Below are 55524 nucleotides of genomic sequence, written 5' to 3' on the forward strand. Positions count from 1 at the left end.
CGGCAGTTGATCGGCGACGTGTGGGAGTGGACGGCGAGCGACTTCCTGCCCTACCCGGGGTTCAGGGCGTTCCCGTACAAGGAGTACTCGGAGGTGTTCTTCGGGCCGGAGCACAAGGTGCTGCGCGGCGGTTCGTTCGCCGTGGACGCGGTGGCCTGCCGGGGCACGTTCCGCAACTGGGACCTGCCCGTCCGGCGGCAGATCTTCTCCGGGTTCCGCACGGCGCGTTCGGAGGACGTCTGATGTGCCGTCACGTGGCGTACGTGGGGCCCGCGGAGCCGCTGGGCGAGTTGCTCGTGAAGCCGCCGCACGGGCTGTACCGGCAGTCCTGGGCGCCCCGGCGGCAGCGTTACGGCACGGTCAACGCCGACGGCTTCGGCGTGGGCTGGTACGCGGAGGGCGATCCGGTGCCGGCCAGGTACCGGCGGGCCGGACCGGTGTGGGCGGACCTGTCGTTCGCGGATCTCGCCCGTGTCGTACGGACCCGGGCGCTGCTCGCGGCCGTACGGGACGCGACCCTGTCGGGCGCGGACGCGGAGGCCGCGGCGGCGCCGTTCGCGGCCGGGACCTGGCTGTTCAGCCACAACGGGGCGGTGCCGGGCTGGCCGGGGTCGCTCGCGCCGCTGGTGGCGTCCCTGTCCGCCGAGGACGTGCTGTCGCTGGAGGCCCGCAACGACTCCGCCTTCGTGTGGGCGCTGGTGCTGGCCCGGCTGCGGGCCGGTGACGAGGAGGGGCAGGCGCTGGCCGACACGGTCCTGGAGGTCGCCGCGGCGGCCCCCGGCTCGCGGCTGAACCTGCTGCTCACCAACGGCGACACCGTCACGGCGACCGCCTGGGGCGACACGCTGTGGTACCTCACCCGGGCCGGCGGCGGAACCGTCGTGGCCTCCGAGCCCTACGACGACGATCCGCACTGGCGCGAGGTCCCCGACCGCACCCTGCTCGCGGCGAGCCGTACGGACGTCCTGCTGACCCCGCTCAAGGAGCCCCTCACGTGAGTCCGTTCCATGTCACCCGCACCCTGCCCGAGGACACCACCGACGCGGCCCTGCGCGCCGACGTCCGCGAGGGCCTGACCGGCAGCCCCAAGACGCTGCCGCCCAAGTGGTTCTACGACGCGCGGGGCAGTGAACTCTTCGAGGAGATCACCGCGCTGCCCGAGTACTACCCGACCCGCGCCGAACGCGAGATCCTGCGCGCCCGCGCCGGTGAGATCGCCGCGGCGTCCGGAGCCCGCACCCTGGTCGAGCTGGGCTCCGGCTCCTCGGAGAAGACACGGCACCTGATCGACGCCCTGACCGGGCTGCGCGCCTATGTCCCCGTCGACGTCAGCGAGAGCGCCCTCACCCTGGCCGGGCGGGCGCTGGCCGCCGAGCGGCCGGGGCTGGACGTGCACGCGCTGATCGCCGACTTCACCGCCCTGCCGGCCCTGCCCGACACGCCGGGGCCGCGGCTGGTGGCGTTCCTCGGCGGCACCATCGGCAATCTGCTGCCGGCCGAGCGCGCCGCGTTCCTCGCCTCCGTCCGCGCCCTGCTCGCCCCGGGCGACGCCCTGCTGCTGGGCACGGACCTGGTGAAGGACGAGCGGGTGCTGGTCCGGGCGTACGACGACGCGGCCGGTGTGACGGCCGCGTTCAACAAGAACGTCCTGACCGTCATCAACCGGGAGCTGGGCGCCGACTTCGACCCGGACACCTTCGACCATGTGGCGCTGTGGGACGCCGGGCACGAGTGGATCGAGATGCGGCTGCGCTCCCGTACCACGCAGACGGTGAAGATCCCCTCACTGGGACTCGCCGTGGACTTCGCGGCGGGCGAGGAACTGCGCACCGAGGTGTCGGCGAAGTTCCGCCGGGACGGAGTGCGGGAGGAACTGGCGGCCGCCGGGCTGGAGCCGGCCCGGTGGTGGACGGACGGGGAGGCGCGGTTCGCGCTGTCCCTGAGCGTCGCACGCTGACGGGAGCGGTGCCGGGCCGCGCGTCGTCCTAGTCGAAGGCCAGTGCCTCGGTGATGCGGCGCGCGGCGCGCCCGGCCTCGGCGGCCGGGTCGGACCCGGTGAGCACCTCGGTCATGTACTCCTTGATCGGGTTGTCCGCCTCGACCGCGCTCCACCGGGGGGTGCCGGGGGTCGCCCGGCCCTGTGCGGCTCCGGCCGCCATGGCCGCGACCCCCTCCTCCCCCTTCACCGAACCGGCGAGTCCGGCCTTGTTGGGGACGTAGTTCATCGTGCGGGCCAGGTCGGTGTTCCACTGGGCGCCGGTGAGCGCGGCGACGACCTCGACGGCGCCCTCCCGGTTGTCGGTCTTGGCCGGGATCACGAGGTCGGAGCCACCGGTGAAGACGGCACCGGGCTTGCCGGCGGTCCTGCCGGGGACGGGGAAGTAGCCCAGCTCTCCCTCGAGTTCCGGGTTCTGCTTGAGGATGGCGCTCGCCAGTCCCGGTACGGCCACGATCTGGGCGACCTCGCCCTCGGCGAACACGCCCGCCTGCGGCGGGTGTTCCTCGTCGGCGTCGGCCGGTCCGTCGCCGAGGGCCTGGAGCCGGCGGTAGAAGTCCATGCCGCGCAGCGCCTCCGGACTGTCCAGCGCGCCGCGCCAGACGCCGTCCCGCTCCTTGGCGAGGTCTCCGCCCTCCTCCCAGATGAAGCCCGCGAGCGTGTACCAGTCCTGTCCGGCGAGGTAGATGCCCTGGTCGCCGCCGGTGTCGAGCTTCTCGGTGAGGGTGAGCCACTCGTCGCGGGTCTTCGGCGGGGCGGTGACGCCGGCCTGCCGGAAGAGGTCCTTGCGGTAGATGACGACACGGTTGGCCGCGTACCAGGGGATGCCGTACTGCTGGGAGCCCCACTGGCCGGGTTCGGCGAGGCCGGGCAGCCAGTCGTCGCGGCCCCAGTCGCGCATGGACTCCAGGGTGAGGTCGAGCAGTCCGTCGCCCTCCGCGTACGTGGCGACCTGGGTGTTGCCGACCTCGATGACGTCGGGGCCGTCCTCCTCGCCCGTCTTCAGCGCCTTCTGCACCTTCTCGCCGATGCCGGTCCATTCCTGGATGCGGATGTCGAGGTCGAGTCCGGGGTGCTCGCGCTCGAACTCCTCCGTGAAGCGGTCCAGGTACTCCTGCGAGGCGCTGTGCCGCATCAACCACACGGTGACCGTGCTCCGTTCGGCGTCGCCGGGCATCAGTCCACAGCCGCCGAGCAGGGAGGCGGACACACAGACAAGGGCGAGCAGACGGCGTTTCACGAAGGGTCCTGTTTCTGTCTGACGGACAGGGCGGGTCCCGGCGTGGGGGGCGAGCGGGGCTCGGGCGGGTCCTCAGCATCTTGGTATGGACCAATGCTCAGGTCAAGGCCGTCAGGCGAACGGGGCCGCCGTCTCGCGCTCCGCCGCGGTGTGGGGCACGGTGGAATGAGGCGAGAGGAGCACGTGCATGTCGAATCACACCTACCGGGTCACGGAGATCGTCGGCACCTCACCCGACGGTGTCGACCAGGCCGTACGCAACGGCATCGAACGCGCTTCGCAGACCCTGCGCAATCTGGACTGGTTCGAGGTGACCCAGGTGCGCGGCCAGATCGAGAACGGGCAGGTCGCGCACTGGCAGGTGGGGCTGAAGGTCGGCTTCCGGCTGGAGGGGACGGACTGAGCCCGAGCCGGGGTCCGGACGGACGGGGTCAGGTCCGTCCTTCGCGCTCCTGCGCGTCCTTCAGCTCGCCGGACGGGGCCGTCCAGCGGGCCTGTACGACGGTGAAGCCGGCCCGCCGGGCGTCCAGGCAGACCAGTTCGTCGTCGTCCACGAGCACGCGGACGTCCCGGGTGCGGGCGAGGCGGCGCAGGATCGCCAGCTTGGTGTGGCGGGCCGGCCGGCGGTCGGCGTCGCCGCGCATGTGCACGTCCCCCTCGGGCAGTTCCTGGGCGGCGAGCCAGTCCAGCGTGTCGCGCCGGCAGCGCTCGGGGCGCCCGGTGAGGTAGACGATCTCGCACTCCCGCGCGCTCTCGTGGACCAGCGCGATGCCCTCGGCGAGCGGGGGGTCCTGCGGCGCGGCGGCGAAGAAGGCGTCCCAGTCGCGGGGCCTGCGCTCCAGGAAGCGCTGCCGGTGCGCGGTGTCGGCGAGGGTGTTGTCGAGGTCGAACACGGCCAGCGGCCGTTCGTCGCGGTCGGTCACACCGCCCAGCCTAGGGGGTGTCGTTTGGATCAGGTCGGCTCCAGTGAGCGGTGCCTCATAGCCGAGTCGAGCGGGGTCTGGTGGTGGGGGCACCTCCCACGCCCTTCAGGCAGTGGGGGAGCATCGCAAGGCGGAGGAGGGCGCCAGGGCGGAGCCCTGGCAACCGACGACAACGCGGCGAGGTGCGGCACCAGACCCCCGCGACCCCGACAAGATCCAAATGACACCCCCTGGACGCGGGGCGTGCGGAATCCTGGGGGCCACCGGGTGTTGAACCCGGTATGAGTTCCGTGATCCGCTCGGCCCGCTTCTCCGTCCTCGACCGCTCCCGCATCCGTGAGGGGCACACCGGCCCCGAGGCGCTGCGGGACACCGTCGGCCTGGCGCGGGAGGTGGAGCGGCTCGGCTACCACCGGTTCTGGGTCGCCGAACACCACGGGGTACCGGGGGTCGCCGGTTCGGCGCCGACCGTGCTGGCCGCCGCCGTCGCCGGGGCGACCCGGACCATCCGCGTCGGCACCGGCGGGGTGATGCTGCCCAACCACCGGCCGCTGGTGGTGGCCGAGCAGTTCGGGGTGCTGGAATCGCTGTTCCCGGGCCGCGTCGACATGGGCCTGGGCCGGTCGGTCGGCTTCACCGACGGGGTGCGCAGGGCGCTGGGGCGCGGCAAGGACGACGCGGAGGACTTCGCGGCCCAGCTCGACGAGCTGCTCGGCTGGTTCCGGGGCACCTCTCCCACCGGGGTGCACGCCCGGCCCGCCGAGGGTCTGACCGTGCCGCCGTTCGTGCTCGCCATGGGCGAGGGCGCCACGATCGCGGCCCGCGCGGGCCTGCCGATGGTCATCGGCGACCTCCGCGACCGGGACAGGATGCGACGCGGCATCGACCACTACCGCGACCGGTTCCGCCCTTCTCCGTGGGCGAGCGAGCCGTACGTGGTCGTCTCCGGCACGGTCGCGGTGGCCGGTACCCCCGAGGAGGCCCGACGGCTGCTGGTCCCGGAGGCCTGGTCGATGGCGTACTCCCGGACCCACGGCAGCTTTCCGCCGCTGCCGCCCGCCGAGCGCGTCGAGGCGCTCTCCCTGAGCGCCAAGGAGCGCGGCTTCTACGAGTCGGGGCTCAGCGGCCAGTTGGCCGGCACCGAGGACGAGGTGGCGCACCGACTGGAGGCGGTCCTGGAGGAGACGGGCGCGCAGGAGGTGCTCGTCACCACCAGCACCCACGACCGTGAGGCGCTGCTGGACTCCTACCGGCGGCTCGCCGCGATCGCCGGGCTGGACGGCGGCACGGCGACGCGCCGGTGAGGCGACACCGGCGCGTCAGGGGGTGCGGACTACTCGCGGCCTCGCTTGGGGACGTCACGGCCACGGCGGCCGGACTCCTCGTCCATCTCCGTCTCGGCCTCGATGCGCTCCTTGCGGACCCGGCCGCGGACGGTCTCGTCAGCGGTCTTCTCCTCCGTGGTCATCCGGACCCGCTCGACCGGCACCGCCTCGGTCTCCACGACCGGGCGCTCCTCGTACAGCGTGACCTCGTGCTCGTCCTCCTTGAAGGCCGGGCCCGACATGGCCTCGCCGCGGTTGGCGTCCGTGATCGGCTCGCGCTCCACGCGGACTTCCTCGTGGCGCACCGGCACGGTCTGCTGGACCTCCTCCGTGACCACGTACTTGCGCAGCCTGGCCCGTCCGGTCTGATGCCGCTCGACGCCGACGTGCATCCGCTCCTCGGAGCGGGTCATGGCGTCGTCGCCGGGTCCCCGGGTCCGGGCTTCGCCCCGGCGGCCCGCGGTGCCCGCGGTTCCGGCCGCGCCCGGTGCCGTGCGGGAGGTGTCACCCCGGCGTCCGGTCGTGCCCGCCGCACCGGCGGCGCCCGCCGTACCGGCCGCTCCGGCGGCTCCCGCCGTACCGGCCGTGCCCATGCCGGGGGACCGGTCGCGTTCGCCGGGCTCGGTCAGCACGGAGCCCCAGTCGATGCCGTAGTAGTCGTACAGACGGTGTTCCTCTTCCACCGACAGGTGGCCGCCCGCGTCGATGTCGACGTTGGGCGCGTCCTTGATCTTGTCCTTGCGGTAGGGGACCTCGAGGTGGTCCTTCACCAGGGCGGCGTCACGGATGGGGACGAACGACTCGTTGGAACCGAACATGCCCGTTTTGACGGTCACCCACTCGGGGCGTCCGCTGGCGTCGTCGAGGAAGACGTGCTTCGCGTCGCCTACCTTGTTCCCGTCCCCGTCGTAGACGGGATGATCCAGCAGGATCGAGATCTCTTCGCGGGTGATCATCTTCCATCACCCTCCTTTCGAAGGTCGCCTCTCCCGGTTCTCCCGGATCAACTACAGAAAACGGCATAAAAGGAATAAAAGGTACTTAATTTTCCACAGTGCTCACCCGCGGTGACCGCTCTCGTGTCCCGCGGCCGCCTCCGGCTGCGCCGCGCGGGCCAGGGCCCGGCGGTCGAGGTGGCTCCCCGGCGGGACGGGAGCCCGCACCTCGACCTCCGCGACCACGCCGCGGGCCGACGCCACGCGCCACAGCGAGGCGAGGAGCGTGTCGTCACCGACGAAGGCCGGTGCGGTGGCCGGGGTTCCGCACGCGCTCCGGTAGCGGATGCGCACCGGCTGCACCGGCACCCGGGCGTCCAGCGCCGCCTGGAAGACCGCGCGGCGGAAGTGCCCCCGGGCCGGGCCGCACCAGGTACTGCCCTCCGGGAACGCCGCGACCGCCGCGCCGCCGCGCAGGACCCCGGCGAGCGCGGCGACCGTGTCCGGCAGGGCGCGCAGCCGGTCACGGTCGATGAACAGCACGCCGCCGCGCGCCGCCAGCGCCCCCGCCACGGGCCAGCGCCGCACCTCCGCCTTGGCCAGCATCCTGGCCGGACGGACCGCCGCGAGCAGCGGCACGTCCAGCCAGGAGATGTGGTTGGCGACGAGCAGCAGTCCGCCCGTGGGCACGGCGGCCCCGGCGATACGGACCCGGACCCCTGCGGCCCGTACGATCCACCGGCACCACCGGCGCACCACGCCGTCCGGGATCCACCGCCCGAGCGGGAGCAGCACGATCCCGGCGAGGACCAGCAGGCCCACCGCCGCCAGCCGCAGCACCGCCGGCGGTACGGCCGCCGCGGACGCCGTCGGTTCCACACAGCCCCGCGGGGTGCAGGGCGCGCTCGGCAGCCAGACGCTCATCAGGCGGGGACGAGGGAGAGGAAGTGCCGCAGGTAGCGGGGGTTGACCCGGTTCATCGGCAGCAGCACGTAGAGGTCGGCGACACCGAAGTCCACGTCGTGCGCGGGCTCGCCGCAGACCCAGGCGCCGAGCCGGAGGTAGCCGCGCAGCAGGGCCGGCAGCTCGGAGGGCGCGGCGGGTGCCGAGGTGCTCGGCAGCCAGGGCAGCAGCGGGCGCACCCGGTACTCCTCGGGTGCGAGGTGCCCCGCCCGCACCCGGTCCCAGGTGGCGGAGGCGAGCGCGCCTCCGTCGGCCAGCGGGACGGAGCAGCAGCCGGCCAGCCAGGCGTGGCCGCGGTCGGTCATGTAGCGGGCGATACCGGCCCAGATGAGTCCGATGACCGCGCCGTCGCGGTGGTCGGGGTGCACACAGGAGCGGCCGACCTCGACGAGGGACGGCCGTATCGCGTCGAGTCCCGACAGGTCGAACTCGGCCTCCGCGTACAGCCGCCCGGCGATCCCGGAGCGCTCCGGCGGCAGCAGCCGGTAGGTGCCGACGACCTGGCCGCTGACCTCCTCGCGCACGAGCAGGTGGTCGCAGTAGGCGTCGAAGGGGTCGACGTCCAGCCCCGGCTGCGGGGTGGCCAGCAGGGCGCCCATCTCCCCCGCGAAGACGTCGTACCGCAGCCGCTGGGCGGCACGCACGTCCTCCTCGTCGCGGGCGAGGGTGACGGTGTAGCGGGTGGGGGCGGCGGGCCGCGGGGGGTGGTCGACGGTCAGTACGCCGGTCATGGCTCTCTCCTGATCACGCGCCGGAGCGGGGGCGGGGACACCCCTGTTCTCCCGACCGGGGTTGGCGTGTACGTGTCCGGAGCCGGGAGCGCGGATGTGGAGATGCTGAATGACCGGAGCGGAAAGCGAGACGGGGCCGGGAGGAGCACCTCTCCCGGCCCCGTCCGTCCGCACCTTTCGGCGAACGTTCAGTGCGGCGCCCCGAAGGGGCGCGGGGCTGTATCGATGTGCGGCTCAGCCACGTGGGCGCGACAGGCCGCGGACGGCCCGCGGCCGGGCGACAGCCTGCCGCCGCACGGCGCTACCGCTTGCTCACCTTGCGCGTGGCCCGCAGCCATTCCTTGTTCATCCCCGTGATGGAGGTCAGCGGAATCCCCTTCGGACAAGCGGTCGCGCACTCCCCGGCCAGGGTGCACCCCCCGAACCCCTCCTCGTCCATCTGCGCCACCATGTCCAGCACCCTGGTCTCCCGCTCGGGCGCCCCCTGGGGCAGCACATTGAGGTGATTGATCTTCGCGGAGGTGAAGAGCATCGCCGCACCGTTGGGGCAGGCCGCCACACACGCCCCGCACCCGATGCACTCCGCGTGCTCGAAGGCGAGGTCCGCGTCCGGCTTCGGCACAGGCGTCGCATGGGCCTCGGGAGCGGAGCCGGTCGGCGCCGTGATGTAGCCGCCGGCCTGGATGATCCGGTCGAAGGCGGACCGGTCGACCACCAGGTCCTTCACGACCGGGAAGGCGGACGCCCGCCACGGCTCGACGTCGATGGTGTCGCCGTCCTTGAAGGACCGCATGTGCAGCTGGCAGGTGGTGGTGCGCTCGGGCCCGTGGGCGTCGCCGTTGATGACGAGGGAGCAGGCCCCGCAGATGCCCTCGCGGCAGTCGTGGTCGAAGGCGACCGGGTCCTCGCCCTTGAGGATGAGCTCCTCGTTGAGGGTGTCGAGCATCTCCAGGAAGGACATGTCGGGTGAGATGCCGTCCACCTCGTACGTGGACATGGCGCCGTCGGCGTCGGCGTTCTTCTGCCGCCAGACGCGCAGGTTGAGCCTCATGCGTAGCTCCGCTGGGTGGGGTGGACGTACTCGAAGACCAGGTCTTCCTTGTGCAGGACCGGAGCCTCGCCGGTGCCGGTGAACTCCCAGGCGGCGGCGTAGGAGAACTCCTCGTCCCGGCGCGCGGCCTCGCCGTCGGGGGTCTGCGACTCCTCGCGGAAGTGGCCGCCGCAGGACTCGGAGCGGTGCAGCGCGTCGAGGCACATCAGCTCGGCGAGCTCCAGGTAGTCGACGATGCGGTTGGCCTTCTCGAGGGACTGGTTGAACTCCTCGCCGGTGCCGGGGACCTTGACGCGCCGCCAGAACTCCTCGCGGATCTGCGGGATCCGCTCCAGCGCCTTGCGCAGCCCGGAGTCGGTGCGGGCCATGCCGCAGAACTCCCACATGAGTTCGCCGAGTTCCCGGTGGAAGGAGTCGGGGGTGCGGTCGCCGTCCACGGACAGCAGCAGGTTCAGCCGGTCCTCGGTCTCGGCCAGCACCTCCTGCACCACCGGGTGTTCGTCGGTGACCTCGTCCTGGTGCGGGGTGCGGGCCAGGTAGTCGTTGACGGTGGCCGGGAGGACGAAGTAGCCGTCGGCCAGGCCCTGCATCAGCGCGGAGGCGCCGAGCCGGTTGGCGCCGTGGTCGGAGAAGTTGGCCTCGCCGATCGCGAACAGGCCGGGGACGGTGGTCTGGAGGTCGTAGTCGACCCACAGTCCGCCCATCGTGTAGTGCACGGCGGGGTAGATCCGCATGGGCACCTCGTACGGATCCTCGTCGGTGATCCGCTGGTACATGTCGAAGAGGTTGCCGTACTTGGCCTCGACGGCCTTGCGTCCCATCCGCTTGATGGCGTCGGCGAAGTCGAGGTAGACGCCCTGGCCGCCGGGGCCCACTCCCCTGCCCTCGTCGCAGACGTTCTTCGCGGCGCGGGAGGCGATGTCGCGGGGGACGAGGTTGCCGAAGGAGGGGTAGACGCGCTCCAGGTAGTAGTCGCGCTCGTCCTCGGGGATCTCGCTCGGCGGCCGGTCGTCGCCCTTGGTCTTCGGCACCCAGATCCGGCCGTCGTTGCGCAGCGACTCGCTCATCAGCGTCAGCTTGGACTGGTGGTCGCCGGTGCGCGGGATGCAGGTGGGGTGGATCTGGGTGAAACAGGGGTTGGCGAAGTAGGCGCCGCGCCGGTGCGCCCGCCAGATCGCGGTGGCGTTGGAGTTCATGGCGTTCGTCGACAGGTAGAAGACGTTGCCGTAGCCGCCGCTGGCGAGGACGACGGCGTCCGCGAAGTACGTGTCGATCTTCCCGGTGATCAGGTCCCGGGCGACGATGCCGCGGGCCCGCCCGTCGACGACGATCAGGTCGAGCATCTCGGTGCGCGGGTGCATCTCGATGTTGCCGGCCGCGATCTGCCGGCTGAGCGCCTGGTAGGCGCCGAGGAGCAGTTGCTGGCCCGTCTGGCCGCGGGCGTAGAAGGTGCGGGAGACCTGGACGCCGCCGAAGGAGCGGGTGTCGAGCAGTCCGCCGTACTCGCGGGCGAAGGGCACGCCCTGGGCGACGCACTGGTCGATGATCTCGACGGAGATCTGCGCGAGGCGGTGGACGTTGGACTCGCGGGAGCGGAAGTCGCCGCCCTTGACGGTGTCGTAGAACAGCCGGTGGACCGAGTCGCCGTCGTTGCGGTAGTTCTTCGCCGCGTTGATGCCTCCCTGCGCGGCGATGGAGTGGGCGCGGCGCGGGGAATCCTGGTAGCAGAACTGGACGACGCGGTAGCCCTGTTCGGCGAGGGTGGCGCCGGCCGAGCCGCCCGCGAGACCGGTGCCGACGACGATGACGGTCTTGCCGCGCCGGTTGGCGGGGTTGACCAGCTTGGCCTCGAAGCGGCGCTTGTCCCAGCGCTCGTGGACCGGTCCCGCGGGGGCCTTGGTGTCGGTGACCGGCTCGCCGGTCGCGTACTCGGTGTAGGAAGTCATGGTCAGCTCACCACTCCGGTCATCACGCCCACGGGTACGGCGAGGAAGCCGGCCGTGAGCAGCAGCGCGAGGGCATTGGCGGTGGTCTTGAGGGCGCGGTCGCGGGTGCGGCTGCCGACGCCGAGGGTCTGGGCGGCGCTCCAGAAGCCGTGCCGGATGTGCAGGCCGACGGCGAGCATCGCGACGATGTAGATGACGTTGCCGTACCAGGTGGAGAAGGTGTCCACGACGTTCTGGTAGGGCTTGCCGGTCTCGAAGCCGCCGGAGTGCACGGTGCCGGTGGTCAGGTCGAGGAGGTGCCAGACGATGAACAGGGCGAGGATGACGCCGCCCCAGCGCATGGTGCGCGTGGCGTAGCTCGCCCGCGCCTTCCTGTGCACGTACTTGCTGGGGCGCGCCTTGATGTCGCGGCGGCTGAGCTGGTAGGCGGAGACGGCGTGGGCGATCACGGCGACGACGAGGACGACGCGGATGATCCACAGCGTCCACTCGTAGTGCATGAACGGTTCGCCGACGGTGCGCAGCCAGTGGGCGTAGTGGTTGAACTCGCCGGCTCCGAAGAAGATCTTCAGGTTCCCGATCATGTGGGCGACCAGGTACAGCAGCATGACGATGCCGCTGACCGCCATCACTGTCTTCTTGCCGACGGTCGAGTCCCACACGGTGCGTGCCATGGACGGCCGTCGGTCCGTCCGCGTTGCCAGAGCCATGTCACCAGACGCTAGGGCCGGAAGGCCCCATCGGTCCAAGACATGGTGCGGCTCGTTTCGATAGGGCAAGCCTATGATGGGGTCGTGCAGTTCCAGCAGCTCCAGTACTTCGTGGCCGTCGCCGAGACCCGGCACTTCACCCGGGCCGCGGAGCTGGTCCACGTCGCGCAGCCGTCACTGTCGCAGCAGATCAAGGCGCTGGAGCGGGAGCTGGGGGCGGACCTGTTCCGGCGGGCGCGCGGGAACATCACGCTGACCGACGCGGGCGAGGCGCTGCTGCCGCTGGCCCGGCGGATCCTCGCCGACGCGGACACCGCCCGGCACGAGGTGCAGGAGGTGGCGCAGCTGCGCAGCGGGCGGGTGCGGCTGGGCGCGACACCGAGCCTGTGCACCGGACTGCTGCCGGACGTGCTGCGCGCCTTCCACGACCGCTACCCGGGCGTCCGGCTGCTGATCGAGGAGGGTGGCTCCCACGACCTGGTGCGGGAGCTGGCCCGCGGGGCGCTGGACCTGGCTCTGGTGGTCCTGCCGCTGCCGACCCCCTCCCCCGCGCTGACCACGGTGGAGCTGCTGCGCGAGGACCTGGTGGTCGTCTCCTCCCCGGACGTCCCGCGGCCGGGACGGGGCCGGCGCACCGTGCGCATCGCCGATCTGGAGGGCGAACGCCTGGTGATGTTCCGGCACGGCTACGACCTGCGGGAGCTGACGGTGGCGGCGTGCCGGGCGGAGGGTTTCGAGCCGGAGTTCGCGGTGGAGGGCGGGGAGATGGACGCGGTGCTGGGCTTCGTACGGGCGGGGCTCGGGGTGGCGGTGGTGCCGAGGATGGTAGCGGCTCGCTCCGGCCACGGACTGCGCGTCACTCCGCTGGCCCGTCCGGGCCTGTACCGCACCATCGCCCTGGCCCACCGCAGCGACGTGGCCCCGCCTCGGGCGGCCCGCGAGCTGCAGCGGATGCTGCTGGAGCGGTGAGCGAACCGCGCCCGGACCCGGCGCGGGCCCGGGCGCGCACCCGGCCTCAAGAGAGCACGGCCGGCCTGAGCACCGTCTCGCACCACTGGCGGAAACCCGTGGGCGCGGTGTCGGGTGTGCTGGGTTCGGTGGGCCCGTAGAAGCCCTGCTCGTCCATGGCCGCCGCCATGTCCGCCAGGCCTTGGGCCATGGCCTCGCTCGCTCCGAAGCGCAGGGCCCCGGCCCGGTAGTCCTCGGGGGTGATCCGCCGCACCCGCACCGCACGGCCCAGCACATCGGAGACGACCCGTGCCATGCCCTCGGGGGTGAGGTCGTCGGGCCCGACCACCGGGACGTCCGCCCGGCCGGTCCAGGAGCCGTCGAGCAGCAGCCGGGCGGCCGTCGCCGCGATGTCGCCGGTGGCACAGGTGCGCAGGACCCGGTCCACGGTCAGGGGCATGGAGGACTCGCCCGAGGAACGCAGGGCCTCCGCCTGGCCGAGCAGGTTCTCCATCAGGAACGGCGGACACACCGCCCGGTAGTGCACGCCGGTGGCCGCGATCCGGTCGTCCATGGCCAGCGAGGCGGACACCTGCCCGGCGTTCTTCGCGACGCCGCGCCCCACGGTGGACACGGCGACGACCCGTTCGACGCCCTGCCGGCCGATCACCTCGCACAACGGCAGGGAGAAGTCACGGAAGTGGCCCTCGACGCTGCCGGCACCGGGCGCGGGCGGCACCAGCCAGAACACGCGGTCGGCACCGGCGCACGCCGCGCCGAGGACGTCGGGGTCGGCGTGCGAGCCCTGGAACACCTCGGCCCGCTCGCGCACCCCGGGGGTGAGGCGGCCGGGGTCGCGGGCGATCACGCGGACCGGGGTCCTCCCGTCGGTGGCGTCGAGGACGTGGTCGAGGACCTGCCGGCCGATCCGGCCGGTGGGGGTGGTGATGACGATCACGAAAGCTCCGGTTCACAAGGGATGCGAGGATCGCGCCGGCGGGAGAGCCCGTCCCGGACGGGTGCCGGGCGCGCACGTTCATCCTGTGCCCGGGGCCACCGGAACTGAAGGACCGATCGGCTCCCGGTCATTACCCTGAAGGCAATACCGACGGAAGGGCGGAACGTGGACTCCCGTTCCCTGCAGTACTTCGTCGCGGTCGCCGAGGAACTGAACTTCGCCCGCGCCGCCGAACGACTCGGCATCTCCCCGCCGCCCCTGTCCCGGGCCATCCGCCGGCTGGAGGCCGAGCTGGGCGTCACCCTGTTCGAGCGGACCACCCACCGCGTCACGCGGACCCCGGCCGGGGACGTGCTGCTCGATGAGGCCCGGATCGCGCTGGACGCCCTGCAGGCCGCCGGACGGCGGGCCCAGCGCGCGGCACAGCGGCCGAAGCTGATCCTGGCCGTGAAGGCGGACGGGGACGCCGGCCTGCTGGAGCCGATCCTGGAGCGTTACGCGTCCGAGCCCGGGTCCGTGCCCGTCACCGTCCGGCTGTGCGGCTGGCAGGAACAGCCGCGGCTGCTGCGCTCCGGTGAGGCGGACGCGGCCCTGGTCCACGCGCCCTTCGACCGCACCGGCCTCGACACCGAGACCCTGGCCGTCGAACCACGCCTCGCCGTCCTCGCCTCGTCCCACCCGCTCGCCGCCCGCGACCGTCTGGAACTCGCCGACCTCGGCCTCGGCCCGGACACCCTGGACCGGCACATCGACGAGACCCGCCGGGGCCTGCAGGACCTGGCCCAACTGCTCGCGGTCATCGGGCTCGGGGAGGCCGTCACCCTGCTCCCCGCCTCACTCGCCGCCCGCTATCCGCGGCCGGGCGTCGCCTACCGGCCGGTCTTGGACGCACCGCCCGTCGTCCTCGACCTCGCCTGGCCGCAGCGGTCCCGTTCGACGGCGACCGCGGCACTGGTGCGCGCGGCGACGGCGGTGGCCGACGCCGCCCGCACCGAGGCTGCTTCCTCCGCCGTTCCCACCTGATCGTTCTCCGTGCGTGAGGGACACGCCCCTCAGGAGCGCGGAACCGGCACCCGTACGGCTCCGCCGCGTGGGCGCGGCCGGCCGCCACCGGCCCGCGGCCACCGCACGACCCGCGCTCCCCGAGCCGCCGGGCGGCTAGCCCGTCGCGTCGACGAGGGCCAGCTCGTGGAGACGGTCCGGCGGCCCCGGCCGGGCGTAGTACCAGCCCTGCGCCGTGTCACAGCCGAGGATGCGCAACTGCTCGGCCTGCGCCCCCGTCTCCACGCCCTCCACCGTGACCGCGAGGTCGAGGCTGTGGGCCAGGGAGACGATCCCCTCGACGATCTTCAGGTCGACGGGGTCGGCCGGGAACCGCTGCATGCTCTGGGTGAAGGAACGGTCCAGCTTCAGGACGCTCACCGGGAGCCGGCGCAGGTTGGCCAGGTTGGAGTAGCCGGTGCCGAAGTCGTCCAGCGCGATGTCGACGCCCATCTCCGCCAGCCGGCGCAGCGGCTTCAGCAGGTCGTCGTCCGCGCCGATCAGCGCCGATTCGGTCACCTCCAGGCACAGCGCGTCCGGCGTCATCCCCGACCGCTCCAGGATCTCCACCGTGTCCTGGACCAGCCCGGGATGCGTGAGCTGGCAGGGCGACAGGTTCACGTTGATGCGCAGCGGGCCGAGCGCCTCACCCCCGTGCCGGTCCCGCCACTCACGGGCCTGGCGCACCGACTGCTCCAGCACCCAGCGGCCCAGCGGAACGATCAGCCCCGTGTGCTCGGCGAGCGGGATGAACCGGTCCGGGGACAGTACCCCGTGCTGCGGGTGCAGCCAGCGCACCAGCGCCTCCGCACCCCGCACACTGCCGTCACCGAGGTGCACCAGCGGCTGGTACTCGATGAAGAACTCGCCCCGGTCCAGGGCCGTCGGCAGCGCCGTGGTGAGCCCGTGCCGGGTGATGGCGCGGGCGTCCGCCTCCGGGTCGGCGAGTTCGAACCGGTTGCCGCCCGCCGACTTGGCCCGGTACATGGTGATGTCGGCGCTGCGCAGCACCTCCGCCGCGCTGCGTTCCCCGGCCGGTCCCTCGACGACGCCGATGCTGCCGCGCACGGTCAGCTCCCGGCCGTCCACGCTGATCGGGGCGAGCAGCGCGTTCATGATGCGGGCGGCGAGCTCGTCGACGGTGCGCTCGGTGTCGGGGCCGGTGGTCAGCGCCACGAACTCGTCGCCGCCGAGCCGGGCCACCATCTCGCCGGACGCGGTGGCGCAGGCCTGCAGCCGGTCGGCGACCTCGACGAGCAGCCGGTCGCCGGCCGCGTGCCCGAGGCTGTCGTTGACGGTCTTGAAGCCGTCCAGGTCGAGGTAGCACAGCCCGAACCGCTGGCCCTCGCCGGCGCCGAGCGCCTTCTCCAGCCGCTCGAAGAAGAACGCCCGGTTGGGCAGCCCGGTCAGCGCGTCGTGGGTGGCCTCGTACCGCAGCCGGAGGTTGAGCAGCCGCCGCTCGGTGGTGTCCTCCATGAGGGCGAGCTGGTACTGCGGGTCGCCGTCGGCGTCCCGCAGCAGGGACACCGTCAGATTGGTCCACAGGACCGTTCCGTCCGGGCGGTAGAACGCCTTTTCGAGGTGGTAGTGCTCGCGTTCACCGCTCACCAGCTCGTCGTAGAGCCGCCAGGTCTGCGGGGCGTCGTCGGGGTGGACCCACTCCTTGACCTTGCGGCTGCGCAGCGCCTGCTCGGACAGGCCGAACATGCGCCGCAGCGCGCCGTTGACCTGGAGGATGTTGCCCTCCAGGTCGGCGATGCCGATCCCTATGGCCGCGCCCTCGAACACCGCCCGGAACCGGGCCTCGGTGGCGTGCAGCGCCTGCGCCACCACGCCCTGGGCCTCCAGCGCGGCCCGCGCGACGGCCTCCTGCTCGGCCAGCGTCCGCTCGCGCAGCGCCTGCGCGAACCCGGCGGCCATGGCGTGCTGGAGCCTCGCGGAGCGCGCCAGCAGGCCCTCCCGGTCGCCGTCCCCGCCGCAGTACAGGACGAGATAGGCGTCCACGCAGTCCAGGGTCCGGCTGAGCGCCTCCGGGTCGGTGCAGTGCGCCTCCACCAGCGCGGCACCGGCCGCCCGGCCCGCGTCCGCGTCGAACGACCGGGCCCGCAGCGCCTCGCTCAGCAGCCGGGCCAGCGGCAGCAGCCGCTCCTCGAACTCCGGGCGGGTCGACGACGTCGAGGTCACCGGGAAGACCGCCCGGCTCCAGATCGTCGCGAACCGGCGCAGTCTGTCCTCCGGCCCGTCCGGCTCCGCGCTCACGCCGTACGCCCCACGCCCGCGAAACCGGAGAACGCGTAGGGATCCTCGTCCTCCGGTGCGGTGTCCGGCCGCCACTGCGGCATCGGCACCAGTCCGGGTTCCACCATGTCGTACCCCTCGAAGAACCGCGCGATCTCGTCGCGCGTGCGCATGATCAGCGGGTTGCGAATGTCCTGGTACACGTCCACCGCCCCCTCGGCCCGCTCCGCCGGCAGCGGGATTCCCTCGTACGAGGCGTGGGTGAGCACGAGCATGCTGCCGGGCGCGAGGGCCTGGCGCAGTTCGGCCACCGCCGCGTACGGGTCGTCCGCGTCTTCCACGAAGTGCAGTATGGCAACGAGAAGGAGCGCCACTGGCCGATTCAGGTCGATCAACCGCAGCACTTCGGGGCTGTCGAGGATCTCCCGCGGCTTGCGGAGGTCCGCGGCGACGACGCCCGCGCCGTCGTCGCCCGCCAGAACGGCCTGGCTGTGCGCCACGGCCACCGGGTCGTGGTCGACGTACATCACGCGGGCGTCCGGTACGGCCGCCCGCGCCACCTCGTGGACGTTGCCGAACGTCGGGACGCCGGAACCGATGTCCAGGAACTGGGTGATGCCCTCACCGGCCGCGAAACGCACCGCCCGCCGCATGAAGGCACGGTTCGCCTGCATGATCTTGGGCAGGCCCGGCATGAACTCCATGGCCCTGCGGGCCGCTTCCCGGTCGACCTCGAAGTTGTGCGAACCGCCCAGGTAGTAGTCGTACATCCGGGAGACGCTGGGCACCGAGATGTCGATGCTCCGCGGGGCCCAGGCGGGACGCTCCATGTAGCTCTCCAAGGCGTAGGCGATCCGGTGTTCGACCAGAGGCTACTGATCGCCCGCCAAAGGAGCGACCCCAAACGGAAATTGACCATCCGTTCCCGGTCACTGCCAGTGGCACGTGCCTGTTCGACGCCCCCACGAGAGCGTGACGACGGGTACCCGCGGCGTTCCGGAGAGTTCCGGCACACCGGGAAGTACGCGGAGAAGAAGGAGAAGGATTCCGGTCATTCCACGGGTGCCGGTGCGTCACGGCACGACGGTCCGCCCCTCCGCGGGCTGCGAAGGGGCGGACACGGGGCCGGCGGCGTCCGGAGCGGACGACACCCTTGGGGGAGGTTGCTACTTCTCCGACGCGCCGACCGGCTTTCCGTCGGGCCGTACGGCGTACCAGGTACCGCCGACGCCCTGACCGTTGGTGTCACCGGGAGCCTTGTCACCGGCGAAGGTGTAGATGGGCCAGCAGTTGATCGTCTGCTGGTCGGCGCCGTCCGGGCGGGTGAAGGTCATGTACCCCTTCTTCTGGATGCCCTTGGTGTCCTCGAAGTCGACCGGCGACACCACCGGCCACTTCTCCAGGCAGGCGCCGGTGCAGGCCGACACGGGTTTCGGCCAGGCCTCGTCCTTCATGAAGCGGTAGACGGTCATGCCGTTCTTGTCGACGACGATCTCGCCCAGCTTCGGGTCCTCGCGCGTGGACAGACCGGGCAGGTCGGCCGCCTGCGCCTTCTTGCCCTCGGGGGTCAGCGCGAACCACTTGCCGCCCACGCCCTGGCCCTTGACGTCGCCGGCGTTGACGTCCTTGACGTAGCGGTAGACCGGCCAGCCGGCGACGGTGAGCTGCTTGGTGCCGTCGGCCCGGTCGACCGATCCGAGCAGCGCCTCGTCGATGCCCTCGCCGGCCGTGGCGTCGTCGGCGGGCACCGGCGGCCAGGTCTTGGCGCAGTCGTCCTCGCAGTTGGAGGCGGGCGGCTCGGCGGTGTCCTGGTCGAAGCGGTACAGGGTCAGACCGAGGCTGTCGGTCACCACCTTGCCCAGTTCGGCGTCGGTGGAGACGTTCAGCTCGCCCGCCGTGCCGGAGGGGCTCGCCGACGCCTGGGCACCGCCGCCCGCCTGGCCGGCGCCGATGGCGCCGACGTCCCCGGCCCCGGCCGTGGCACCCACGTTCTGGCTGGTGGCGGGCGGCGCGGTGTCCTGACCGCACGCCGCGGTCAGGGCCAGCACCGCCGCGGCGCTCGCCACCAGTGAGGCGGTCCGCCAGGAGGTCTTCATCGTCAACTCCACATCATCGCAAGGGTCGTGCAGCGCCCTGCTGTGCCGCCGCTCGACGATGGGTACGCATGGAGGCACGGGTCGTGTTCAACGGTGGCCCGGATTTCTTTTGTTAACTCCTTCGGGGCAATCACCGGGATCCCGGGCGCGGCCCGGCGGTTCACGATTCATGATCTTCGTCGTGCAAGCACTCGTACCGACCCAATCCCGCGCCACCGCACGCGCGTTGGCCGTGACGACGCTGATCTGGGCGCTCGTCGGCGCACCCGGCACGGCCGCGGCCGACGCCTGCGCGTACGCCTCGACGGGGCCGGGCGGCACGGAGGCGGTGGCGGTCGCGGGACACGTCACCTGGACGGACCCCCCGTTCTGCTCACCACCGCCGCCGCCCCCCACACCCACACCTACGCCCACACCCACTCCTACGCCCACGCCCTCTCCGAAGCCGCCGCCCCCGCCGACCACCCCGCCGCCAAAACCCCGCCCGACCCCGAAACCCGCGCCGCCGCCCCCGCCGGCCGCCCGTCCGGCACCGCCCGCCGCCCGTCCGACGCCGGCTCCCACCCCGCCGCCGCACCCGCTCCGCCCGCCGCCCCCACCGCCGCCGTCCCCGACACCGACGCCGTCGGCCACGCCGAAGCCGCGTCCGTCCGTGACGCCCGTGCACTACCCGCGATACCGCGCGGCCCCGGTCCGGCGGCCCTCCGGCGGTGCCACGTCACCGCTCACCTTCGTCCTGCTCATCACGGTTCCCGCGGTGGTCGCGATCGCCGCGCTGCGTCCGCGCTGAGGCCGGACCGGCCCGACCCCTTTCTGGAGGCACCTCTTGTCGGAATGGCTTGTTCTCACCCTCGCGATGCTCGCCGCCTGTGTCGTCGTGGTGGTCATCACCCTCGTACGGCACCGCAGGGCGGCCGACGACGAGGACCCCAGCGAGACCCCGGACGTCATCGAGTACATGACGATGTGGATCGGCGTGGTGTACGCCATCGTCCTGGGTCTCGCCATCGCCGGCGTCTGGGAGGGACGCGGCGCCGCCCAGGAGCACGTACGGGCGGAGGCGGTGGCCCTGCACGAGATCTCGGAACGGGTACGGGTCTACCCCGCCGAGGTGCGTGACCGCATCCGGGACGATGTCAACGCCTATGTCGGACACGTCGTCACCACCGAGTGGCGGGCCATGGCCGACGACGGACAGGTCACCGGGCGCGGCACCGAACTCCTCGACCGGGTCCGCCGGGACGTCACCGACTACGAGCCGCGGACGGACTTCGAGGCGCAGGCCTACCAGCCCCTCGTGGACCAGGTGGCCGCCGCCGACCAGGCGCGCAGCGCGCGGGCCGAGTCGACCGGGGAGACCATGCCGGGCGTGGTGTGGTTCGGGCTGATCACCGGGGCCGCCGTCACCATCGGGATGATCTTCGCGCTGCAGATCCGGCGCACCACCCGGGAGATGGTCCTCGCCGGGCTGTTCTCGGCGCTGATCGCCTTCCTGCTCTTCCTCATCTGGGACTTCGACGCGCCCTTCGGCCGGGGCCTCGCCGCGTCGGCGGACCCGTTCCTGCGGCTCTTCCCGCACATCGAGGGCTGAGACCGCCCGCGGGAGAGCGGAGCGCCGCCCCGGATCCCGCGGGATCCGGGGCGAGCGGCGTGCGAACCCGTGCGGAGCGGTGGCCCGGGGCGGACAGCGGCTCAGATCCGCTTCTCGGCGCGGCGGCGCATCCAGAAGACACCGCTGCCGGCGACCGCTGCGGCCACCAGGGCCCCGCCGATGGCCATGTCGGTCGGGGTCGCCCCGCTGATGCTGCTGCCGCCGATACCGCCGCGGACACCGCCGATGACGGTGAAGGCGGCCGGCCGGGTCAGGCTCCGGCCGGAGCAGTGCACCGTGACGTCGTAGGAACCGGGACGGGCGTCGGCGTCGACGGTGGCGGTGCCCTTCGAGGTGTCGTTGGCACCGCCGATGGGCGTCAGATCCGTACGGGGGAAGGCGTTGGAGGTCGCCGTGCCGCCGTTGGGGCAGCCGTCGACCGTGATGGTCAACTGGCCGCCGCGGGGAACGACGCTGGGCAGGACGACGATGTTGGACGGGTTGGGAACCCGGCCGGAGTCCGCGACCGCCGCCGGGGCGGCGAGTCCGAGGACGGCGACCGCGGCGCCGGCGGCCGCCAGGGCACGTGAATTGCGCATGTGATCCTCCGCGGAAGACGCCCCGGGTCCCGTTCCCGGTCGATCGGCGAGAAAGCGTCTCCCGGATAGACCCTCAGTTGCCCTGCGTACGCCCGCATTTCGGGAATGGTCCGTACCGGTGAGGCGAACCCGTGCGGAAAACCGCGGGAGGGGGTATCACCGCAGGTCACGGACCGTCAGAAAATCTTCGTCCGGTACCGCCTCGGATGGCGCACCCGGTGGTGCCGGGGCCACCCGTTCGCCGCCGCCCCGTCGCCGGTCGCGCACACGGCATTTAGCGTTTTCCCCATGCGCGAGTGGTACGGCGACGGCCGTGTCGAGAGGGGAAGGCGAATGTCTGCTTTCGAGCCGGACGAAGCCGAATGGGAGGCACGGCGGAAAAAGCGCGCCCCGTGGGGCGTGATAGCGCTGGTTCTGCTCACCGGCCTCGCGCTCATCCGGAACGGTTCGGGGGAATTCGACGTGGGACCGCCGCAGCCGGCCGGCGCGGCCGCCGCCGACAGCCGGGTGCCCGGCACCGTCACGTTCGACGCGGTGCCGCCGCTGCCGTACGCGGTCCCGGACCGGGTCGTGATCCCGGGCATCCAGGTGGACGCGCCCGTCATTCCGGTGGGCCTGGACGCGGAGGGCTGGGTGGACGCGCCGCCGCCCCAGGACCCCAATCTGGCGGGCTGGTTCACCGGCGCCGTCTCACCGGGCGAGAAGGGCACGGCGGTCGTCGTCGGCCATGTCGACAACGCCCAGGGGCCGGCCGTGTTCTACGGGCTCGGGGCGCTGAAGAAGGGGAACCGCGTCGAGATCACCCGCCAGGACGGGAAGACCGCCGTGTTCGAGATCTACGGCATCGAGGTCTTCGCGAAGAACGACTTCCCCGGCGACCGGGTCTACGCCTCCAAGGGGACGGCGGAACTGCGGGTCATCACCTGTGGCGGCGGTTTCTCCCCGCAGAACGGCTACGACGGGAACGTGGTCGTCTTCGCCCGCCTGGCCGAGGTCCGCTGAGCGGTCCCGCGTCCGGGCGGGCGGGGCCGCTCAGACGTACTGCCGGCGGGGCACGGTGACGTGGTAGCCGGAGTCCAGCAGCTCGGGCAGGTAGGCGCGCAGGGCCCGTACGCTCTGCGAGCGGTCGCCCCCGGCGTCGTGCGAGAGCACCACGACACCGGGGGCGGCGCCGTCCTCCACCCGCTCGACGATGGTGCGGGTGCCGGGCTCGGTCCAGTCGAGGGTGTCGACCGTCCAGGCCAGCGGTTCCATGCCCAGTTCGGCGCCGAGCTGGAAGGCGGCGCGGTTCCAGGCGCCGTAGGGTGCGCGGAACCACTCGGGGCGCTCGCCGTATGCCCGCTCGACGACGTCGCTGGTGCGCTCCATCTCGGAGCGGATCCGGGCGCGCCGCAGCCGGGTGAGCAGGGGGTGGGACCAGGTGTGGTTGCCGACCACGTGCCCCTCGTCGGCCATCCGGGCCAGCAGGTCCCGGTTGTGGGCCGCCATCTCCCCGCACACGAAGAACATCGCCCGCACCTCGTACCGGGCCAGGGTGTCGAGGATGTGCGGGGTGTAGCGGGGGTCGGGGCCGTCGTCGAAGCTCAGCACCATGGTGCGGCCGTGTCCGGGCACGTCCAGCAGCGGTTCGCGCCGTACGGGCGTCCTGCCGCGCGGGGTGTGCGGGGGTCCGTAGCCGGTCAGGGGCCGCAGGCGGTACTCGGAGGGCCTGAGCGGGCGGCGGGCCGCCCGGGCGCCGGCGGCCGGCGGTGGCGGCGCGGGGGCGGCACGGTTCCCGGCGCCCGGCACGAACGCCGCGGCCACACCGGCGGCGCCCAGGGAGACGGCGCCGGCGAGCAGCGCCCGGCGCCGGGTGAGCAAGTGATCCTTCTGCATGACTCATCAGTCGCCCCGCGGAGGGCCGACGCACCTCGGCGACACCGGTGCGGCGGCACGATTTCACCCGGTCGGCGCAGTGCGGGGCGACGGACACCGGAGGGTGCGTGAAGGCCCGTGCACCGGGCTCCGATAGCCTCGCCGTCGTGACGGAACAGCGGTCCCAAGGGTTCGAACGGGGCACGGACGGCCCGAAGGTGATCGTGGCCGGCGTGGACGGCTCCGACTCCTCGCTGCGCGCGGCGGCGTACGCCTCCGGCCTGGCACGCCGCCAGGGGGCGCTGCTCGCCCTCGTGTACGTGCAGCCGGTGCTGGCCGCGGGAGCGGCGCTCGGCGCGCCGGTGGCCGGCACGACCGAGGAGGTGGCCGAGGACCTGGTGGCGCAGGTCCGGGAGGCCATGGAGCGGGTCAAGGGCGCTTTCGACGTCCGCTGGGAGTTCCACACCTTCCGCGGCGACCCCTACAACGGACTGGTGAAGGCGGCCGACGACCTGAAGGCGGACGCGGTGGTCGTGGGCGCCTCCGAGCAGGCCGGCCACCGGTTCGTCGGGTCGGTCGCGGTGCGGCTGGTGAAGGCCGGGCGGTGGCCGGTGACGGTGGTGCCGTAGTCCCGTACGGGCGGGCCCGGGTGCGGTTCGCCGTCAGCGGGTGCGGAGGGAGCCGAGGAAGTCCAGCAGGATTTCGTTCAGCTCCTCGGGCCGCTCCAGGTTGGGGTAGTGCGCGGTGCCGTCGACGATCACGGAGCGGCCGTCGCGGACGGTACGGGCGAACCGTTCCGCCTCGGCGATCAGGTCGGGGGCGTCGAGGGCGCCGTTGACGGTGAGGACCGGGACGTCGATCTTCGGGACGCGGGCCCAGGTGTCGGTCATGGGCACGTGGTGGTCCTCCTCGCCCGGGGTGTGCTTGGCGAGGGTGCCCAGGGCCATCCCGCGCAGCCGGCCCAGGATGTCCGGGTCGATGTCGGCGGCGGTGCGGTGCTCGCCGGGCACGTAGCGCAGGAACGCGGTGAGCCAGCCCTCCACGTCGCCCGCGCCCAGAGCCGCGGCCTGTTCGGCCAGCACCTGGCGGACCCAGGGGTCGGTGTACCGGAAGTCACTGGTGGCCGCGCCGCAGGCCACCACCGCGCGCACCAGCTCCGGGTACTCCAGCACCGTGTCGGTGGCGATGGCGCCGCCCATCGACACACCGACGAGCACGGCCGGCCCGGTGTCCAGGTGGCGCAGCAACGCGGCGAGGTCGTCGGCCCAGCGGAACGGCGCGGTGGCGTTTGCCGAGGCGCCGTGGCCGCGGACGTCCGGTGCGATCACCCGGTGCCCGGCGGCCAGGGCCGGGATCTGGGCGTCGAAGACCCGGTGGTCGGCGAAGCCGGAGTGCAGCAGGACCACCGGGTCGCCGGAGCCGGTGTCGAGATAGGCGAGGTCGCCGTCGGCGGAGGGGAAGAAGCGCAGGTCCGAAGCACCATTCATGACAACCAAGGTGTCATGTTGACGCGACTTTGGCAACCCAGGTGTCATGATGGCCGGATGAAGGACATCGACGCCCCCCTCCCCCCGGACGAGCTCGGCCGCCGCCTCACCGAGGTGTACGACCTGGTCGGCCCCCTCTACCGGCGCGCCCAGCGCAGCGTGGAGCAGGGGCTGGCCACCGACGGCCTGTCCGTGGGCGTACGTGCCGTGCTGACCCTGCTGCACCGCAACGGGCCGATGACCGTGCCGCAGATGGGCAGGGCACAGGCGATCAGCCGGCAGTTCGTGCAGCGCATGGTGAACGACGCAGCGGCGCAGGGCCTGGTGGAGGCCGTCCCGAACCCCGCCCACCGCCGGTCGTCGCTCATCCGCCCGACCGGGCGGGGCTCCGCGGTGATCTCCGCCGTCCTGGAGCGCGAGCACCTGCTCCTGCGGGAGGTCGGCGGCGGTCTCACGGACGCCGACGTGACGGCCTGTCTGCGGGTGCTGGGCGAACTGCTGACGGCGCTCGACCACGTCGACCTCGACTGACGGCCCTCACTCCCCCATCACGAGCCCGTCCCGCGCGGCGCCCCGGCTCAGCACCACGTTCCGGATCCGGTCGCGCACCGACCGCACCTCGGCGCCCCGGGCGAGCGCCCGGTTGAGGTTGACCACCCGGCCGGCGTCCACGTCGAAGAGCTGCGGGACGAACTCGGCCCGGGTCACCTCCCAGCGTCCGCCGGGGCGCTTCGGCGGGGCGAAGGTGAAGCGGCCCAGGGTGGACTGGTTGCCGCGCGGATCGTGGACGCCCTCGTGGTCGGTCATCTCGCCGGCGATCTGGTCGCCCATGCCGTAGATCACCCAGGTGCCGTTGACCTTCTCGTAGGCCTGCGGGACGTGGGCGTGGGTGCCGAGGATCAGGTCGATGTCGGGGCGGCCCCCGGTGGCCGAGGCGGTGAGCGAGCGGGCGAGGGTGGTCTGCCGCTCGTCGGGGGCCTCCTGCCATGCGGTGCCCCAGTGCAGGGAGACCACGACGACATCGGCTCCGGCCCTCCGGGCCGCCCGCGCGTCGTCGACGAGGCCGACGGCCCAGGGCCCGTCCGGCGGCAGCGGGAGGCCGTTGGTGTCGTGGGTGTAGGCGAGATGGGCGATCCGCGCCGGGCCCGCGCGCAGCACGGTCGCCGCGCGGGCCCCCCGCTCGGTGCGCGCCGGGCCGGCGTGGCGCACACCGGCCCGGTCGAGGGCGCCCAGGGTGCGGCGGATGCCCTCGGCACCGTCGTCCAGGGAGCGGTCGGAGGCGGTGGAACAGCCGTCGTAGCCGGTGGCGGCGAGGCCGCGGGCCACCTCGGGCGGGGACTTGAAGAGGGGGTGGCCGGTGTAGTCGCCGCCTGCGCCGTACACGGTCTCCATGGGGCACAGCGCCACATCGGCGGAGTCGACGACGGAGCGGATGCCGGAGAGCATCGGCCGGAAGTCGTACCCGGTGCCGCCCGCGTCGTAGCGGGCGCGTTCGATGATCGAGTCGTGGAGCAGCACGTCCCCCGAGGCGACCAGGGTGAAGCCACGGGGCCCTGGGGCGGAAGGGGCCGGACGCCCCGGTTCCGGCGGCCGGTGGTCACGGGCCTGGCAGGCGGCGCCCGCGGCGAGGACGACGGTCAGGACCAGGGCCACCTGCCGACTACGTGTGATCATCACTCCACCCCGCTCTAGTCGCATTTGTGGATAAACAGGTAAGAAGCCGCATCCCGCCCGTCGCCGTTCCGACACGCCTTTTAGGCCGTCCGGCGTGCGCTAACGGCCGCCCCGACCGTTCGTCGAACCGTTCGTCGACGCGATCGACCGTCCGCCGCACGCCCCTGCGCGCGCCCTGTCCCCGCGTCGCGCCGTGCGCTGCCATACGGCCATGACGGCCGGAACCACACTCATGAACGGGACGACCGCCGAGCACGAGCTCGCCGCACTGCAGCGCGAGCACGGCCGGCCCCTCTTCGCGCTGCTGCTCCGGCTCTGCGACGGGGACCGGCAGCGCGCGGAGGATCTGGTCCAGGAGACCCTGGTGCGCGCCTGGCAGCACCCCGAGGCCCTGCGCGCCGAGCACTTCGACTCCGTACGGCCCTGGCTGCTCACCGTGGGACGGCGGCTCGCCATCGACGCGCGACGGGCCCGGCAGGCCCGGCCGGCCGAGGTCGGGGACGCCGTGCTGGAGAACGCCCGGGTGATCTCCGACCACGCCGAGCGGGCCGCGGCCGCGCTCGACGTCCGCGAGGCTGTGAAGACACTCACTCCGGAGCACCGTGACGTCCTGGTGCTCGTGTACTTCCAGGGGGCGAGTGTGGCGGAAGCGGCGACGGCCCTCGGGATTCCGCCCGGTACCGTGAAGTCCCGCGCGTACTACGCCCTGCGCGCCCTGCGCCGGGTGCTCCCCGGATACGCCTCCGACATGCGATGAAACCGAAGGCAGAGTCAAGCCTTCGCAAAGCGCCTTGCCGACCACCCCGGTTGAGTAATCGGCTGTCCTCATCCGTGTTCCGGACCGGGGGCCCGGGTTCGGGCGACGCGCACGCACCGGAGGAAGGCAGGAAGGGATGCTGCACAGAGGTCGAGAGAACACGGACGGCACCGGCGACGGTGAACTGACCGTCCCCATGGCCTGGCTGTACGCCGAGTACATCGCCGACGAACTGCTGCGCAGCGGCGATCTGATGCCCCCGACGTCCTTCGAGTTCCGCGCGGGCCGGGACGCGCTGGCGCTGACCGTGTTCCTGTCCGACACCGACGGCGAGCTGTCCGGCATCCGGGTGGTCACCCAGCTGGAGACCTGGCTGTCGCTGACCGCGTACGACCAGCCGTGGCAGGAGTGGGTGCAGGGGCGCCTGCGGGAGCTGACCGCGGACACCGCCGCGGCCGGCCGGGACGCGCCGGATCCGGACCTGGAGCTGGCCCGGGAGGCCTGGCGCTGGCTGCGGGAGACGGAGCTGCTCGCGCCCGATCTGAACGCGGTGCCGGGCGGCGGCGCGGTGACCGGTGAGGACGAGGGACCCAAGGTGTGGACACCGGCGTGGCAGCTCGGGCTGCCGCTCGGTCACCTCGCCATCCATCTTTTCTAGATTCCTCGCCGATCCGACCAATCCGGGGGCCGGTCCGCTCCGAATCCCTTGGTTACGATTCGGCACGCCGCTTGAGTGATTCGGCTGCCTGGTGCGTACCGGTGGGAGCAAGGAGTAACCCCACCCGCACCCAACGGCACGAGGATTCGGCATGAGGTCCCTGGAGAGGCATCGCGACGTCGGCGCCTACGCGCTCGGCGTGCTGGACGAGGCGGACGCGTTCCGTTTCGAGGACCACCTCATGGAGTGCCCCCAGTGCGCTGTCCAGGTGACCGAATTCGGTCCCGCGGCGCGCCAGTTGATGCTGTACCGGAGTTCCACTCCACGGCTGGTGCACCCGCTGGCCAAGCCCGGCCCGAGGATGCTGGACCGGCTGCTGTCCCAGGTGGCGGCCCGCAAACGGGCGGGGCGCCGCCGGCTGCTGCTGGCGCTGGCCGCCTCGGTGGTGGTCGCGGTGTCCGCGCCGGTGGTCACGGTGCTGGCGCGGGACGACGGCGGGGGCGCCGTGAGCGTCGCGGCGACCGACGAGCGGTCCGGGGTGTGGGCGCAGGTGACCACTGAGGACCAGGCCTGGGGCAGCACCGTGGAGATCGAGGTCAAGGACGGCGCGGGCCCCCGCACCTGCCGTCTGGTGGTGATCGGCCGGGACGGCTCCGAGGAGACGGCGGCCGGCTGGAGCGTGCCCCGTCTCGACGCCCGCCCCCACACGGTGCTCGGCGGCTCCGCCATGCATTCCGAGGACATCGCCCGCTACGAGGTGCGTACGCGGGAGGGCGACAACCTGGTGACGCTGAAGCTCCGCTGAGGCCCGCGCGGGCAGCGCGGCGCCCTTGAGCCGCCGGCGTGCGCCTTCGCGGGAGAGTGGTTCCGGCATACGCCAGGAGTGCCGTCCGGGGCACCGGCGGTCAGGCGGCTCGGGCACCGCGGCGGGCGCGACGGGGCGACCCGGCACGGCACCGTCCCACGCTGCCGGCACCGCCCCGGGCCCGGCCGGCTCCCGGCACGGCACGCACTCCCCGCGGCCCCGCCGCACGACGGCCGCGGGGCCCGCCCGTGCGGGCGGTGCTCCCCCGCCGGGCCCGCAAAAGGCCCCGGCACCGCGCCGACGGCGCGGTGACCGCGTGCTCAGGCCGGGTCGGGGTCCTCCGCCACCACGAACTCGCTCCACACGCACTTGCCGCCGCCGCGTGCCTCCACTCCCCAGACGTCCGTGAGCGTCTCGATCAGGAGCAGACCCCGCCCGGAGACGCCCGACTCGCCCGCCTCCCGGCGGCGCGGCAGGGCGCTGGAGGAGTCCTCGACCTCCACCCGCACGCGCCGCTCGCTGCCGGTGAGGGCCCGCAGGGTGACGACCGCGGAGCCCTCGGTGTGCATCAGCACGTTGGTGATCATCTCGTCGGCGACCAGCTCGATCTCGTCGGCCCGCTCCCCCGCGCCCCAGGCGCCCACCGCCGTGCGGATCATGCGCCGGGTCTCGGCGAGCGCCTCCGGGTCGCCGGGCGTCACCAACTGCTTGAGCCGGCCGCCGGGCCGCGCGCCGTCCGGGGCGCGGCGGCGCAGCAGGAGCAGCGCCACGTCGTCGCCGCCGCCGCGTTCCCCGGCCGCGTCGATGAGCCGGTCGGCGAGGCCGTGTACGTCGTCGGGGCCCGCGGCGACCAGCGCCGAGAGGCTCTCCATGCCGTCGTCGAGGTCGGCGCCGGGCCGCTCGACCAGGCCGTCGGTGCACAGCAGCAGGGTGTCGCCGGTATCGAGCTCCATCGTGCCGACCGGGTAGTCGAGCCGCCCGAACTCCGCGGACAGGCCGAGCGGCAGCCCGCCGGGGACGGGGACGCGCCGGCAGGAGCCGTCGGTGCGGCGCACCAGCGGGTCGAGGTGGCCGGCCCGGACCACCTGGAGCACACCGGTGGACAGGTCGGCCTCGGCGTAGAGGCAGGTCGCGGAGCGGTCGGTGTCGAGTTCGTCCAGGAAGACGGAGGCGCGGGCCATCACGGTGGCCGGCGGGTGGCCCTCGGCCGCGTAGGCGCGCAGCACGATGCGCAACTGGCCCATGACGGCGGCGGCGTGCGTGTCGTGGCCCTGGACGTCGCCGATGACGGCGCCCACCCGGCCTCCCGGCAGCGGGATCAGGTCGTACCAGTCGCCCCCGATGTCCCGGCCGAAGGAGCCGCCGATGGTGGCGGCGCGGTAGCGCACGGCGAGGTCGGCGCCGGGCACGCTGGGGATGGTGCGCGGCAGCATGGCCTGCTGCAGCCCCTGGGCGAGGTCCGTCTCCTGCTCGTAGAACATCGCGCGCTGCAGGCTCTGGGAGATGCTGCTGCCCAGGGCGACGAGGATGTTGCGCTCCTCGGCGGTGAAGCCGCGCCGGTCGCTGTAGAGCAGCCCCATCGCGCCGATGGGACAGGCCTGGACGATCAGCGGCAGATAGGCCGCCGAGGTGATGTCGAGCCCGGTGATGCCCTGCCACAGCCCCGGGTAGCGCTCGGCGAACTCCTCCGGCGACTCGATGAAGCGCGGGCTGAGGGTGCGCACCGCCTCGCTCATCGGGTACGGCTCGTCGATCCCGGTGACGTCGGTGCCCGGTACGAAGCTGCCCGCGGGGCCCTCCGCGATGAGCCGGATCCTGCCCGCCTCGACCAGACCCATCACGAGGCTGGTCGCACCCAGATGGGTGAGGCCGTGGGTGTCCTTGAGGACGTCGATGACGTCCTGCACGGTGCGGGCGTGGGCGAGGGCGGCGGTGGTGAGCTGGACGACGTTGGTCTGCCGGCGGCGGTTGTCCTCCTGGAGCGCCTGATCGCGCCGGGCCTCGGTGTCGCGGAGCTCCTGGGTGGCGTCCCGGACGATGCCGATGATGCGGCGGGGCCGGCCGGACTCGTCCCGGCGGATGTAGCCCTGGGTGTGGGTCCAGCGCAGGGAGCCGTCGCGGCAGCGGACGCGGAAGTAGGCGCCGTAGTTCTCGCTGCCGGCCTTCAGCGCCTGCGACACGACGGTGTCCAGGCGCCGGGCCTCGCCGGGCGGGACCCGGCTGCCCAGGGTCTCGGGGTGATCGTCGTACTCGTCGGGGCGCAGGTCGAAGATCTCGTGCGCCTGGGCGTCCATCTGCATCACCCCGGCGTCCAGGTCCCAGTCGAAACCGCCCATGCGGTTGAGCGCCAGGATCGGATCCGGGTGGTCCGGCCAGTCGTCCGGGAGAGACAGGGGGCTCGCTCCCCGATCAGCCATGGGCCCACCTTGCCAGGATTCACGCGAATCCTCGACCGCTGGGCGCCGTCCGCCCGCAGGTTGCGCGGCCCGCCCGGTGGTATACGGAGAGTCACAGAGGTGTCGGCGGGACGAGGCAGGAGGGAGCGTGCGGCCGTGGAGTGGTTCACCGCGTCCGAGTACTGGACGGGCCGGCTGGTCTTCCAGCGGGCGCTGGCCGGGCTGTACCTGGTCGCGTTCCTGACGGCGGCGCTGCAGTTCCGTGCGCTGATCGGGGAGCGGGGCATGCTGCCGGTGCCGCGTTTCGTGGAGCGGGTGCCGCCGCGGAGGTCGCCGAGCCTGTTCCACTGGCACTACTCGGACCGGTTCTTCGCGGGGTGCGCCTGGACGGGCTGCGCGGTGTCGGCGGCGCTGCTGGCGGGGCTGGACTCGCTGCTCCCGCTGTGGGGCGGGATGCTGCTGTGGCTGGTGCCGTGGGTGCTGTACCTGTCGGTCGTCAACGTGGGGCAGACCTGGTACGCGTTCGGCTGGGAGTCGCTGCTCCTCGAGGTCGGGTTCCTGGCCGTGTTCCTCGGCAACGACGAGGTGGCGCCGCCGGTCGTGGTGCTGTTCCTGCTGCGGTGGGTCCTGTTCCGGGTGGAGTTCGGCGCGGGCCTGATCAAGATGCGCGGCGACGAGTGCTGGCGGAAGCTGACCTGTCTGGACCACCACCACGAGACCCAGCCGATGCCGGGGCCGCTGAGCTGGTTCTTCCACCACCTGCCGAAGCCGCTGCACCGCGCCGAGGTGGCCGCGAACCACGTCACCCAGCTCGTCGTGCCGTTCCTGCTGTTCGCCCCGCAGCCGGTGGCCTCGGTGGCCGCCTCGCTGATGATCGTCACCCAGCTCTGGCTGGTGCTGTCCGGCAACTTCGCGTGGCTGAACTGGATCACGATCGTGCTGGCCCTGCCGGCGGTCGCGTTCCCCTCCGATCCGCCGGCGGTGTCCGGCGCGCCGCTGTGGTACGTGGTGGTCGTCCTCGCGGTGTCCGCGCTGCTGCTCGGCCTCTCCTACCGGCCGGTCCGCAACATGCTCTCCCGCCGCCAGGTGATGAACCGCTCCTTCGACCCGCTGCACCTGGTCAACACCTACGGGGCGTTCGGCAGCGTCAGCCGGATCCGGTACGAGGTGGTCGTGGAGGGGACGGCGGACGAGGTGCCCCGGAAGGACTCCGGCTGGCGGGAGTACGAGTTCAAGGGCAAGCCGGGCGATCCGCGGCGCTGGCCGCGGCAGTTCGCGCCGTACCATCTGCGGCTCGACTGGCTGATGTGGTTCGCCGCGTTGTCGCCCGCGTACGCGAGTCCGTGGTTCGGCGCGCTGGTGGAGCGGCTGCTGGAGGGCGACCGGGACACGCTGAGGCTGCTGCGCCGCTCCCCGTTCCCTCCGGACGCTCCGCCCCGGCACATCCGCGCCCGTCTCTTCCGCTACCGCTACACGACGTGGCGGGAGCTGCGGGAGACGGGCGCGTGCTGGGAGCGGACGTATGTGCGGGAGTTCCTGCCGCCGACCCGGCTGACGGGGCCGGCTCAGAGGCCGTAGACGCGGGTGGCGGTGGTCTCGAAGAGCTGACGGCGTCCGGTGGCGTCGAGGCCCCCGGTCAGCTCCCGCGCGATGGCGAGGACGTCGCCGTACGCCGCCGCGAGGGTGCACACCGGCCAGTCCGAGCCGAACATCAGCCGGCCGGGGCCGAAGGCGTCCAGCACGGCGTCGGCGTACGGACGCAGGTCGTCGACGGTCCAGGAGGTCCGGTCGGCCTCGGTGACCAGGCCGGAGAGCTTGCACACCGTGTTGGGCAGTGCGGCCAGGGCGCGGACACCGGACGCCCAGGGTTCGAGTGCGCCCGAGGCGACGGGCGGCTTGCCCAGGTGGTCCAGGACGAAGGTGAGCCGGGGCAGCGACCCGGCCGCCGCCGCGCAGGCCGGCAGCTGGTGCGGCAGGACGACCAGGTCGTAGACCAGGCCCGCGTCGGCGACGGCGGCGAGTCCGCGCCGTACGTCCGGGCGCAGCAGCCACTCGGGGTCGGGTTCGCCCTGGACCTGGTGGCGGACGCCCTTCAGATACCGTCCGCCGGGCAGTTCCCGCAGCCTGGCCAACTCGTCGGCGACGTCGGGGCGGGTGAGGTCGGTCCAGCCGACGACCCCGGCGACCCATGCGTGGGTCTCGGCGAGCGCCAGCAGCTCGGGGGTCTCCTCGGGGACCGTGACGGTCTGCACCAGGACGGTACGGCCGACTCCGGCCGCCCTCGCCTCGGGCGCGAGGTCGTCCGGAGTGAAGTTCCGCCGCAGCGGGCGGAGTTCGGGGCCGGTGATCCAGTCCTGGTCGCGGACGGTGAGGTCCCAGACGTGGTGGTGCGCGTCGACGACGGTCACGCCGGCTCTCCTTCGGGCGGCAGCAGACCGGTGTCGCGCAGTTCCCGCCAGAGGGAGGCGGGGACCGGGGTGGCGAACTGGTCGGCGCAGTCGTGGACTTCGGTGGCCGAGCGGGCGCCGACCAGTACGCTCGCGACCGCCGGATGGGCGGCGCAGAAGGCCAGTGCGGCGGCGCGCAGGGTGGTGCCGTGCCGCTCGGCGGCCTCCTTCAGCCGCAGGGCGCGGTCCAGCAACTCGGCGGGTGCGCGGGTGTAGTCGTACGTCGCGCCCGGCCTCGGGACCGCGAGGAGACCGGAGTTGAAGGCACCGCCGATGACGACCGATCTGCCGCGCTCCCGGGCGACGGGCAGCAGGTCGGCCAGGGCGCTCTGGTCGAGCAGGGTGTGACGGCCGGCGCACAGGACGACGTCGACGTCGGTGTCGCGGACGAAGCGGGTGAGCATCGCGGTCTGGTTCATGCCGGCGCCGATCGCCCCGACGACACCCTCCGAGCGGAGCTGCTCCAGGGCCGGGTAGCCTTCGCGGAAGGCCTGTTCGGCGTGGTCGTCGGGGTCGTGGAGGTAGACGACGTCGACACGGTCCAGGCCGAGGCGTTCCAGGCTCGCCTCCAGGGTGCGGCGTACGCCGTCGGCGCTGAAGTCCCAGACGCGGCGGTGGGTGGCGGGGACGGCGAAGCCGTGGGTGAGGTCGTCGCCGCGGGTGTGCGCGACGGGTTCGAGGCGGCGGCCCACCTTCGTGGACACCGTGTACGCGTCGCGCGGGTGCTCCCGCAGGGCCGCGCCGAGGCGGCGTTCGGCCAGGCCGAGGCCGTAGTGCGGGGCGGTGTCGAAATAACGGATGCCGCGCTGCCAGGCGGCCCGCACCGTCTCGTACGCCGCCTCCTCGCCGACCTCGGTGTACAGGTTGCCGATGCCGGAGGTGCCGAAGGCCAGGGCGGTGACCTCGACACGGCTGCGGCCGAGCCGGCGGGGGTTCACCGGCTCTCCGGGCGCAGCCGCAGCCCCTGCATGCCGCCGTCGACCGCGAGGGCCGTGCCGGTGGTGGCGCCGGACAGCGGGCTCGCCAGATAGGCGACGGCACCGGCGACCTCGGCGGCCGGGACCAGGCGGCCGGTGGGCTGGCGGGCCTCCAGGGCGGCGCGTTCGGCGGCCGGGTCGTCGGCCGCGTCCAGCAGCCGGCCGATCCAGGGGGTGTCGACGGTGCCCGGGTTGACGCAGTTGACGCGGATGCCCTCGCGGACGTGGTCGGCGGCCATGGCGAGGGTGAGGGAGTACACGGCACCCTTGGTGGCGCTGTACAGGGCCCGCTGCGGCAGCCCGGCGGTGGCGGCGATGGAACAGGTGTTGACGATCGCCGCGTGCGCGGAGGCGCGCAGATGCGGCAGGCAGGCGCGGGCGGTACGGACCATGCCCAGGACGTTGACGTCGAAGACGCGGTGCCATTCCTCGTCGGAGTTGGTCTCCACGGTGCCCCGGGCGCCGATGCCGGCGTTGTTGACCAGTACGTCGAGGCCGCCCAGGCCGTCGACGGCGGCGGCCACCGCCGCGCGCACCGAGGCGTCGTCGGTGACGTCGGCACGGTGTCCGGTGAGGGGCTCGGCGACCGTCGACGGGTCGAGGTCGAGGACGGCCACCCGGGCGCCGCGCTCGGCGAGGAGTTCCGCCGTGGCCCGGCCGATGCCGGAGGCGCCGCCGGTCACCAGGGCCGTCAGTCCCTCGAAGTCGCTCATGCGGCCTGCTCCTTGTCCTTGTTCTTGTCGTTCTTGTCCTTGTTCTTCCGCGTGTCCGGGTCGGCGGCCCAGAAGCCGCCGTCGGGATAGGTGTAGCGCGCCAGGGACTCCGGCCGCACGGCGGCGGAGAAGCCCGGCGCGAGGGGTGCCGTGTAGTGGCCGTCGCGGATCACCACCGGGTCGAGGAAGTGGTCGTGCAGATGGTCGACGTACTCGATGACCCGGTCCTCGGTGGTGCCGGTGAGGGCCACGTAGTCGAACATCGAGAGGTGCTGGACGAGTTCGCACAGGCCGACCCCGCCGGCGTGCGGGCACACGGGGACGCCGTACTTGGCGGCGAGCAGCAGGATCGCCAGGTTCTCGGGGACCCCGCCGACGCGGGCCGCGTCGATCTGGACGATGTCGACGGCGCCGGCCTGGAGAAGCTGCTTGAAGACGATCCTGTTCTGCGCGTGTTCGCCGGTGGCCACCTTCACCGGGGCGACGGCGCGGCGGATCGCCGCGTGGCCGAGGATGTCGTCGGGGCTGGTGGGTTCCTCGATCCAGTACGGGTCGAACGCCGCGAGGGCCTTGGTCCAGCGGATCGCCTCGTCCACGTCCCAGCGCTGGTTGGCGTCGATCGCGATGCGCACGTCCGGTCCGACGGCCGCGCGGGCGGCCCGGCAGCGCCTCAGGTCGTCGTCGAGGTCGGCGCCTACCTTGAGCTTGATCTGGCGGAAGCCGTCGGCGACCGCCCGGGTGGCGAGCCGGGTGAGTTTCCCGTCGTCGTAGCCGAGCCAGCCGGGCGAGGTGGTGTAGGCGGGGTAGCCGCGTTCCAGCAGCAGGGCGGTGCGTTCCTCGGCGCCTTCCCGGCCGCGGCGCAGGAGGGTGAGGGCCTCTTCGGGGGTGAGGGCGTCGGTGAGGTGGCGGAAGTCGATCTGGCGGACCAGCCAGGCGGGGTCGGCCTCGGCGAGCAGCCGCCACAGCGGCTTGCCCGCGCGTTTGGCGGCCAGGTCCCACAGGGCGTTGACGACGGCCCCGACCGCCATGTGCATCACGCCCTTCTCGGGTCCGAGCCAGCGCAGCTGGCTGTCGCCGGTCAGGTCGCGGTTCAGGAGGGAGGGGTCGGCGCAGAGTTCGTCGGCGGGCCGTCCGACCACATGGTCGCGGAGCGCCCGGATCGCGGCGACCTGGACGTCGTTGCCCCGCCCGATGGTGAAGGCGAACCCGTGCCCCTCGTGTCCGTCGGCGGCGTCGGTGCGCAGCACGACGTAGGCCGCCGAGTAGTCGGGGTCGGGGTTCATCGCGTCGGAGCCGTCGAGTTCGCGCGAGGTGGGGAACCGGACGTCGTAGGTGTCGACGGCGGTGATGCGGGCGGGTCGCGGGGGCACGGAGGGCCTTTCGATGGGAGACGGAAATCTGATATTTATCAGACCACTTACCGAAGAGAACACCTCTGGACGCGCCGGACCCGTCATCCGGCCGGATTTGGTCCGACCACTTCCGTCGTTAGACTGCGGCGCATCCGGTGAGTGGAGGAGTGCGTGGAGGAGACGGCCCCGCAGAAGGGCACGGTGACGCAGCGCGCCATCGAGCGGATCACGGCGATGATCCGCGAGGGTGAACTGGAGCCCGGTGAGCGGCTGCCCACCGAGCGGGAGCTCGCCGTCCGGCTGGGCATCTCCCGCAGTTCGATGCGGGAGGCGATCCGCGCGCTCACGGTGCTCGGAGTGGTCGAGGCCCGGCACGGCTCGGGCATCTACGTCACCCGGCTGGAGGCCGGGGACCTGCTGGAGACGTTCGGGGTGGTGGCGGACCTGTCCCGGGGGCGGCAGCTGGTCGAACTGCTGGAGGTGCGCCGCGTCCTGGAGTCGCACGCGACCGCCCTGGCCGCCGCCCGGATCACCCCGGACCGGCTGGCCGAGGTCGGCAAGCACCTGGCGGCGATGAACGCCACCGACGATCCGGAGGAGATCCTCGCCCACGATCTGGCCTTCCACCGCGAGATCGCGGCGGCCGCCGGCAACGGGACGACGGCCGCGATCCTGGAGAGCCTGTCCTCGCGCACCTTCCGGGCCCGGGTCCGGCGCGGGTACCAGGAGGAGGGCGCCTTCGCCCGCACCCGGCGCGAGCACGCCGCGATCCACCGCGCCCTGGCCGCCCGCGACCCGGAGGCGGCGCGGGCGGCGGCGGCCGCGCACGTGGGCGCGGTGGAGGAGTGGCTGCGCGCCCGGCTGGAGGACTGAGCCGGTCAGGCCCGCTCCAGCCGCGGCGTCATCAGCCGGCACGGACCGCGGTGGCCGTACCGCCGTCGCCGTCGGTGCGGACCGTACGGCTCACCTCGTGGCCGTACGCCGGGTCGTCGACGGCCGCCGCACCCCGGTCCGGCTCCTGGAGGTGGACGAAGGTGAGGACGGGCGGTCACCAGGGGTACGGATCCCCCGGCGCGCCCGTTCGCACCGGGCCGCCGTTCAGTGGGCGGCGCCGTGCCCGTCCGGGGCACCGGCCTGTGTCCGTGCCTGGGCCTCCAGGCGGCGCTTGGCGTCGTCCCAGTCGACCGGCAGCCCGTCGACGGGCACCTCCCAGAAGGTGAACGTCGCGTCGCGCATCGTCTCGCGCACGCCGGTCATGACGCTCTTGTGCGGTTCGGTCCGGGCGTAGGTGTAGAGCGCGTCCCGGCTCTCCCACGCGGACAGCGTGTAGAAGACCTTGCCGAACGGCCGGGCCTCCAGGGAGGCGCCGAGGGCGCCGGGTGCCTTGCGGACCTGGCCCCAGGCGGAGAGGGACTTCCGGAAGAAGCGCGGGACGTCCTTCAGCGACCGCACCTCGAAGCGGGAGGCCATGACGAAGGCGCGGGTGGTGTCGGGGCCCACCGGGTTCGGCATGACCCAGGGAAGAGTAGGCACGGCAGCCTCGCCTCCATGGTTGGGTAGTGACACTATCCATATTAGACAGTGCCACTACCCAATGCGAAGGGGAGAAGGGGAAGCACGTGAGAATCTCGGAACTCAGCCGCCGCAGCGGGGTGTCCAACGCGACGATCAAGTACTACCTGCGCGAGGGGCTGCTGCCGCCCGGCCGGGCGACCGCGGCGACCCAGGCCGAGTACGACGGGACCCACCTCAGAAGACTCCGTCTGATCCGCGCGCTGACGGGGGTACGGGGCCTGTCCGTCGCCTCGGCCAAGCAGGTCCTGGACGCCATGACCGAACACCGGGGCGACACGCACGAGCTGCTCGGCATCGCCTTCGGCATCCGGCCGCCCGACGGCGGCACACCGGCCGAGGGCGAGGACCTCACCGGGGCGAACCCCGAGGCCGCCGCCCTGGTCGACGCGATGGGCTGGTCGGTCTCCGCCCGGAACCCGGCCCGGCGGATCATCGACGAGACGCTGCGGACCCTGCGCTCACTGGACGTCGAGTACGGCTGGGAGGCGCTCCTCCCCTATGCCGAACTCGCGGAACGGACGGCCCGGTACGACCTCGACCACCTGGAGGCGGTCACGGACCCGCTGGAGAAGGCCGAGCGGGCGGTACTGCTGACCTTCCTCCTGGAACCGGCGCTGATGGCCCTGCGCCGGCTCGCCCAGGAGAACGAGTCGACCGCACGCCGCGGCGGGGACGGGCACACCCCGGCCTGACCACGACGGCATTGCGGTGATCGACCGCGAGGGTCTAGGGTCGGCCGGGTGACTGCCGGGTCGGCCGTGGGCCATTCATGTGAGGCGCTCCCGGCCTCGGTGTGAGGCCGGTGCGGGGCGCGCCCCCGCTCGTGCGCGCCCGTGGCCCGCCCCCCTCTCCGCGTGTTCCCTCCCCTCACGGAAACCGACACCGGAGACGAATCGAGCCATGTCCGCAGTACAGCACGTCCAGTTGAACCACACCGCCGTCTACGCCAGTGACCGCCGGTACTCCGCCGAGTTCCTCGCCGGGATACTGGGACTGGAGGTCGGCGCCCCGTTCGGCCCGTTCCTGCCGGTCGACCTGGGCAACGGCGTGACCCTCGACTACTACGAGAAGCGGGACGAGCCGGTCCAGGGCCAGCACTACGCGTTCCTGGTGCCCGAGGAGCGGTTCGACGCCATGATCGCGCGCCTGGAGGCGGCCGGTATCACCTACTACGCGGACCCGGGCCACACCGAGCCCGGCCGGGTCAACGACCTCTTCGGCGGACGCGGCGCCTACTTCGACGACCCGGACGGCCACAACATGGAGATCATGACCCGGCCCTACGCCCGGCCGTAGCGACGGGGCGCGCCCGCCCGCACATGCCGTCAGTCGACGCTGGGCAGGATGTGGGGCTCGGCGAGGTCGTCCTCGTAGCCCGCGAGGCGGATCGGGGCCGAACGGGCCCACACGTCGAGACTGCCGAGCTCCCCAGGCCGGCGGGCGGCGCGTTCCGTGTACTCCTTGGGGCGCTGATCGCTCTTCGTCTGCTCCGGTGTCACCGCGCACTCCTTATGTGTCGGTCACCCTCGGGACGTACCGCGCCGGCCCTGCGCCTGGCGCCCGGCGTCCGCTCGGGTCTGTGGGAAAACCGTTCGGACGCGGTGGCGCCGGCGACTCGAGGGAGAGCAGGCCGTGGTGAACCGGCTGGTCCCATGACGGACCGTGGGTGCGGGTGGAACCCTGAACTGCTGTCCGTCCGGATCAGATTAACCAAATGAGCGGCCCCCCGCTCGATGGGGCTCAAAACTGAGGGTAACGATTCCGCGTCGGACGGTACTCAATAGAACGGAATATGCCCCTTTTCCCGGATGCGCGCGACCGACCGTGGTCACCCGTCCGAGGTACAGCGACGTCGGCGTTTTCGACCGGGTCGCGCGGCCGGGGGCGCGGTTCAGGACCCGTCGGCCGGTACCCGACATGGTCCGCCGCCGCGCGAACCCAGGGGTGCGGGCCGGCCGCGCGGCGGACGAGGAGGCCCGCGCCGTCCGCTCCGGCGCCGGTGTCCTGGGGCCGCCGACGGCGCGCGGCCCCCTGCCGGGCACGGCCGGCCGCCCTCACCACCGGCCGGGCGCGTAGTCCTTCAGGAAGACGCCGTACAGGTCCTCGCCCGCCTCGCCGCGCACGATGGGGTCGTAGACGCGGGCCGCGCCATCGACCAGGTCCAGCGGGGCGTGGAAACCGGCGTCGGCGAGGCGCAGCTTGTCGAAGTGGGGGCGCTCGTCGGTGATCCAGCCGGTGTCGACCGAGGTCATCAGGATGCGGTCGGTGTCGAACATCTCCTGCGCGCTGGTCCGCGTCACCATGTTCATGGCCGCCTTGGCGGCGTTGGTGTTGGGGTGGCCCGCGCCCTTGTAGCCGCGGTCGAACACCCCTTCCATCGCGGAGACGTTGACGACGTAGGCGCGCCCCGCGGACGCCCGGCGCGCGGCCTCGGCCATCGCCGGCCGCAGCTTGCTGATCAGGATGAACGGCGCCGTGTAGTTGCACAGCTGGGTCTCCAGCAGCTCCACCGGGGAGATCTGCTCGATGGTCTGGACCCAGGTGTTGGTGTCGACGACGTCGGGGAGCAGGCCGCCCGCGTCGATGGCGGTGCCCTCACGGTGCCGGACCACGCTGGCGTTGCCCGCGACCAGGGCGAGGTCGGCCACCTTCTGCGCCTCGAGTCCGCTGACGCCGACGGGCAGCGCGGTCAGTCCGTCGACCGCGCCGGAGTTGAAGGCGCCGATGACGTGGTGGGCGGGCAGCTCACCGGCCGGCAGCGGGGCGCTCTCGCCCTCGACGAGCGCGGCGTACGCGGACGGCAGCCGGCGTACGGTCTGGGTGGCGTTGTTGATCAGGATGTCGAGCGGGCCCTGCTCGGCGACCCGGTCGGCCAGCGCGACGGCCTGGGCGGGGTCGCGCAGGTCGATGCCGACGACCTCCAGGCGGTGCATCCACTCCGCGGAGTCGTCCATGGCCTTGAAGCGGCGGATGGCGTCCTTGGGGAAGCGCGTGGTGATCGTGGTGTGGGCGCCGTCGCGCAGCAGCCGCAGCGCGATGTACATGCCGATCTTGGCGCGTCCGCCGGTGAGCAGCGCCCGCTTGCCGGTGAGGTCGGCGCGGGCGTCGCGCCGGGCGCGGTTCTCGGCGGCGCACTTCTGGCAGAGCTGGTGGTAGAAGTAGTCGACCTCGGTGTAGCGGGTCTTGCAGGTGTAGCAGGAGCGGGGACGCTGGAGTATCCCCGCGATCCTGCCGGGCTCGACGCGGGAGGACGGCAGGATGCCCTCGGTCTCGTCGTCGATGCGCTCGGCGGAGCCGGTGGCGGTGGCCTCGGTGACCGCCTTGTCGTGGGCGGTCTTGGCGGCCCGGCGCTCCTGGCGGCGGCGCTGCTTGACCGTGCGGTAGATGTGCGAGGTGGCCCGGCGGACCAGGATCGCGTCCGGGTGGTCGACGTCGAGTTCGTCGAGTTCCCGCAGCACGTCGAGGCAGACGGCCAGCCGCTCCGGGTCGATGCCGGGCCCGTGCGCCACCGTGTCCATGGCCTCGGGGCCGTCCTGTGTCACCGTCATCGCCGCTGCCGTTTCCCGCTTCGCTTCTCGCGGCGCTCCGTTCGCGCACGCTGTTCGAACGGCGGATTTTACTTCAGCGCCGGGCCGCAGCACCAAACCGGATACGTCAGTGATCGCAGACGGCGGTCAGCGTCGTCACCTCCTCGGTCAGCGCGCGGGCCAGCCGGTCGAGGTCCGGGACGGCCGCGCCGTCGGCGACCAGGCCGTAGTGGACGCGCCCCTTGTAGGTGGAGACCGCGACCGCGAGGGAGTGGCCGGGGGCCAGCGGCGCGAGCGGGAAGACGGCGCCGAGCGGGTCGCCGCCGAGCCGCAGGCCGAAGCCGGGCAGCGGCACGCTGGTGACCAGGACGTCGAACCAGAGCCGGGCCGCCTGGCCGAGCAGCGGTCCGCCGAGCCGGTGACCGAGCGGTGGCACGTGCTCGGCGAGCAGGGCGACGGCGCCCGCGCCCCGGTGCGGGCCGGCGTCCTTGTTGCGGTCCATCGCGGTGCGCACCAGCGCGAGCCGCACGAGCGGGTCCCGCTGGTCGACGGGGAGCTGTATCAAGTACCCGGAGAGCCGGTTGCCCTGGGGGTGCGCGGTGCGCGACCGGCGCCGGGAGACGGGGATGAGGGCGCGGGGCACGACGCCCTCGCTGCCGTCGCCGCGCTCGTCGAGCCAGCGGCGCAGGGCGCCCGCGACGACCGCGATCAGTACGTCGTTGACGGTGCCGCCGGCGCTCTTGCGGATCCGGTGCACGTCGTCGAGGTCGACGACCGCGCCGGCGGTGCGGCGGGTGCCGCTGGGCGCGCAGGTCAGCGCGGGTGAGGAGCGCACGTCGAGGGTGGAACGGGCGACGGCGGCGCCGATGTCCAGGGCCCGGCCGGCGTCGGACAGGGCCTCCCGCACGAGGCCGGGCACCTCGCGCACGTCCGGGAGGAGCCCGCGCGGGGGCTCGGCGGGGCGGGGCCGGGGCGTGGGGAGGTCCATCGGGTCCATCAGCGCGGCGGCGAGGGTGAGGGCGCGCAGCCCGTCGGCGAGCGCGTGGTGGAACTTGAACAGGACGGCGAAGGAGGTGCCGTCCTCCCCCGGCAGCACATGGGCCTCCCAGGGCGGCCGGGTGCGCCGCAGCGGGCGTCCCATGAGGCGTCCGGCGGCGGCGTGGAAGTCGGCGGCCGGGGGGTGCAGCCGTACGTGGTCGAGGGGGTCGAAGCCGGGGTCGGGTTCGCGGGCGGCGCCGCCGAAGGCGAGCGAGCGGCGCAGGGCGGAGGCGAGCGGCTGCCGCAGCGCGGCGGCCAGGGGCTCGCCGGGCGCCGGCCAGGCGCGGCGCAGCGCCGACAGCGGGCGCCGCAGGGTGAGCGGCTCCCAGGTGTCGCGGATGCGCATGCGCAGCCCCGGCACGGCGGCGGCCCGGGACGCCAGCAGGTCGGCCGCGTGGGCCGCCGCGGAGGGCGAGCCCGCGGAGAAGACGCCGAGCGCCGCGAGGTGCATGGGATGACCGGCGGACTCGATGTTCCAGAACGCCAGGTCGAGAGGGGCGAGCGGATCTGCGGTCATGGGCGGGGCCTCGCGTCGACGACGGGAACGGATCAGCAGTCAATCGCTCCCGGCCGATTACGGTCAAGTACGATCTGGCTACCCATAGTCAACAGCATGTGACGTCTTCGCCCCTCCCGCCGGTACGGCGGAAGGGGCGGGACGGGAGTGACGGAGGGGGTTGGTGCGGCGCGATCAGCGCCGCACGGGTGACGGACGCCACCCGGACGGGCGCGGCCCTCCGGCGGAACGGTTCATCGCGCGGCGCCCTCCGCGGTCGGGCAGCCCGCGGGCTGCGCCCGTGAGGCGTCCCGGATCAGGGCCTCGTGGGCGGCCTTCACCCGGGCCACGTCCGGCTTCATCACGCGCCGGTCGTAGGTGAGCAGACCGTTGAGCTCGCCCTCGACGTCCGTGATCTGGGTGTAGACGGCGCCGTTGCCGCCCCGGCACATCAGCGTGCGCACCTCGTCGAGCTTGGTGAGGTAGTCGTCGGTGTAGGTCGCCGGGTCCACGTCGACGTAACTCTGCTGCACGGACCAGGCGTGTCCGGGCACCGCGAGGCCGAGGCCGCCGTACTCGCCGCTGACCAGGGCGCGTTTCCCGTCCGGGACGGGCGGCAGCGCGGGGCTGGGGTATCCGTGCTCGTCCATGATGTCGCCGGCGTTCCCGTCGGCTCCCAGGTTGAGGCCGGACTGGTTGTTGACCAGCCGGCTGGGGTCCCAGGCCTTGGCCTGTTCGGCGATCCGGCCGATGTCGTACTGGCCCCAGCCCTCGTTGAAGGTGACCCACATGACGATCGACGGGCTGCTGATGTGCTCGTCGATCATCTGCTTCATCTCGCGCTCGTAGCGGGCGCGGGCCTCGGTGCCCGGATTCTTCCCGGCCGTCATGGCGGGCATGTCCTGCCACACCAGCAGCCCGAGCCGGTCGGCCCAGTAGAACCAGCGGTCCGGTTCGACCTTGATGTGTTTGCGCACGGAGTTGAAGCCGAGCTTCTTGTGCGCCTTCAGGTCGTGGGCGAGGGCCTCGTCGGTGGGCGCGGTGTGCAGTCCGTCGGGCCAGAAGCCCTGGTCGAGGGTGGCCATCAGGTAGACGGGTTCGCCGTTGAGGACCGTGCGCGGCACGCCGTCGATGTTCTCGACGGCGATGGAGCGCATGCCGAAGTAGCTGCCGACGCGGTCGGCGCCGACGGTGACCTTCAGCTTGTACAGGAAGGGGTCGTCGGGAGACCACAGGCGCGGGTCGTGGATCCTCAGGGTGAGCGGCTCGCCGGTGCGGCCGGTGGCCGTGGCGACCTTGCGCCGTCCCTCGTACGCGGTCGCCGTGACCGGTACGCCGTCCCGGACGCCCTTCGCCTCCACGGTGAGCCGCTCGCCGGGCACGTCCGGGATCAGCTTGAGGGAGTCGACGTGGTCGCGGGCGACGGGCTCCATCCAGACGGTCTGCCAGATGCCGGAGCTGGGCGTGTACCAGATGCCGCTGGGATCCAGGCGCTGCTTGCCGAGCGGCGGGTTCTCGCCGTCGGCGGCGTCGGTCGGGTCGTAGACGCCGACGATGAGCTCCTGGGTGCGGCCGGGCTTCAGCGCGTCGGTGACGTCGGCGCTGAACTTGTCGTAGCCGCCCTCGTGGTCGGCGACCTTGACGCCGTTGACGTACACCTCGGAGCGCCAGTCGACAGCGCCGAAGTTGAGCTTCAGCCGCTTTCCGGAGCCGATGTGCCAGTCGCGGGGCACGGTGAAGGTGCGGCGGTACCACATGCGGTCCTCGTGCCGCTGGAGGCCGGAGAGCTGGGACTCCACCGGGTACGGGACGAGGATGCGCTCCTTGAGCGTCTTCCCGACGGGCGGCTGCTCGCCCTCCTTCGCGGCGGCGAACTGCCAGCGGCCGTTCAGATTGCGCCACTGCTCACGGGTGAGCTGCGGGCGCGGGTACTCGGGCAGGGCGTTGTCCGGGCCGACCTCGTCGGCCCACTCGGTGCTCAGTTCGTAGGTGGAGCGGTTGGGGCCGCTGCTCAGGAAGGCGTCCACGGGGTCGCCGTCGGCGGCGGTCAGGCCGCCCTGGCCGTCGTAGCGGATGTCGGCGCTGCCGCGGGCGGTGCCGGTCTTGTTGCCGACGACGGGCTCGGCGAGCGTGACGAGCAGCGCCTTCGGGTCGGCCGGGTCGGGTTCCGCCGACTTCACGGGCCAGTCGGCGCCGCCGATCACCGCGTCGAAGTGGTCGGTGAAGCCGGCCGGGGGCGCGGCGAGCGGGCGGGGGAAGTCCAGCTTCAGGGTGCGGCCGGAGGCGAGGACGGTGGCGGCGAGGGCGCCGTCGTAGTCGAAGCCGTCGGGGAGGCGGAACGCGGACTGCGGTACGGGCTCCTTGGTGCCGCCGGGTTCGGTCCAGCGCAGGTGGAAGTTGGAGCCGCCGTAGTGCTCGAAGTACTCGACCTTGATGTCGTGGGCGCGGCCGGCGGTCAGCTCGACGGGCTGGGCGGTCTGTTCGCGGTCCCAGTCGTCGATCCAGTGGTCGATGGCGATCTCGCCGTCGATCCACAGGCGGAAGCCGTTGTCGGCGCTGACCGAGAAGGTGTGGGCGCCGGTCCTCTCCGGCACGATCCTGCCGGTCCAGCGGACGCTGACGTCGTCCGACCGGCCGGTAGTGAGGTTCAGGCGCGGCTCCAGGTTGTCGAAGTCGAGGTCGGAGTCGAAGGCGGTGGCCTTGAGCTCGTGGAAGTCGAAGGCGCCGGGGGCGGACTGGGTGTAGTACTCGCCCTTCAGGCCGTGGATCTCCACCGGCTCGTCCTCCGCCGCGGTCGCGGCCGGGACGGCCGCGGTGAGTCCGGTGACTCCCAGCGCGGCGGCCAGCACAAGCGCGAATCGGTTTCTGAGTCGTCTGGTGCGCACGGAACCTCCGTCGGTGAGGAAGGAGACGGCTCGCTGCTCAGTACGTGTCTCTGGGCTGTGCATGTTCTGTTCTGTGCGTCGCACTCGTCAGTACAACGTTGTCAAAGAACAGTACTTGGCATAACAGCACGGATTCCTTCATCCGTCCAGGGACATGACAAAGGCCCCGGTGGTCACGCCGACCGGGGCCCCTCCCTCGCGTCACTACGGCACGAGCTGTCCCTTGCCGAGCGCGATCACCCCGCTCTTGGACACCGTGTACAGCTCGGCGTCCCGCTCGGGGTTGACGCCGATCGTGGCGCCCGGCGGCACCTCGACGTTCTTGTCGAGCACCGCGCCGCGCACCACCGCGCCCCGCCCGATGTGCACGTTGTCGTGCAGCACCGACCCCTGCACCATGGCCCCCGGATCGACCACCACGCCCGGCGACAGCACGGACCGGGTGACCTGGCCCCGGATCAGGCAGCCGGCGCTGATGATCGACTCGCTCGCCATGCCGCCCGCGTTGAAGCGGGCCGGGGAGAGCTGGCCCGAGTGCGTGTAGACGGGCCACTGCCGGTTGTAGAGGTTGAACGCGGGGCGCTCGGCGATCAGGTCCATGTGCGCCTCGTAGTACGCGTCCAGCGTGCCGACGTCCCGCCAGTAACCCTGGTCGCGGCTGGTCTCGCCGGGCACGTGGTTGGTGCTGAAGTCGTACAGCGCGGCCTCGCCCCGCTCGGTGAGCTGGGGCAGGATCGAACCGCCCATGTCGTGCACCGAGTTCTCGTCCTCGGCGTCCCGGTGGAGGGCCTCGATGAGCGCCTTGGTGGTGAAGACGTAGTTCCCCATGGAGGCGAACACGCACTCGGGGTCGCCGGCCAGTCCGGGCGGGTCGGCGGGCTTCTCCAGGAAGCGCTCCACGGACTGCCCGTCCGAGCCCGGCGTGATCACGCCGAAGGAGGCGGATTCCGAGCGCGGCACCCTGATCCCCGCCACCGTGACCCCGGCCCCGCTCTCGATGTGCTGGGCGAGCATCTGGCGCGGGTCCATGCGGTACACGTGGTCGGCGCCGAACACCGCCACGTACTCCGGCCGTTCGTCGTAGATCAGGTTCAGGGACTGCAGGATCGCGTCGGCGCTGCCCAGGTACCAGCGCGGGCCGAGGCGCTGCTGGGCGGGGACCGGGGTGACGTAGTTGCCGAGCAGGCTGGACATCCGCCAGGTGGTGGTGATGTGCCGGTCCAGCGAGTGCGACTTGTACTGCGTGAGCACGCAGATGCGCCGGATGTCACCGTTGACCAGGTTGGACAGCACGAAGTCGACCAGGCGGTAGGTGCCGCCGAAGGTGACCGCCGGTTTGGCGCGGTCCGCCGTGAGGGGCATCAGGCGCTTGCCCTCGCCGCCCGCGAGCACGATTCCCAGGACCGAAGGACCACCACGACGCATGGCCGCTCCCCTCACGCCGAATTTTCCCAAGACTGCCCCGGAGGGACGGGACTAAGCCTGTTTGAGGACCTCCTCGTAGAGCCCGGCCGTACGGCGGGCCACCGCGTCCCAGCCGAACTCCGAGACCGCGCGCTCCCGGCCCGCCTCTCCCATCCGCCGTGCCGCCTCCGGGTCGCCGAGGACCGAGTCGAGCGCCCGCGTGAGGCCCGCCTCGAAGTCGTCGTCCGCGTCCACGAGTACCCCGGTGTCGCCGTCCGCCACGACCTCGGGAATCCCGCCGACCCGGGAGGCGACCACGGCGGTGCCGCACGCCATGGCCTCCAGGTTGACGATGCCGAGCGGCTCGTACACCGAGGGGCAGGCGAACACGGCGGCATGTGTCAGGAGCTGGATCACCTCGGGCCGCGGCAGCATCCGCGGGATCCAGTGCACACCCTCGCGGGCCCGGCTCAGCTCCTCGTACAGCTCGCGGAACTCCCGGTCGATCCCGGGCGTGTCCGGGGCGCCGGCGCACAGCACGACCTGCGCGGCCGGGTCGATGCCGCGCACCGCCCGCAGCAGCTGGGGCACGCCCTTCTGCCGGGTGATCCGGCCGACGAACAGCACGTACGGGCGGGAGAGGTCGAGGCCGATCCGGTCCAGGGCGTCGGTGCCGGGATCGGGACGGTACAGGTCCGTGTCGATGCCGTTGTGCACGACGTGCACGCGGGCGGGGTCCAGCGCCGGATAGGAGGCGAGGATGTCGTCGCGCATGGCACCGGAGACGGCGATCACGCCGTCGGCCGCCTCCACGGCGGTGCGCTCCGCCCAGCTCGACAGGTCGTAGCCGCCGCCGAGCTGCTCGGCCTTCCAGGGGCGCAGCGGCTCCAGGGAATGGGCGGTCATCACATGCGGGATGCCGTACAGCAGCTTGGCGAGGTGGCCGCCGAGGCCCGCGTACCAGGTGTGGGAGTGGACGAGGTCGCGGCCCTGGAGGGCGGCGGCCATGGCGAGGTCCACGGAGAAGGTGCGCAGCGCGTCGTTGGCGCCGTCGAGCGCGGACCAGGGGCGGTGGCGCAGTACGCCGTCCGCCTTGCCCTCGCCCCAGCAGTGCACCTCCAGGTCCACCAGCGGCCGCAGCTCCCGGGCGAGGAACTCCACATGGACTCCCGCGCCGCCGTACACGTCCGGGGGGTACTCCCGTGTCAGCAGTCCCACTCGCACCCGTGAACCCCCTGTCTGAGCGGACGTTGCCTTCATGGTCACCCAGACGGGGCGCGTGGGGAAGAGCGGGGCGGCCGTACGAGGCAGCAGTCGCCGCAGACGCCCCCGCCGGGCACCCGGTAGTACAGACAGCAGCTACGACGCCGGAAGGCGGTGCCCGTGAGGGTTCCGGTCCCGGTGAGCAGGGGGTGCGCGAGGAGTTCGGCCGCCAGGGAGACGGCGCGGGCGGCGACGTCCGTACGGCCGTGGCGGCGCCCCCAGCGGTCCAGTTCCCGGGCGGCACCCACGAGCGCGGAGGCGGCGTTGCCGCGCAGCAGGCCGGGTGCGAGGCGGTGGCGGGAGCGCAGGGCCGCGGCGAGGGGTTCGAGGTGGCCGTGCGGCACCAGCTCCGCGATCGTCGCCGCGTCGCCGGGCAGCGGCCGTACCTCCGTCAGCCACAGGTCGTCGGGGGCGCTGCCCTCGGGGTCCCAGCGCAGCAGCGGCGGGGCGAGGTCGGGGACGGCGCCGTACAGGGCGGCGGAGCCGAGGGCCACGGACCACAGGCGGGCGGCGAGCCCCTGCTGGGCCACCGACGCGGCGACCCTCGCCTCGTGGGTGCGCAGGGCGCCGGCGACCCGGCGGATCCGCGAGGTCAGGAAGTCGTCCTGAACATCCGGGGGTCGTGGTCCGTATGCCTGGGCGAGCGTGGGCAGGCGGCGGTCGGCCACTCCCGCCGTGCGCAGGACGAAGAAACCACCGAGGCGGTGAAGGGCGGTGAGAGACGGGTCGAGGTCCACGACGTGCAGTAGTACCAAGGCCCCCGGGGGGTGGTGACCAGGGGCCCTCCACCCCGGGCACCCACCCTGGGGATGACGGGGTCGCCGTCGTACTCCATCGGCAGTAGGACTCATTGAGTGCTCAGGGACGACGACGGGAACACTCTGACACGGCATCGTGTTGGTTATGGAAGCCGACCGTTCGCCGTGCCGGGCCCACCGCCCCGGCCTCACGCAGAGGAGCAGCCGATGAGCGCCCTCGCGTTGTCCGTGCTGCTGTCGTTTGTCTCTGCCGTGGCGTACGCCGGCGGGGCGATCGTGCAGGAGCAGGTCGCGGTCTCCTCGCCCGGCGCGCAGCAGTACGCGCCGCTGCGCCGGCCGGGCTGGTGGGCGGCGGTCGCGCTCAACGGCCTCGGCGGACTGCTCCACGTGGTGGCGCTCGCCTACGGCCCCCTCAGCCTCGTCCAGCCCCTGGGCGCGCTGACCATCGTCTTCGCCCTGCCCATGGCCGCGCTGTTCGTCGGCCGGAAGGCCGGGGCGACCGCGTGGCGCGGCGCCGTCATGGCGACGGTGGGCCTCGCGGGGCTGCTCTCCCTGGTCGGCGCGTCCGACGTGCGGTCGCTGGACACCGCGCAGCGGGTGGCGGCGGCGCTGGGGACGGCCGGGGCGGTCGTGGCGCTGATGGCCGCGGCCCGCGCCGCGCACCGGCATCCGGCGGTGCGCAGCATCCTGCTGGCCACCGCGTCCGGTGTCGCGTTCGGCATGTCCTCCGTCTTCACCAAGACCGTCGCGGTCGACTGGACCGGCGGGGTCTCGGCGGCGGACGTGCCGTCCCTGGCGGTGATCGGCGTCCTGGCCACGGCCGGCATGCTGCTCTCCCAGGCCTCCTACCGGGGCGCCGGCCTCGCGGCCCCGCTGGCCACGCTGACGGTGGTGAACCCGGTGGTGGCGGCCGCGGTCGGCATCACGATGTTCGGCGAGACCTTCCGCTACGGCACGACGGGCACGGCGCTCGCGCTGAGCTGTGGCGTGGTGGCGGCCGGCGGTCTGATCCTGCTGACGACGGAGCGGCTGTCACGCGAGCACCAGGAGGCACGGACGGCGGAGGGCTCCGTACCGGAGCCCGCTCCCGGGGGAGTTCCCGCGGTGGCCGACGAGCTGCCGGCCGCCGACCCCGCCGAGCGGCTGCTGGCCGCGCTCGAACTCCCCGAGGACGTACGGATGCCGGCCCCCGTGCCGGCACCGGGCGGCGCGCCGGACGACGCGGATCCCGTCCCGGTGCCGCTGGTGTCGTACGCGCCCTTCTACGGCGGCCCGTACGTGCCGGTGGCGGACCGGCGCAGGACGCGGGTCACATCCTGACGCCGCCCGCCCTCAGGTAGGCGACCGGGTCGATGTCCGATCCGAAGCCGGGCCCCGTCCGCACCTCGAAGTGCAGATGCGGGCCCGAACTGTTCCCGGTCGAGCCGGAACGGCCGATGCGCTGGCCCGCGCCGACGGACTGCCCGCTCCTCACGGAGATCGCCGACAGGTGCGCGTACTGGCTGTAGCGGCCGTCGGCGTGCCGGACCACCACCTGGTAGCCGAACGACCCCTCCCAGCCCGCGCTGACGACGGTGCCGGCCCCGACCGACTTCACGGCCGTGCCGGTGGGGACGGGGAAGTCGACGCCCGTGTGGTAGCCCTTCGACCAGGCGGATCCGGCCTTGTGGTACGGCGTGCCGAGCGCGGCGCTGACCGGGGCGACCAGACCGCCGGTGGACTTGGCGGCGCGGTCCGCACGGTCCTCGGTGCGCTGGGAGGAGGCTTTCCTCTCGGCCTTTTCCCCGGTCTTCCTCTCGGTTTTCTTCTCGGTCCTCTTTTCGGCCTTTTCGGCTTTTCCGGCTTTCCTCCCGTCCGGCCCGGCCGGTTTCCCGGCCGTCTTCGTCGTCCCGTCGGGCAGGGCGAGCCGCTGGCCCGGAACGATCAGGTCGGGGTCGCCGCCGATGGTGGAGCGGTTGGCGTCGTACAGCCTCTGCCAGCCGCCGCCGACCCGTTCACCCGACGCGATGCCGGAGAGGGTGTCGCCGCGGACGACGGTGTACATCTCGGCGCGGCCCGCGCGGGACTGGGGTGTGGTCTGCGGTGTGACGTCCTCGACGGAGGACCCGCGGGACTTCTCACCGCCCTTGTCGCTCCTGCCGCTCTTGCCGCTCTTCTCGTTTCCGTCCGGCTTGTCGGTGGCCGGCCGGATGCCGGGGGTGTCGCCGCCCCGGGTCAGTCCGGCCCGTACCGAGCACACCGGCCAGGCGCCGGGCCCCTGTCCGTCGAGGACCTTCTCGGCGACGGCGATCTGCTGGTCCTTGGTGGCCAGATCCGCGCGCGGCGCGTACCGGGTGCCGCCGTACGCCTCCCAGGTCGACTGGGTGAACTGGAGCCCGCCGTAGTACCCGTTGCCGGTGTTGATGTTCCAGTCGTTGGTGGACTCGCAGGCGGCGACCTTGTCCCAGGTCTCCACGTCGGCCGCCTGGGCGGGGCCGGTGCCCAGCAGCGGGAGTGCCATTCCGGCGCCGCCCGCGGTGACGGTGAGCGAGGCCCGGTTGATCCTGTTCGGCTGATACCGGCGGTGCCGGCCGCGCACGGCCATGGAAATCCCCCTCGACAATGCGTCAGGAGGGGCAAAAGTAAGCGTTGCGAACTGGCCGTGACAAGACGGCTATCGGCCGCACGGATGCGCCAAGTGGCCGGGATTTTTCGCCCGTTGCGCCCCCCCTTGGTGCTCCGTGGGGAGCGTGCGCGGGCGGATGTGTCCGTCCGCGGGGGCATGCGGGTGCGCGCGCCCGCTGAGTGCGCGAGGGGCATCCGCGCGTATGTGCCTGAGCGGGGTCGCGACGACCCGCGCGTGCGCACGCGCGTGCGGCACGTCAGGATGGTCGACAGCAGGACTGGCGGGCATCGACCGGCAGCACCGGGACCCGGCAGTACCGATACCACGTTCATGAGGAGCCACCCCAATGAGCAGTTCAGCGCAGATCGGCGTCACGGGACTCGCGGTCATGGGCCGCAACCTCGCGCGCAACTTCGCCCGCAACGGCTACACGGTCGCGGTGCACAACCGGACGGCGGCACGCACGCACGCGCTGGTGGAGGAGTTCGGGCACGAGGGGAGCTTCGTGGCGGCCGGGACGGCCAAGGAGTTCGTGGCGGCGCTGGAGCGGCCGCGGCGGCTGGTCGTGATGGTGAAGGCGGGTGAGCCGACGGACGCCGTGATCGAGGAGTTCGCGCCGCTGCTGGAGCCCGGCGACATGATCATCGACGGCGGCAACGCGCACTTCGCGGACACCCGCCGCCGGGAGAAGGCGCTGCGGGAGCAGGGCATCCACTTCGTCGGCATGGGCGTCTCCGGCGGCGAGGAGGGCGCGCTGAACGGGCCGAGCATCATGCCGGGCGGCCCGAAGGAGTCGTACGACTCGCTCGGCCCGATGCTGGAGAAGATCTCCGCGAAGGCGAAGGACGGCTCCCCCTGCGTCACGCACGTCGGCCCGGACGGCGCCGGACACTTCGTGAAGATGGTGCACAACGGCATCGAGTACGCCGACATGCAGCTGATCGGTGAGGCGTACCAGCTGCTGCGCGATGTCGCCGGGTACTCCCCCGCGCGGATCGCGGAGATCTTCCGCACCTGGAACACCGGCCGGCTGGACTCCTACCTGATCGAGATCACCGCCGAGGTGCTGTCGCACGTGGACGCGGCCACGGGCGAGCCGTTCGTGGACGTGGTGGTGGACCAGGCGGAGCAGAAGGGCACGGGCCGCTGGACCGTGCAGATCGCGCTCGACCTGGGCGTGCCGGTGTCCGGCATCGCCGAGGCCGTCTTCGCGCGCTCCCTGTCCGGTCACGCGGCGCTGCGTGAGGCGTCGCGCGGGCTGGCCGGCCCGAAGGCGGCGCCGCTGGGCGAGGCGGAGGCGGCGGCGTTCGCCGACCGGGTGGAGCAGGCGCTGTACGCGTCGAAGATCGTGTCGTACACGCAGGGCTTCCACGAGGTCGCGGCCGGCAGCGAGGAGTACGGCTGGGACATCGACCTCGGTGCGGTCTCCGCGATCTGGCGCGGCGGCTGCATCATCCGCGCGGCCTTCCTGGACCGCATCCGCGCCGCCTACGACGCCCGCGCGGACCTGCCGAGCCTGCTGTCGGACGAGACGTTCGCGCGGGAGATCGCCGACGCCCAGGACGACTGGCGCGAGGTGCTGATCGCGGCGACCCGCCAGGGCGTGCCGGCCCCCGGCTTCGCCGCGGCCCTCGCCTACTACGACGCCCTGCGCGCGGAGCGTCTGCCGGCCGCGCTCACCCAGGGCCAGCGTGACTACTTCGGCGCGCACACCTACCGGCGCACGGACCGCGACGGCTCGTTCCACACGCTGTGGGGCGGGGACCGCTCGGAGGTGACGGCGTAACACTCCGTGCGACAGGGCGGTGGACGGCCTTCGGGTCGTCCACCGCCCTGTTCCGTGCCGCGTCCGGGTCAGCTCAGCGGCGGGCCGGGTTCCGGGTTCGGCACCGGCTCGGGGCCCGGCGGGACCGGCGAGGGGGACGGCTCGGGGGGACCCGGGTGCGGCGGGGGCGGCTGCGGCCCCGGGCCCGGCGGCTGCGGGGCCGGCTCCGGGCCCGGGCCCGGCGGCGCGGGCGCAGGGGTGGGGTCCGGGTAGGGCTCGGGGTGCGAGGGGTCCGGGCCGGGGGTGGGTCCCGGTGTGGGGCCCGGCGGAACGGGGTCCGGGTACGGGTTCGTCATGGCGCGTGTCCTCCGGCCTGTCGGTCGACGTCGGCTCTGGACTACTCCCCCGCCTACCCGGCGGCCGCCGCTCCAGTCACCCGCCCGGGTGACTGGAGCGGGGCCGGGTGGCACAGGCGGGCCGCCGCGGGACCGTCGGAGCGGGCGCGCTCCGACGGTCCTCGGCGACGAGGTGCCGCAACTCCAGCCCGGGATGATCCTCGTCGCGCAGCGCGTCAAAGACGGACACACGGACGGGCGAGGGGTGCGGCGGTGCGAGCACGTGGCCTTCAGAACCGCTCGGGATGCGCCGCCAGCCACTCCTTCGCCGCCCGGATCAGCTCCGGCCCGGCCGCCGGAGCGTCGTCGGCGTGGCGCTCGGCCCACGTGGCGACGTACGGGCAGAGCGGGGCGACGGCACTGTCCTCGCGGGCGGCGATGCCGTAGAGCTCGCGGGCGAGGGAGCCCGCGATGCCCTTGCCCCCGTGGGCGGGCTCGACGATGGTGTGCACCGGCACGAGCGCACGCTCGGGGGCGTCGAGGACGAAGTACTCGATCCGCCCGACGACTTCGCCGTCCGCCACCGCCTCGAGCCGGCCCGCCGCCCGGTCGTCACGGATCTCGATGTCACCCATGGCCACGTCACGCTCCTGCCTCGGTCCGCGCCGGTCAGGCCGTGGTGACGGCCCCCGGGCTGCGCTCCTGGTCCGACCCCGGCACCGGCTCGGACGGGTCGGCCCCCAGGGACACGATGCGGTTGTCGCCGTCCACGTGCACCACCCGGGGTTCCAGCGCCCGCGCCTCGGCGTCGGTCACCTGAGCGTAACTGATGATGATCACCAGATCACCGGGCTGGACGAGATGGGCGGCGGCCCCGTTGATCCCGATCACCCCGGACCCGCGCTCCCCCTCGATGACGTACGTCTCCAGCCGCGCCCCGTTGGTGATGTCGACGATGTGCACGAGCTCACCGGGCAGCAGATCGGCGGCGTCGAGCAGCTCGGCGTCGATCGTCACGGATCCCACGTAGTGCAGGTCGGCCTGGGTGACGGTGGCGCGGTGGATCTTGGACTTGAACAGAGTACGCAGCACTTTGGACTCCTGGAAGACGGCTCCCTGCCTGCTTTGTGCAGGTCAAGGGCGGTCTTCACTGTACACGGGCACGCCTCCCGGTCGAAGACCTCGCAGAACATCGTGCACCGTACCGAGCAGGCTTCCCGCCTGGGCTTCTGTGCGGGGCAGGCCGTGGTGACGCCGCAGACCAGGCGCTTGTCCGGGTAGCCGTCTCGGACAGTTCGGGGACTGATGCCGATCGGATGCCGGCTTACCTGACGGGACATCAGGAACGGGAGAGGTGGAGAACGGGCGACTCGGCCACGCCCACATCGGCGTCGCAACCGGCGCCTACGCCCACGTCCGACTCCACCTGCAACGCCAAGCCATCGACACCCTCGGCATCGCC

The 55524-nt window shown here is 72.8% G+C and carries 53 protein-coding genes; 21 read left to right on the plus strand and 32 right to left on the minus strand.

The window, feature by feature from the left end; translation table 11 throughout:
- From ACF1DX_RS15430 to egtD, 3 genes are all read left to right on the plus strand, one after another.
- On the plus strand, nucleotides 1–243 hold a 243-nt coding region (locus tag ACF1DX_RS15430), incomplete at its 5' end, for an SUMF1/EgtB/PvdO family nonheme iron enzyme (RefSeq protein WP_391791678.1).
- Nucleotides 243–998 carry an ergothioneine biosynthesis protein EgtC gene (egtC, locus tag ACF1DX_RS15435; RefSeq protein WP_391791679.1) on the plus strand — a complete coding sequence of 252 codons (756 nt, stop codon included), beginning with the start codon at nucleotides 243–245 and terminating at the stop codon, nucleotides 996–998. The genes ACF1DX_RS15430 and egtC, both read left to right, overlap by 1 nt.
- Nucleotides 995–1957, plus strand: coding sequence for an L-histidine N(alpha)-methyltransferase (egtD, locus tag ACF1DX_RS15440; protein ID WP_391791680.1), 963 nt, complete (start codon nucleotides 995–997; stop codon nucleotides 1955–1957). The genes egtC and egtD overlap by 4 nt, the downstream gene beginning before the upstream one ends.
- A gap of 28 nt (nucleotides 1958–1985) precedes the next feature.
- On the opposite strand, the gene ACF1DX_RS15445 is transcribed toward egtD, so the two are convergent.
- Complete coding sequence (locus ACF1DX_RS15445; protein WP_391791681.1) at nucleotides 1986–3236, minus strand: extracellular solute-binding protein; 1251 nt, start codon at nucleotides 3234–3236, stop codon at nucleotides 1986–1988.
- Between the two features lie 187 nt (nucleotides 3237–3423).
- On the opposite strand from ACF1DX_RS15445, the gene ACF1DX_RS15450 reads away from it, so the two are divergent.
- A complete protein-coding gene (locus tag ACF1DX_RS15450; protein WP_030864002.1) occupies nucleotides 3424–3639 on the plus strand; it encodes a dodecin in 216 nt (71 codons plus the stop codon).
- A gap of 28 nt (nucleotides 3640–3667) precedes the next feature.
- On the opposite strand, the gene ACF1DX_RS15455 is transcribed toward ACF1DX_RS15450, so the two are convergent.
- Nucleotides 3668–4159: a hypothetical protein gene (locus tag ACF1DX_RS15455; RefSeq protein ID WP_391791682.1), complete on the minus strand. Its 492-nt coding sequence runs from the start codon at nucleotides 4157–4159 to the stop codon at nucleotides 3668–3670.
- 281 nt (nucleotides 4160–4440) lie between these two features.
- Between ACF1DX_RS15455 and ACF1DX_RS15460 the strand changes: the two genes are divergently transcribed.
- The gene (locus ACF1DX_RS15460) at nucleotides 4441–5463 is read left to right on the plus strand and encodes an LLM class flavin-dependent oxidoreductase (RefSeq protein WP_391791683.1); all 1023 of its coding nucleotides are present in this window, start codon (nucleotides 4441–4443) and stop codon (nucleotides 5461–5463) included.
- Between the two features lie 29 nt (nucleotides 5464–5492).
- Here ACF1DX_RS15460 and ACF1DX_RS15465 read toward each other — a convergent pair whose 3' ends face one another.
- From ACF1DX_RS15465 to ACF1DX_RS15490, 6 genes are all read right to left on the minus strand, one after another.
- Nucleotides 5493–6440: a DUF2382 domain-containing protein gene (locus tag ACF1DX_RS15465; protein ID WP_391791684.1), complete on the minus strand. Its 948-nt coding sequence runs from the start codon at nucleotides 6438–6440 to the stop codon at nucleotides 5493–5495.
- Between the two features lie 102 nt (nucleotides 6441–6542).
- Nucleotides 6543–7343 (minus strand): lysophospholipid acyltransferase family protein, encoded by an 801-nt coding sequence (locus tag ACF1DX_RS15470; protein WP_391791685.1) that lies wholly within the window; start codon nucleotides 7341–7343, stop codon nucleotides 6543–6545.
- Nucleotides 7343–8113 carry a GNAT family N-acetyltransferase gene (locus tag ACF1DX_RS15475; protein ID WP_391791686.1) on the minus strand — a complete coding sequence of 257 codons (771 nt, stop codon included), beginning with the start codon at nucleotides 8111–8113 and terminating at the stop codon, nucleotides 7343–7345. Before ACF1DX_RS15475 ends, ACF1DX_RS15470 begins: the two co-directional genes overlap by 1 nt.
- A gap of 301 nt (nucleotides 8114–8414) precedes the next feature.
- The gene (locus tag ACF1DX_RS15480) at nucleotides 8415–9164 is read right to left on the minus strand and encodes a succinate dehydrogenase/fumarate reductase iron-sulfur subunit (RefSeq protein WP_391791687.1); all 750 of its coding nucleotides are present in this window, start codon (nucleotides 9162–9164) and stop codon (nucleotides 8415–8417) included.
- Nucleotides 9161–11110: a fumarate reductase/succinate dehydrogenase flavoprotein subunit gene (locus ACF1DX_RS15485; RefSeq protein WP_391791688.1), complete on the minus strand. Its 1950-nt coding sequence runs from the start codon at nucleotides 11108–11110 to the stop codon at nucleotides 9161–9163. Before ACF1DX_RS15485 ends, ACF1DX_RS15480 begins: the two co-directional genes overlap by 4 nt.
- A 2-nt stretch (nucleotides 11111–11112) precedes the next feature.
- Entirely contained in the window at nucleotides 11113–11784 is a 672-nt protein-coding gene (locus ACF1DX_RS15490) for a succinate dehydrogenase (protein ID WP_391791689.1), read from the minus strand.
- Between the two features lie 120 nt (nucleotides 11785–11904).
- Here ACF1DX_RS15490 and ACF1DX_RS15495 point away from each other — a divergent pair, with 120 nt between their 5' ends.
- Nucleotides 11905–12789: a LysR family transcriptional regulator gene (locus ACF1DX_RS15495; protein WP_391791690.1), complete on the plus strand. Its 885-nt coding sequence runs from the start codon at nucleotides 11905–11907 to the stop codon at nucleotides 12787–12789.
- A gap of 46 nt (nucleotides 12790–12835) precedes the next feature.
- On the opposite strand, the gene ACF1DX_RS15500 is transcribed toward ACF1DX_RS15495, so the two are convergent.
- Nucleotides 12836–13726, minus strand: a complete 891-nt coding sequence (locus ACF1DX_RS15500) for an NAD(P)H-binding protein (RefSeq protein WP_391791691.1) — start codon at nucleotides 13724–13726, stop codon at nucleotides 12836–12838.
- 165 nt (nucleotides 13727–13891) lie between these two features.
- Here ACF1DX_RS15500 and ACF1DX_RS15505 point away from each other — a divergent pair, with 165 nt between their 5' ends.
- Nucleotides 13892–14749, plus strand: a complete 858-nt coding sequence (locus ACF1DX_RS15505) for a LysR family transcriptional regulator (RefSeq protein WP_391791692.1) — start codon at nucleotides 13892–13894, stop codon at nucleotides 14747–14749.
- A 135-nt stretch (nucleotides 14750–14884) separates the two neighbouring features.
- On the opposite strand, the gene ACF1DX_RS15510 is transcribed toward ACF1DX_RS15505, so the two are convergent.
- The 3 genes from ACF1DX_RS15510 to ACF1DX_RS15520 all read right to left on the minus strand — a co-directional run bounded on the left by ACF1DX_RS15510 (nucleotide 14885) and on the right by ACF1DX_RS15520 (nucleotide 19101).
- Nucleotides 14885–17026 carry a putative bifunctional diguanylate cyclase/phosphodiesterase gene (locus ACF1DX_RS15510; protein ID WP_391791693.1) on the minus strand — a complete coding sequence of 714 codons (2142 nt, stop codon included), beginning with the start codon at nucleotides 17024–17026 and terminating at the stop codon, nucleotides 14885–14887.
- Nucleotides 17023–17835 (minus strand): SAM-dependent methyltransferase, encoded by an 813-nt coding sequence (locus ACF1DX_RS15515; RefSeq protein ID WP_391791694.1) that lies wholly within the window; start codon nucleotides 17833–17835, stop codon nucleotides 17023–17025. Before ACF1DX_RS15515 ends, ACF1DX_RS15510 begins: the two co-directional genes overlap by 4 nt.
- Before the next feature lie 336 nt (nucleotides 17836–18171).
- Nucleotides 18172–19101: an SCO0930 family lipoprotein gene (locus ACF1DX_RS15520; protein ID WP_391792130.1), complete on the minus strand. Its 930-nt coding sequence runs from the start codon at nucleotides 19099–19101 to the stop codon at nucleotides 18172–18174.
- A 661-nt stretch (nucleotides 19102–19762) separates the two neighbouring features.
- On the opposite strand from ACF1DX_RS15520, the gene ACF1DX_RS15525 reads away from it, so the two are divergent.
- Complete coding sequence (locus ACF1DX_RS15525) at nucleotides 19763–19891, plus strand: hypothetical protein (protein WP_383348586.1); 129 nt, start codon at nucleotides 19763–19765, stop codon at nucleotides 19889–19891.
- A gap of 36 nt (nucleotides 19892–19927) precedes the next feature.
- Nucleotides 19928–20692: a hypothetical protein gene (locus ACF1DX_RS15530; RefSeq protein ID WP_391791695.1), complete on the plus strand. Its 765-nt coding sequence runs from the start codon at nucleotides 19928–19930 to the stop codon at nucleotides 20690–20692.
- Nucleotides 20693–20793: 101 nt separating this feature from the next.
- Here ACF1DX_RS15530 and ACF1DX_RS15535 read toward each other — a convergent pair whose 3' ends face one another.
- Nucleotides 20794–21291 (minus strand): hypothetical protein, encoded by a 498-nt coding sequence (locus ACF1DX_RS15535; protein WP_391791696.1) that lies wholly within the window; start codon nucleotides 21289–21291, stop codon nucleotides 20794–20796.
- 333 nt (nucleotides 21292–21624) lie between these two features.
- Here ACF1DX_RS15535 and ACF1DX_RS15540 point away from each other — a divergent pair, with 333 nt between their 5' ends.
- Nucleotides 21625–22293, plus strand: coding sequence for a class F sortase (locus ACF1DX_RS15540; RefSeq protein ID WP_391791697.1), 669 nt, complete (start codon nucleotides 21625–21627; stop codon nucleotides 22291–22293).
- A 30-nt stretch (nucleotides 22294–22323) separates the two neighbouring features.
- Here the strand turns inward: ACF1DX_RS15540 and ACF1DX_RS15545 are convergent, their stop codons facing one another.
- The gene (locus ACF1DX_RS15545; protein WP_391791698.1) at nucleotides 22324–23166 is read right to left on the minus strand and encodes a polysaccharide deacetylase family protein; all 843 of its coding nucleotides are present in this window, start codon (nucleotides 23164–23166) and stop codon (nucleotides 22324–22326) included.
- A 146-nt stretch (nucleotides 23167–23312) separates the two neighbouring features.
- On the opposite strand from ACF1DX_RS15545, the gene ACF1DX_RS15550 reads away from it, so the two are divergent.
- The gene (locus ACF1DX_RS15550; RefSeq protein WP_391791699.1) at nucleotides 23313–23774 is read left to right on the plus strand and encodes a universal stress protein; all 462 of its coding nucleotides are present in this window, start codon (nucleotides 23313–23315) and stop codon (nucleotides 23772–23774) included.
- A 33-nt stretch (nucleotides 23775–23807) separates the two neighbouring features.
- Here ACF1DX_RS15550 and ACF1DX_RS15555 read toward each other — a convergent pair whose 3' ends face one another.
- Nucleotides 23808–24632, minus strand: a complete 825-nt coding sequence (locus tag ACF1DX_RS15555; RefSeq protein ID WP_391791700.1) for an alpha/beta fold hydrolase — start codon at nucleotides 24630–24632, stop codon at nucleotides 23808–23810.
- 57 nt (nucleotides 24633–24689) lie between these two features.
- On the opposite strand from ACF1DX_RS15555, the gene ACF1DX_RS15560 reads away from it, so the two are divergent.
- Nucleotides 24690–25163, plus strand: a complete 474-nt coding sequence (locus ACF1DX_RS15560; RefSeq protein WP_391791701.1) for a MarR family winged helix-turn-helix transcriptional regulator — start codon at nucleotides 24690–24692, stop codon at nucleotides 25161–25163.
- Nucleotides 25164–25169: 6 nt separating this feature from the next.
- On the opposite strand, the gene ACF1DX_RS15565 is transcribed toward ACF1DX_RS15560, so the two are convergent.
- Nucleotides 25170–26306, minus strand: coding sequence for a CapA family protein (locus ACF1DX_RS15565; RefSeq protein WP_391791702.1), 1137 nt, complete (start codon nucleotides 26304–26306; stop codon nucleotides 25170–25172).
- Between the two features lie 211 nt (nucleotides 26307–26517).
- On the opposite strand from ACF1DX_RS15565, the gene ACF1DX_RS15570 reads away from it, so the two are divergent.
- The 3 genes from ACF1DX_RS15570 (at nucleotide 26518) to ACF1DX_RS15580 (ending at nucleotide 28526) form a co-directional block, all read left to right on the plus strand.
- A complete protein-coding gene (locus ACF1DX_RS15570; protein ID WP_391791703.1) occupies nucleotides 26518–27063 on the plus strand; it encodes a sigma-70 family RNA polymerase sigma factor in 546 nt (181 codons plus the stop codon).
- 136 nt (nucleotides 27064–27199) lie between these two features.
- A complete protein-coding gene (locus ACF1DX_RS15575) occupies nucleotides 27200–27721 on the plus strand; it encodes a hypothetical protein (RefSeq protein ID WP_391791704.1) in 522 nt (173 codons plus the stop codon).
- Between the two features lie 151 nt (nucleotides 27722–27872).
- On the plus strand, nucleotides 27873–28526 hold the full coding sequence (locus ACF1DX_RS15580) for a zf-HC2 domain-containing protein (protein WP_391791705.1): 654 nt from the start codon (nucleotides 27873–27875) through the stop codon (nucleotides 28524–28526).
- Between the two features lie 320 nt (nucleotides 28527–28846).
- Here ACF1DX_RS15580 and ACF1DX_RS15585 read toward each other — a convergent pair whose 3' ends face one another.
- Nucleotides 28847–30943, minus strand: a complete 2097-nt coding sequence (locus ACF1DX_RS15585) for a SpoIIE family protein phosphatase (protein ID WP_391791706.1) — start codon at nucleotides 30941–30943, stop codon at nucleotides 28847–28849.
- A gap of 135 nt (nucleotides 30944–31078) precedes the next feature.
- On the opposite strand from ACF1DX_RS15585, the gene ACF1DX_RS15590 reads away from it, so the two are divergent.
- Nucleotides 31079–32500 carry a lipase maturation factor family protein gene (locus tag ACF1DX_RS15590; protein ID WP_391791707.1) on the plus strand — a complete coding sequence of 474 codons (1422 nt, stop codon included), beginning with the start codon at nucleotides 31079–31081 and terminating at the stop codon, nucleotides 32498–32500.
- On the opposite strand, the gene ACF1DX_RS15595 is transcribed toward ACF1DX_RS15590, so the two are convergent.
- Genes ACF1DX_RS15595 through ACF1DX_RS15610 form a run of 4 tightly spaced genes read right to left on the minus strand, consistent with a single transcriptional unit; the run spans nucleotide 32488 to nucleotide 36429 of the window.
- The gene (locus tag ACF1DX_RS15595; protein WP_391791708.1) at nucleotides 32488–33330 is read right to left on the minus strand and encodes an amidohydrolase family protein; all 843 of its coding nucleotides are present in this window, start codon (nucleotides 33328–33330) and stop codon (nucleotides 32488–32490) included. The two genes, ACF1DX_RS15590 and ACF1DX_RS15595, sit on opposite strands and share 13 nt — an antisense overlap.
- Nucleotides 33327–34307 (minus strand): aldo/keto reductase, encoded by a 981-nt coding sequence (locus ACF1DX_RS15600; RefSeq protein ID WP_391791709.1) that lies wholly within the window; start codon nucleotides 34305–34307, stop codon nucleotides 33327–33329. Before ACF1DX_RS15600 ends, ACF1DX_RS15595 begins: the two co-directional genes overlap by 4 nt.
- Nucleotides 34304–35059 carry an SDR family NAD(P)-dependent oxidoreductase gene (locus ACF1DX_RS15605; protein ID WP_391791710.1) on the minus strand — a complete coding sequence of 252 codons (756 nt, stop codon included), beginning with the start codon at nucleotides 35057–35059 and terminating at the stop codon, nucleotides 34304–34306. Before ACF1DX_RS15605 ends, ACF1DX_RS15600 begins: the two co-directional genes overlap by 4 nt.
- Nucleotides 35056–36429 carry an enolase C-terminal domain-like protein gene (locus ACF1DX_RS15610; RefSeq protein ID WP_391791711.1) on the minus strand — a complete coding sequence of 458 codons (1374 nt, stop codon included), beginning with the start codon at nucleotides 36427–36429 and terminating at the stop codon, nucleotides 35056–35058. The genes ACF1DX_RS15605 and ACF1DX_RS15610 overlap by 4 nt, the downstream gene beginning before the upstream one ends.
- 153 nt (nucleotides 36430–36582) lie before the next feature.
- Between ACF1DX_RS15610 and ACF1DX_RS15615 the strand changes: the two genes are divergently transcribed.
- Nucleotides 36583–37284 (plus strand): FadR/GntR family transcriptional regulator, encoded by a 702-nt coding sequence (locus tag ACF1DX_RS15615; protein WP_391791712.1) that lies wholly within the window; start codon nucleotides 36583–36585, stop codon nucleotides 37282–37284.
- A gap of 225 nt (nucleotides 37285–37509) precedes the next feature.
- Here ACF1DX_RS15615 and ACF1DX_RS15620 read toward each other — a convergent pair whose 3' ends face one another.
- On the minus strand, nucleotides 37510–37944 hold the full coding sequence (locus ACF1DX_RS15620; protein ID WP_391791713.1) for a DUF3291 domain-containing protein: 435 nt from the start codon (nucleotides 37942–37944) through the stop codon (nucleotides 37510–37512).
- 86 nt (nucleotides 37945–38030) lie between these two features.
- Here ACF1DX_RS15620 and ACF1DX_RS15625 point away from each other — a divergent pair, with 86 nt between their 5' ends.
- Both ACF1DX_RS15625 and ACF1DX_RS15630 read left to right on the plus strand, forming a co-directional pair.
- A complete protein-coding gene (locus tag ACF1DX_RS15625) occupies nucleotides 38031–38678 on the plus strand; it encodes a MerR family transcriptional regulator (RefSeq protein ID WP_391791714.1) in 648 nt (215 codons plus the stop codon).
- Nucleotides 38679–38886: 208 nt separating this feature from the next.
- Complete coding sequence (locus tag ACF1DX_RS15630) at nucleotides 38887–39282, plus strand: VOC family protein (RefSeq protein ID WP_030871639.1); 396 nt, start codon at nucleotides 38887–38889, stop codon at nucleotides 39280–39282.
- 29 nt (nucleotides 39283–39311) lie between these two features.
- On the opposite strand, the gene ACF1DX_RS15635 is transcribed toward ACF1DX_RS15630, so the two are convergent.
- The 7 genes from ACF1DX_RS15635 to ACF1DX_RS15665 all read right to left on the minus strand — a co-directional run bounded on the left by ACF1DX_RS15635 (nucleotide 39312) and on the right by ACF1DX_RS15665 (nucleotide 49336).
- A complete protein-coding gene (locus ACF1DX_RS15635; protein WP_385049473.1) occupies nucleotides 39312–39485 on the minus strand; it encodes a hypothetical protein in 174 nt (57 codons plus the stop codon).
- Between the two features lie 555 nt (nucleotides 39486–40040).
- Nucleotides 40041–41534, minus strand: a complete 1494-nt coding sequence (locus tag ACF1DX_RS15640) for an SDR family NAD(P)-dependent oxidoreductase (RefSeq protein ID WP_391791715.1) — start codon at nucleotides 41532–41534, stop codon at nucleotides 40041–40043.
- A gap of 106 nt (nucleotides 41535–41640) precedes the next feature.
- Nucleotides 41641–43068 (minus strand): wax ester/triacylglycerol synthase family O-acyltransferase, encoded by a 1428-nt coding sequence (locus ACF1DX_RS15645; protein ID WP_391791716.1) that lies wholly within the window; start codon nucleotides 43066–43068, stop codon nucleotides 41641–41643.
- A gap of 233 nt (nucleotides 43069–43301) precedes the next feature.
- Nucleotides 43302–45932, minus strand: coding sequence for a PA14 domain-containing protein (locus ACF1DX_RS15650; protein ID WP_391791717.1), 2631 nt, complete (start codon nucleotides 45930–45932; stop codon nucleotides 43302–43304).
- Nucleotides 45933–46136: 204 nt separating this feature from the next.
- Nucleotides 46137–47357 (minus strand): glucose-1-phosphate adenylyltransferase, encoded by a 1221-nt coding sequence (gene glgC, locus ACF1DX_RS15655; RefSeq protein WP_391791718.1) that lies wholly within the window; start codon nucleotides 47355–47357, stop codon nucleotides 46137–46139.
- A 51-nt stretch (nucleotides 47358–47408) separates the two neighbouring features.
- On the minus strand, nucleotides 47409–48560 hold the full coding sequence (gene glgA / locus ACF1DX_RS15660; protein WP_391791719.1) for a glycogen synthase: 1152 nt from the start codon (nucleotides 48558–48560) through the stop codon (nucleotides 47409–47411).
- A gap of 38 nt (nucleotides 48561–48598) precedes the next feature.
- Nucleotides 48599–49336, minus strand: coding sequence for a (2Fe-2S)-binding protein (locus tag ACF1DX_RS15665; protein ID WP_391791720.1), 738 nt, complete (start codon nucleotides 49334–49336; stop codon nucleotides 48599–48601).
- A 228-nt stretch (nucleotides 49337–49564) separates the two neighbouring features.
- On the opposite strand from ACF1DX_RS15665, the gene ACF1DX_RS15670 reads away from it, so the two are divergent.
- Complete coding sequence (locus ACF1DX_RS15670; RefSeq protein WP_391791721.1) at nucleotides 49565–50677, plus strand: DMT family transporter; 1113 nt, start codon at nucleotides 49565–49567, stop codon at nucleotides 50675–50677.
- On the opposite strand, the gene ACF1DX_RS15675 is transcribed toward ACF1DX_RS15670, so the two are convergent.
- Complete coding sequence (locus tag ACF1DX_RS15675) at nucleotides 50667–51941, minus strand: transglycosylase family protein (protein WP_391791722.1); 1275 nt, start codon at nucleotides 51939–51941, stop codon at nucleotides 50667–50669. The genes ACF1DX_RS15670 and ACF1DX_RS15675 overlap by 11 nt on opposite strands.
- A 367-nt stretch (nucleotides 51942–52308) precedes the next feature.
- On the opposite strand from ACF1DX_RS15675, the gene gndA reads away from it, so the two are divergent.
- On the plus strand, nucleotides 52309–53748 hold the full coding sequence (gndA, locus tag ACF1DX_RS15680; RefSeq protein WP_391791723.1) for an NADP-dependent phosphogluconate dehydrogenase: 1440 nt from the start codon (nucleotides 52309–52311) through the stop codon (nucleotides 53746–53748).
- Between the two features lie 604 nt (nucleotides 53749–54352).
- On the opposite strand, the gene ACF1DX_RS15685 is transcribed toward gndA, so the two are convergent.
- The gene (locus ACF1DX_RS15685; protein WP_391792131.1) at nucleotides 54353–54697 is read right to left on the minus strand and encodes a GNAT family N-acetyltransferase; all 345 of its coding nucleotides are present in this window, start codon (nucleotides 54695–54697) and stop codon (nucleotides 54353–54355) included.
- Between the two features lie 34 nt (nucleotides 54698–54731).
- Nucleotides 54732–55154, minus strand: coding sequence for an aspartate 1-decarboxylase (gene panD, locus ACF1DX_RS15690; RefSeq protein ID WP_391791724.1), 423 nt, complete (start codon nucleotides 55152–55154; stop codon nucleotides 54732–54734).
- Nucleotides 55155–55524: the final 370 nt, after the last annotated feature.

This window comes from Streptomyces sp. NPDC014676, from assembly GCF_043084105.1.
GTDB lineage: Bacteria > Actinomycetota > Actinomycetes > Streptomycetales > Streptomycetaceae > Streptomyces.

Bases quoted from the DNA above. Each gene is read 5' to 3' on its own strand.
- egtC (WP_391791679.1), top strand. From the start codon at position 243: ATGTGCCGTCACGTGGCGTACGTGGGGCCCGCGGAGCCGCTGGGCGAG.
- ACF1DX_RS15450 (WP_030864002.1), top strand. From the start codon at position 3,424: ATGTCGAATCACACCTACCGGGTCACGGAGATCGTCGGCACCTCACCC.
- ACF1DX_RS15460 (WP_391791683.1), top strand. From the start codon at position 4,441: ATGAGTTCCGTGATCCGCTCGGCCCGCTTCTCCGTCCTCGACCGCTCC.
- ACF1DX_RS15465 (WP_391791684.1), bottom strand. From the start codon at position 6,440: ATGATCACCCGCGAAGAGATCTCGATCCTGCTGGATCATCCCGTCTAC.
- ACF1DX_RS15470 (WP_391791685.1), bottom strand. From the start codon at position 7,343: ATGAGCGTCTGGCTGCCGAGCGCGCCCTGCACCCCGCGGGGCTGTGTG.
- ACF1DX_RS15475 (WP_391791686.1), bottom strand. From the start codon at position 8,113: ATGACCGGCGTACTGACCGTCGACCACCCCCCGCGGCCCGCCGCCCCC.
- ACF1DX_RS15480 (WP_391791687.1), bottom strand. From the start codon at position 9,164: ATGAGGCTCAACCTGCGCGTCTGGCGGCAGAAGAACGCCGACGCCGAC.
- ACF1DX_RS15485 (WP_391791688.1), bottom strand. From the start codon at position 11,110: ATGACTTCCTACACCGAGTACGCGACCGGCGAGCCGGTCACCGACACC.
- ACF1DX_RS15490 (WP_391791689.1), bottom strand. From the start codon at position 11,784: ATGGCACGCACCGTGTGGGACTCGACCGTCGGCAAGAAGACAGTGATG.
- ACF1DX_RS15515 (WP_391791694.1), bottom strand. From the start codon at position 17,835: ATGGAGCGTCCCGCCTGGGCCCCGCGGAGCATCGACATCTCGGTGCCC.
- ACF1DX_RS15520 (WP_391792130.1), bottom strand. From the start codon at position 19,101: ATGAAGACCTCCTGGCGGACCGCCTCACTGGTGGCGAGCGCCGCGGCG.
- ACF1DX_RS15535 (WP_391791696.1), bottom strand. From the start codon at position 21,291: ATGCGCAATTCACGTGCCCTGGCGGCCGCCGGCGCCGCGGTCGCCGTC.
- ACF1DX_RS15540 (WP_391791697.1), top strand. From the start codon at position 21,625: ATGTCTGCTTTCGAGCCGGACGAAGCCGAATGGGAGGCACGGCGGAAA.
- ACF1DX_RS15545 (WP_391791698.1), bottom strand. From the start codon at position 23,166: ATGCAGAAGGATCACTTGCTCACCCGGCGCCGGGCGCTGCTCGCCGGC.
- ACF1DX_RS15555 (WP_391791700.1), bottom strand. From the start codon at position 24,632: ATGAATGGTGCTTCGGACCTGCGCTTCTTCCCCTCCGCCGACGGCGAC.
- ACF1DX_RS15560 (WP_391791701.1), top strand. From the start codon at position 24,690: ATGAAGGACATCGACGCCCCCCTCCCCCCGGACGAGCTCGGCCGCCGC.
- ACF1DX_RS15565 (WP_391791702.1), bottom strand. From the start codon at position 26,306: ATGATCACACGTAGTCGGCAGGTGGCCCTGGTCCTGACCGTCGTCCTC.
- ACF1DX_RS15570 (WP_391791703.1), top strand. From the start codon at position 26,518: ATGACGGCCGGAACCACACTCATGAACGGGACGACCGCCGAGCACGAG.
- ACF1DX_RS15575 (WP_391791704.1), top strand. From the start codon at position 27,200: ATGCTGCACAGAGGTCGAGAGAACACGGACGGCACCGGCGACGGTGAA.
- ACF1DX_RS15580 (WP_391791705.1), top strand. From the start codon at position 27,873: ATGAGGTCCCTGGAGAGGCATCGCGACGTCGGCGCCTACGCGCTCGGC.
- ACF1DX_RS15585 (WP_391791706.1), bottom strand. From the start codon at position 30,943: ATGGCTGATCGGGGAGCGAGCCCCCTGTCTCTCCCGGACGACTGGCCG.
- ACF1DX_RS15605 (WP_391791710.1), bottom strand. From the start codon at position 35,059: ATGAGCGACTTCGAGGGACTGACGGCCCTGGTGACCGGCGGCGCCTCC.
- ACF1DX_RS15630 (WP_030871639.1), top strand. From the start codon at position 38,887: ATGTCCGCAGTACAGCACGTCCAGTTGAACCACACCGCCGTCTACGCC.
- ACF1DX_RS15640 (WP_391791715.1), bottom strand. From the start codon at position 41,534: ATGACGGTGACACAGGACGGCCCCGAGGCCATGGACACGGTGGCGCAC.
- ACF1DX_RS15645 (WP_391791716.1), bottom strand. From the start codon at position 43,068: ATGACCGCAGATCCGCTCGCCCCTCTCGACCTGGCGTTCTGGAACATC.
- glgC (WP_391791718.1), bottom strand. From the start codon at position 47,357: ATGCGTCGTGGTGGTCCTTCGGTCCTGGGAATCGTGCTCGCGGGCGGC.
- ACF1DX_RS15670 (WP_391791721.1), top strand. From the start codon at position 49,565: ATGAGCGCCCTCGCGTTGTCCGTGCTGCTGTCGTTTGTCTCTGCCGTG.
- ACF1DX_RS15675 (WP_391791722.1), bottom strand. From the start codon at position 51,941: ATGGCCGTGCGCGGCCGGCACCGCCGGTATCAGCCGAACAGGATCAAC.
- gndA (WP_391791723.1), top strand. From the start codon at position 52,309: ATGAGCAGTTCAGCGCAGATCGGCGTCACGGGACTCGCGGTCATGGGC.
- ACF1DX_RS15685 (WP_391792131.1), bottom strand. From the start codon at position 54,697: ATGGGTGACATCGAGATCCGTGACGACCGGGCGGCGGGCCGGCTCGAG.